This is a genomic window from Marinimicrobium sp. UBA4209, assembly GCF_002381585.1.
Lineage (GTDB): Bacteria > Pseudomonadota > Gammaproteobacteria > Pseudomonadales > Cellvibrionaceae > Marinimicrobium > Marinimicrobium koreense.
Genome location: NZ_DFTP01000042.1, coordinates 1 through 48,906 on the forward strand (window position 1 = coordinate 1; position 48,906 = coordinate 48,906).

The 48,906-nt window shown below is 59.4% G+C and carries 19 protein-coding genes; 5 read left to right on the top strand and 14 right to left on the bottom strand.

Annotation, left to right across the window (positions count from 1 at the left end):
* On the top strand, nucleotides 1-1,172 hold a 1,172-nt coding region (locus tag B3187_RS05635; protein WP_286805030.1), incomplete at its 5' end, for a putative bifunctional diguanylate cyclase/phosphodiesterase.
* 18 nt (nucleotides 1,173-1,190) lie between these two features.
* Here the strand turns inward: B3187_RS05635 and B3187_RS05640 are convergent.
* From B3187_RS05640 to B3187_RS05685, 10 genes are all read right to left on the bottom strand, one after another.
* On the bottom strand, nucleotides 1,191-4,736 hold the full coding sequence (locus B3187_RS05640; RefSeq protein ID WP_286805032.1) for a translocation/assembly module TamB domain-containing protein: 3,546 nt from the start codon (nucleotides 4,734-4,736) through the stop codon (nucleotides 1,191-1,193).
* On the bottom strand, nucleotides 4,733-6,502 hold the full coding sequence (locus B3187_RS05645) for an autotransporter assembly complex protein TamA (protein WP_286805034.1): 1,770 nt from the start codon (nucleotides 6,500-6,502) through the stop codon (nucleotides 4,733-4,735). The genes B3187_RS05640 and B3187_RS05645 overlap by 4 nt, the downstream gene beginning before the upstream one ends.
* A gap of 178 nt (nucleotides 6,503-6,680) precedes the next feature.
* Nucleotides 6,681-9,245 (bottom strand): glycoside hydrolase family 9 protein, encoded by a 2,565-nt coding sequence (locus B3187_RS05650; RefSeq protein WP_286805035.1) that lies wholly within the window; start codon nucleotides 9,243-9,245, stop codon nucleotides 6,681-6,683.
* A 130-nt stretch (nucleotides 9,246-9,375) separates the two neighbouring features.
* Nucleotides 9,376-11,244: a ShlB/FhaC/HecB family hemolysin secretion/activation protein gene (locus B3187_RS05655; RefSeq protein WP_286805037.1), complete on the bottom strand. Its 1,869-nt coding sequence runs from the start codon at nucleotides 11,242-11,244 to the stop codon at nucleotides 9,376-9,378.
* A 47-nt stretch (nucleotides 11,245-11,291) separates the two neighbouring features.
* Nucleotides 11,292-26,882 carry a filamentous hemagglutinin N-terminal domain-containing protein gene (locus B3187_RS05660; RefSeq protein ID WP_286805038.1) on the bottom strand — a complete coding sequence of 5,197 codons (15,591 nt, stop codon included), beginning with the start codon at nucleotides 26,880-26,882 and terminating at the stop codon, nucleotides 11,292-11,294.
* A 73-nt stretch (nucleotides 26,883-26,955) separates the two neighbouring features.
* A complete protein-coding gene (locus tag B3187_RS05665) occupies nucleotides 26,956-29,022 on the bottom strand; it encodes a hypothetical protein (protein ID WP_286805040.1) in 2,067 nt (688 codons plus the stop codon).
* 147 nt (nucleotides 29,023-29,169) lie between these two features.
* Nucleotides 29,170-30,096: a hypothetical protein gene (locus tag B3187_RS05670; RefSeq protein WP_286805041.1), complete on the bottom strand. Its 927-nt coding sequence runs from the start codon at nucleotides 30,094-30,096 to the stop codon at nucleotides 29,170-29,172.
* Between the two features lie 61 nt (nucleotides 30,097-30,157).
* On the bottom strand, nucleotides 30,158-32,341 hold the full coding sequence (locus tag B3187_RS05675) for a hypothetical protein (RefSeq protein ID WP_286805042.1): 2,184 nt from the start codon (nucleotides 32,339-32,341) through the stop codon (nucleotides 30,158-30,160).
* An 80-nt stretch (nucleotides 32,342-32,421) separates the two neighbouring features.
* Complete coding sequence (gene pbpC / locus B3187_RS05680) at nucleotides 32,422-34,770, bottom strand: penicillin-binding protein 1C (RefSeq protein ID WP_286805043.1); 2,349 nt, start codon at nucleotides 34,768-34,770, stop codon at nucleotides 32,422-32,424.
* A 7-nt stretch (nucleotides 34,771-34,777) separates the two neighbouring features.
* On the bottom strand, nucleotides 34,778-40,117 hold the full coding sequence (locus B3187_RS05685) for an MG2 domain-containing protein (RefSeq protein WP_286805044.1): 5,340 nt from the start codon (nucleotides 40,115-40,117) through the stop codon (nucleotides 34,778-34,780).
* 210 nt (nucleotides 40,118-40,327) lie between these two features.
* Here B3187_RS05685 and B3187_RS05690 point away from each other — a divergent pair, with 210 nt between their 5' ends.
* Genes B3187_RS05690 through B3187_RS05705 form a run of 4 tightly spaced genes read left to right on the top strand, consistent with a single transcriptional unit; the run spans nucleotide 40,328 to nucleotide 44,556 of the window.
* The gene (locus tag B3187_RS05690; RefSeq protein ID WP_286805045.1) at nucleotides 40,328-42,301 is read left to right on the top strand and encodes a TonB-dependent receptor domain-containing protein; all 1,974 of its coding nucleotides are present in this window, start codon (nucleotides 40,328-40,330) and stop codon (nucleotides 42,299-42,301) included.
* A 17-nt stretch (nucleotides 42,302-42,318) separates the two neighbouring features.
* A complete protein-coding gene (locus B3187_RS05695) occupies nucleotides 42,319-42,627 on the top strand; it encodes a DUF3649 domain-containing protein (protein ID WP_286805046.1) in 309 nt (102 codons plus the stop codon).
* Nucleotides 42,624-44,264 carry a PepSY-associated TM helix domain-containing protein gene (locus tag B3187_RS05700; RefSeq protein ID WP_286805048.1) on the top strand — a complete coding sequence of 547 codons (1,641 nt, stop codon included), beginning with the start codon at nucleotides 42,624-42,626 and terminating at the stop codon, nucleotides 44,262-44,264. The genes B3187_RS05695 and B3187_RS05700 overlap by 4 nt, the downstream gene beginning before the upstream one ends.
* 1 nt (nucleotide 44,265) lies before the next feature.
* Nucleotides 44,266-44,556 (top strand): DUF3325 family protein, encoded by a 291-nt coding sequence (locus B3187_RS05705; protein ID WP_170162944.1) that lies wholly within the window; start codon nucleotides 44,266-44,268, stop codon nucleotides 44,554-44,556.
* A gap of 12 nt (nucleotides 44,557-44,568) precedes the next feature.
* On the opposite strand, the gene B3187_RS05710 is transcribed toward B3187_RS05705, so the two are convergent.
* From B3187_RS05710 to B3187_RS05725, 4 genes are all read right to left on the bottom strand, one after another.
* Nucleotides 44,569-45,402 (bottom strand): sugar phosphate isomerase/epimerase family protein, encoded by an 834-nt coding sequence (locus B3187_RS05710; protein WP_211331140.1) that lies wholly within the window; start codon nucleotides 45,400-45,402, stop codon nucleotides 44,569-44,571.
* Nucleotides 45,399-46,664, bottom strand: a complete 1,266-nt coding sequence (locus tag B3187_RS05715; protein ID WP_286805049.1) for a DUF6005 family protein — start codon at nucleotides 46,662-46,664, stop codon at nucleotides 45,399-45,401. Before B3187_RS05715 ends, B3187_RS05710 begins: the two co-directional genes overlap by 4 nt.
* A 1-nt stretch (nucleotide 46,665) precedes the next feature.
* Nucleotides 46,666-47,925, bottom strand: a complete 1,260-nt coding sequence (locus B3187_RS05720) for an AMP-binding protein (RefSeq protein WP_286805051.1) — start codon at nucleotides 47,923-47,925, stop codon at nucleotides 46,666-46,668.
* Between the two features lie 3 nt (nucleotides 47,926-47,928).
* Nucleotides 47,929-48,906 (bottom strand): IucA/IucC family protein (locus B3187_RS05725; RefSeq protein WP_286805052.1); only part of this gene is annotated, 978 nt, incomplete at its 5' end.

Here is a 48,906-nt window from a genome sequence, read left to right on the forward strand (position 1 = left end):
ACAACTTCAAGAACATCAACGACTCCCTGGGACACAAGGCCGGCGACCGCCTGCTACAGGCCTTTGCCGATCGTCTGCAGGGAATGGTGCGCGAGGAAGACACCTTCGCCCGCCCCGGCGGCGACGAGTTCATTCTGCTGCTGCCCGCCACCGATGCCAGCGGCGCCGCTCATGCCGCCCAGAAACTGTTATCGCTACTGAACCGCCCCTTCCGTATTGACGGCTACGATCTTTCGGTTACCAGCTCGGTGGGCATCGCCCTGTACCCCGAAGACGGCACCCATCTGAGTGAGCTGTACACCAATGCCGATATCGCCATGTACCGGGCCAAACAGAAGGGCCGCAACACCTACAGTTTTTTCACGCCCGAACTGCAGACCCATTACGTCCGGCTGATGCGAGTGGAAAATGCCTTGCGCCAGGCATTGGAGCACAATCAGTTCGAGCTGTACTACCAGCCTCAACAGGAATTGCACACCAGCACCATCATCGGTTTTGAGGCGCTCCTGCGCTGGAACCACCCCGACCTGGGCCGGGTATCCCCGGCGGAATTCATTCCCATCGCCGAGAGCAGTGGATTGATCGTGCCCATTGGCGAGTGGGTGATGCGCGAGGCCACTCAGCAACTGAGACGCTGGATCGATGCCGGCATCGCTCCGCCGAAAATTGCCATCAACCTCTCGGCGGCCCAATTCCATCAGCCAAACCTGCCAGACATGGTATTGAGCATTCTGGACGATGCCGCCCTGCCACCGGAATACCTGGAGCTGGAATTGACCGAGAGCATCACCATGGATGATCCCGAGCGGGCGGTCACCATGATCAACCGCCTCCATGGGGCCGGCATCAGCCTGTCCATTGATGACTTTGGTACCGGCTACTCTTCACTGAGCTATCTGAAGCGGTTCAAGATCAGCAAGCTGAAAATCGATCAGTCGTTTGTCCGCGACATTACCAGTGACAACGACGACCGGGTGATCATCAGTACCATCATCACCCTGGCCCAGAGCCTGGGCTTGCGTGTCATCGCCGAAGGGGTGGAAACCCAGGCTCAGCGGGAATTTCTGCGCCGTCTCGGCTGTCACGACATACAGGGCTACCTGTTCAGCCGCCCGATCAACGCCGCCGATGCGGAGGCGTTTTTGCGCGAGACGGTGGCGTCCCTGCGCTAACGGTCCATGCAGCCAATTCTAGCGTTCGAATTTGTAGATCATGTCCACGCTCTGGGTGACCCCGGACTCAGCTTCCAACCGCAACTCTTCGGTAATCTCATAGCGCAGTCCCAGACTGTTGGTCTGGTCGAACAGCCCGACAACGTAGCGGACAAACAGTCGCGGCGTCAGGTATTTGCCAATGTGCAGCGAGCTCTCGGTGACGTCATCTTCGGGCTGAATCCGAAACTCGTCGAGGCTGAAGGTCTCGGCGATTTCGGCGGTGATGAAGCCACTGCGCTCAAGCCCCAGTCCGCCGATGGCATTGATCAGCATGGAAGCATCCGCCGAGGAGGAGCTGTTGAGGGACTTGCCGGTCAGCAGTATCGCCATGGCTTCACTGTCCGGCAGTGATGGGGTGGAAAATACGCGGCTGCGGGGCCTCTGCAAGGTGCCGCCAATTTCCAGGCCCGCGGTCACTTCATCCGCTTCGCGGGTAGCGCGAATGTCCAGCCCCGGATTGTCGTAGGGCCCCTGGAAGATCAAGCGGCCCCTTTCGATGTCCAGGTCCTGGCCATAGGCCTTATAGCGCCCCTCGGCCACTCCGACCTCACCCACGGTGAGCAGCCCCCGTTCAGGGTTTTGCAGTACCTGCAGCTCACCGGACAGACGGGCGGTCAGGCCGAACCCCTCAAAACGCACGTCATCGCCCAGGGCCAGATTCAGGTCCACGAACAACTGGGGACCTGTCGGTTCATCGCCATTGCCATTGCGATCCTTCAGGACCACATCGTCCGACACCCGCGTCGCCGATTCCGGCAGGGATTTGAATTTCGCCAGCGCCTTGGGGATCACCGCATCGCCGCTGAGGTCAATGCGCTCGCGGTTCATGGTCAGTTGTAAATCCGGGCTCAGCAGTACCAGCAGCTCCCGGGTGTTGAGCGCCTGAAAGCGATCGCCGGTCAACTGAGCGGTTACCTGTCGATCCGCTCTCCACGGATTCTCGACCCTGCCCTCGAGCCGCAACTGTCCGTCGCCAGAGGTCACCTGCCCCTGCAGCGCCAACTGCTGCTCCATGGCGCGCGCCGAGAGCTGCAATCCCTGCAGGTTCAGCCCCACCGCCGGTACCTTGGCGGCGCCCTCGCGCAGAGTGATCTCACCGGTCAACAACGGCTGACTGACACGTCCTCCCAGCGTCATATCCGCCGACAGACGGCCCGCCACATCCTGCAACTGTGGCACCAGAGCCTCAAGCGGCGTCAGGGAGTCGATACCCGCCTGCAGGGTTCCCTCGAGAGCGCCACTATCCGTGGCCCAGTCGGCCTTCGCCTGGATGCGCCCAATCTCGCCCCAGTCGCTCTCCAGCAATGCCTCGACTTTCTGATTCTGCCAGTCTGCCTCCAGACGGGTGGTCTGCCAGGGGTAGACCTCCTCATCATCTTCGCCGAACTGATAGCGCAAAGCCCCCTCTCGGGTTTCCAGTCTCAGCCGGGCATTGGCAGCCCCCGAGGCCGGCATCAGCAACTCCAGCCGGCCTTCCAGGGTGCCCTCAAGCGATACTTCGGGCTCCAGCCAACGCTGCGCCAGTCGAAGCGGCAATCCCTCAACCAGCGCCAGGGCACTGGCGCCGCCATCCGGTTGCCACTGTCCATCCAGGCAGATCCGCCCTTCCGGCGCCTCGGTGGCGGCAACCCCTTCCCGACGCTGCCAACGCGGCACCGGGCTCAGACAGAGCGACTGAACGACCACCTCGCGGGCCGACAGCACCAGAGGGGCCGGGCGATCGAGCTCCCACAGCAGGGGGTCGGGGGGCTCCAGATCCATGCGGGTCAAAGCCCCTTCCCAGCGCTCCTCACTGTAACCACCGGACAGGGATGCGGCGGCGCTGCCCCAATGTTCGGAAACCAGAGCCAGATCCAACTGGTGCTCTTGCACCCGTCCCCGGCCCTCCAGCGATATCGTTTCAAGCGACTGCCCCGCCAGCGTCAAATCCGAAGCGCTCAACTGTGCGTTGAAGTCACCACCGGTGCGCGCCAGGCTAAGGTCCAACTGGCCCACCTGATAGTCCGTCCAGGCCAGGGACTGACCGTTCAAGGTCACCTCGCCTTGGGGGTCTTTCATCGGTCCGCTCAGCGTCATGTCCGCATTCAGGCTTCCCTGAAGGGCGGGGTCCAGCTGCGAGAGAATGGGCGCCTGCACTTGCGCCTGAAGGTCGAGCTGCTCCCCCAGGGCCCCGTTCAGGACCATCTGATTGGCCCCGAGCGCCAGCCTGAGCTCCCGGGTCAGCAGTCGCCCCTGTTCCACATCGATATCGCCACGCAATAGCAACGCCATGGCGCGCAACTGGCCGGCGACATTGAGGTCGGTTACGGAGGCGCGCAGGTCGCCATCTACCTGCTGCCCCTCGCTATTGAACTGCCCCTCTATCTCTCCGGGCCAACCGGCGAGGGCTGGCACCGGCAGTTCGGCGGGATTTATTTTCTGGAACTCAACGCCCACATCCCATTCCAGTTGCGGCGCCCAGCGCAGTGTGCCGCTGGCATTCAGCCCTCCGTCGTGCAGGTCAATGGCCAGAGTTTCCAGAGCCACGTGTTCGAGACTGCCGAGCCCTTTGGCACGAGCGTTCACCGACGGAAGGCCCGGCCCCTGGCCAGAGAAGGCGACCTCCAGATGGTAATCGTTGAGCCAACCGGACAACTGCAGCCGTCCACCGGTTTCCAGCACCGGCCAGTCGGCGGGGAATAGTGTCGGTGGCAACAGCTGCTCCGGCCAGAGCGTATCCAGCACCAACTGTGGCTGGGTTTGTTCGTCATCCAGGTTGGGCCAGAAGCGAAGATCACTGGTCATGGTGGCCGGTGCGGTAAGACGGTGCTCGGCGGTGACGCTGGTCAGATCGCCCTCGATATCCGCTTCCCCCCGAAAGGTCATGGGCTGTTCGCCCAACTCCGGCAGGGTGTAGCGCCAGGCCAACGTCAGATTCGAGTCATAGGGGTAGCGCAGTGCTGTGCGACCGTTAAGTCTCACCTCGAACTCCGGCCCCACCGCGGCAAGATCCCACACACGCAGGTTGAAAGTTCCCAGACTGAGCGTGCCGCTGATGCCGTAGAGCTCGGTTACCTGTTCCTGCTGGTGGATGCGGATGTTGCGCAAGTCGACTCCACCCAATTCGATCCGCACCGGCAGCGCCAAGGTGGGCCACTCCCGAGGTCCGTCCGGTTCCGGGGCGGCCTCCTCCGCGGGGGGAGGCAAGTGTAATTCCACCGCACTGGCCCGCAGGGACTGCACCGACACGGCACTGTACAGCAACGCCAGGGGTTGCCAGCGGAAGGACAGATCTTCTATCCGATAATGTTGCTCCTCCAGCCGATATTCAACCCAGCCCAGGTCCAGCCCGGTAACCAGGTTGCCGCTCATCCGGTCAAAGGTCAGGGGCAACCGCTGGGCCACCTGATTCAGCGCCCAGCGGCTGCCGGGCTCGGTCGCCACGATCGCGGTGACCAGCGCCAACAGCAGAATCAATACCGCCAGGACGCTATAGAGCGTCCAGCGCAGGTATTTGAATGCCTTCCAGAACCAGGGCTTCATAGATCCGGCCCCATACTCAAATGCAGGCGCCAACCTTCATGGTCATCCAGCGCCCGGGCGAAATCCACCCGCACCGGGCCAATGGGGGAAATCCAGCGAACGCCCAACCCGACGCTGCGTTTGAAATCGAAATCCGAATTGTTGAACGCATTGCCCTGATCCACAAAGGCGGCGATCGCCCAGTTATTCATGATGCGGTAGTCGTATTCCACACTGGTGGTCAACAGGTGATTGCCCCCGACCACGACCGGTTCGTTATCGTCCTCGCTCAGCTCGACGGGGCCGATAGACTTGTAGTCGTAACCGCGCACGCTGGCATCACCACCGGCAAAGAAGCGTTGCGATACGGGCAGGTCATTGAACTCAGCCACTTCGGTGATACCCCCTTCGGCGCGCAGCAGCAACCGCCCCGGGCCAATGCCGTAGATTCCCTTGACCCGGGCGTAGAGCTGCACAAAACTCGTGTCGGAGCCCAGACTGGACGGCGACCCGGATATCCGCCCCAGAAAGCTCCAGCCCGAGAGCGGGTAGTTGTTGCCGTCGCTTCGGGTGCGGGACAGACTGAACGCCGGGATCAACAGGTCCGAGCGCTGCTCCGGCTGCCCCCCGACCTCGTAGTATTCCCGCTCATAGTTGAGCGAGTAGGTCTGCAGCCAGTCACTGTCCTCTTCGGAGCGGGTATAGCTGGCACCCACGGTGTTGATGGCGCTGAGGGTGTTGTCGGTTTTCTCGTTCTGGTAGCCGGTATACAGGCGCACCAGCTCATTGGCGGGCCGACTCATCGGAATGCTGTAGGCCGCCTCCACATTGGTGCCTACCTCAGACACTTTGATATCAGCGTTGAAGGCGTGGCCCCGGTTGTTCACATAGCGGTTTTCGTACCCCAGCAGCAGGCGCGGTCCGGTGTCTGTGGCATAACCGGCCCCAATCGAGTAGCCGTGACGCTTGCGCCCTTCCAGTTCGATCGACACCGGCACCGTCTGCCCGTCGAGCTCCTGAAGGAGAGGGTTGACCCGAACCGAGCGAAAGTAATCACTGGCATTGAGCCGGCTCTTCAGCTCGAGCATGGGCTCTGTGTCATAGGGCTCGCTCGACTGGAAGGTGTAATAACGCTCGATGAAGGAGGCATCGAGGATGTCGTGCTCAAGGCGAAGCTCGCCAAACTGATACCGGGGACCGGTGTGGTAGATCAGTTCCAGATCCGCGGTATTCGCGTCTTTATCGACAACCACTCGAGAGCGCTCAAAGCGTCCCTCGAAATAACCCCGCGCCGAGGCGAGCACGCCGAAGCGGCTCTTGAGCGATTCGTACCGGCCGTGGTCCAGAATATCCCCCACCCGCAGCCCCGGCTGATTGCGAATGGACTGAAACGCCCCGTCGTTTTCGCCCTCGCCCTTGATGACCACCTCCACCTGCGCCAGTCGGACCGGCTCACCGGGCTCCAGGGTCAGCGTCAGTGCCCAGCAGTCCTCGCCCCGGCTGAGTTCATGCTCGCTGCTCAGGTGGTAGTAACCCAGGGCCTGGGCCGCCGACTGCACCTGACGGCTCAACTCCCGCAGCCGAGCGCGCAAACGCCACAAGGGTGTGTCGCATGGCTCATCGGTGATGGTGATAAAGCTGCGCACATTGTCGCGCAGGCGATCACTGCCGCCTTCTATTCGGATGTCGGGCGATGCGGCCCAGAGGAGGGGGGCAAAGCAAAGCAGCAAGGCGCCCACAGTGGCACTGGCCAGAGTGGACATCGGGCGGGAGCAGAAAGTCAGCAAAACGTCAGTCCGGGCACAGGTCATCCATCGAAGGGGTACTTTAACGGTTTGACTGCAGGACTCAAAGCGGGTTGCGAAAAATCCGCGTTATTTTTTGTCAGCCGGGCACCAGGCGACGCCCCATGACGAAGAACGGCGCCTTGAAGGCGCCGCTCTCAATACGTGGCTGACGATTCAATCAGGGTTGAGCAAACATCGATCGCACCGCATTGGACAGAAACAGATAGCTACCGCCCACGGTGATCACGTACTCATTCTGACCCCAGAAGAACGGCCAGTTGTTTTTGTTTTCCGGGAAGTCCGGTGGCAACACCAGAATGCCCGGGATGATACCGCCGGGGATGAAGGAGAAGTCCGCCCGGTTGCTGCCGTACGCGACAGTGGCCGAATCCGGCCCCAGGCCCGACACGAACGAGTAGTTGGAAGCCGGGTGCTGACCGAACACGAAGTTCAGGCTGCGGTGCACCAGGTCCGCTTCGACAATGTCCGGGAAGGCCTGATTCAACCAGTAGTTGGCGATACCGAAGCTGATCACGGTACCGGCACCGGCCCAGCCGCCACGGGTGATAGGCACGCCGAAGGGATTCTCGGCTTCGAACTCGCCAATGCTGTCCCGATAGGCCTGGGTCAGCTCGCGCAGGTCGCGCTCGTAGGCCTCATCCATCAGCGGCAGCGCCGCCGCCAGCATGAAGGCGTTCTGGGCAAAGCGCTCGGAGACCTGCGGCAGCAGCGCGCGCACCGCGTCCGCGTATTTTTCCTCCTGAGTGCTGAGTAACAACTCCACGGCCGCCTTCAGCTGCTCTTCCTCAATCCGTCCGCCGGTGGTGTTGGCGTTGCGGAAAGTGTTGGGTTCACGGCCCTGCTCGTACTCCCAGACGTTTCGGGCGGTCTGCAGGCTCTCTTCGGCCAGCTCGTCGTTGTAGCCGCCCAGGGCCCGACTGGCGGCGGCCAATGCGGCGGCGGAGCCGTAGTTGAGCGCGGTGGTGTTGGTGGTGAAAGCCCAACGGTCATCAAACCGGCCACTGCGCATAGTGTCCGAGGGCATCACGTCCTCGGTGGGCGTCGGATCAATGGTGGATGGCTCGTACATCTCGCCCACACCGCGTTCGTCGGCATGCGGATCCAGCGCCGGGTCATAGACCTTGTTGTCGGTTTTGGTGGAACCGTCACCCAGGTGCGGATACTGGTACAGGTGCGAGGCGACAATGCCCGGAATGGCGTGCCCGATGGCCCGGTGCTGGGCAATCAGCGCCAGGGTGCCGTGCTCGATCTGCTGGAGAATGTCGGACTTGCCGTCGGGACGATGGATTTCCGCGTAGCGCTTGTCCTGCAGCACGGTGGTGTTATCCCGATCGATACCGAACTGCTCCCAGGTGTGCACCAGATGCTGCACGGTGAAGTACTGGGACTGGGTGCGGATATCGTAGTCACCGGCGTCGTACCAACCGCCGTAGTTCAGGCCCGGAATATGCTCGAAGGGCTCGAAGTCGGTATCGGTATTTTCATCGTGGGCAAAGAGGTCAAAGTGCTCGTAGTTGGGCGGTGCCTGCAGGGCATCGTCCAGGTGCGAGGCACCGTGCCAGACCCGGTAGGCTTCGCGCACTTTCATATGGTCCATCTGCACCGGGAAGAAGACATCCAGGGTCAACTGCCAGGTGTTCTCATGCACCTTATCGTCGATCGGGAAAGGCAGCGTGGTCTGGTCGCCATAGGCCAACTGGTAAAGGCCGGGCTCGGTGACATCGGAGAAATCGAAGGTCAGATACTGGTAGCGCAGGTAGTCGCCCCAGGTCTCCGGGGTACCCTGCTTGACCACCTCAGTATCGCCGCTGTCCTTGACCCGCAGCAGACGCGCCGAACCCTCGGGCTGAGCGTTGGCGTCCAGCTCAATGATGGCACGCTTGTTCTGCGCCGGATGATAGCCCAGTTGGGAATAACTGATGACCGGATCCCGGGTCCAGCCGGGGATGCCGTTGATATCCAGTTCCCACTCGGCCACCACACCGGATTCGCCGGCGGGCAGCAGGCTGCGCACCACGTACCAGCCGTTCTGGGCCTTGTTGCGACCGTCGTAGAGCATCAGTTCGCGCTCATCGCGCAGGTTACGGATACTTACGGTGCGTTTGGGGTCTTCCGGCGCCAGTACCAGGTGCTGCCCCTGAGCAAAGGGGGTGGACTCGGTGAGGCCATCTTTGACGATCATCGGGCCGGCGGGGTGGCGCGGGAAAGTGCCGGCCACGCCATCGGCCAGGTAACCCTTACCGAAATAGGCCGCCGGGACAAATTCCATGTTCAGGCCAGCCTTGCCTTCCAGAGCGGCGGGCAGCGGCTCATCCAGCAACACTCGCATCAGGACTTTATCGCCCTGCGCTTCGGTCACCACGGTGTATTCAAAGTCGTGCTCCGGGTAGGCCAACTGGGTTTCCACCCGCTGGCTGTCCCGAATGACCCGGCGCTCGACCAATTGGCCCATACCATCCCACTGTTCGGGGGTGGGCAGCAGGCGCACATCGCCGTTGGTGGCGGTGCGTTCACCGTGGTGGATGATTTCCACACCACTGGTTTTGGCGTCGAAGAACAGGCCGCCGGGTGGGTTGGCGAACGCCAAGACGTTGACGCCGGGGCGTTCGAAGTAATCACGCTCGTTGAGCGTCAGGGTGTCGCTGCCGGGCTGGGTCGCGCAGGCCGTGACCAGCGCGGCGGCGCATAGCCCGACCGCCACGGGTCTGAATAAGGACTTCACTCTCTTTATCATGGTTACCCCTCGTTATCGTGGAATCGCAGAAGGCCCTTATATTCAATATGACCATCTACTTGAGGGTAACCATACCCCAACCGACACCTTTTTTCGAATGTTAAGTGGTCTACGACATCTAAAAACTATACTGGAGATCGAAGTAGGCCCGGACGTCGTCCTCAATATCGCTATCATCCTCCAGCGCCGTATTGCGGGCCGCGAGGGGCTGGGCCAGGGTGAGCGAGCCGCGCACCCCGGCTACGTTGATCCGAAAACCGAGACCAATATTGCTGAACTCCCCCTCGGTGTCCTCATCCCCCTCCAGGATCGCATAGCGCTGCCCGTAGCCATAGTCGGCAAACAGCATGGGCTGCAGCGCGTCTTTCAGTGGCCCGAAACCGGGGAAAATCCAGTCGACACCGGTGTGTACACCGTCGTCCGCAAAATAGGCATTGAGGGCAAAAGCGCGCGCCTTGCGCGGGCCGGACAGAGAGAACTGATTCACCGACGAAAGCGCCTCTCCCGAGTACTGCAATGAGGTGCGGCTGATCACCCGGGTCCCCAGCTCGGTGAAGGGTAACCGCCAGAAGCCGAGCAGGGTATAGTCCAAATTCACCAGAGTCGGCGTCTGAGGCAACTGCTCATCCATCGGGTCCACCTTGCTGAATTCGCTTCGGGTAACGCTCAGGCCCCCTTGGTGCAGCAAGCGTCGCTCTTCATCCAGGCGATCGAAGCGGTACTCCAGCGTCAGATTGCGAACAACGCTGTGCCGCACCAACGCCGAGTTGACAAAGTCCATTTCCGAGCCGATTTCCGCCCAGCGCAAGTGTACCGACCGGTTCTTCAGACGGGTGCGACGCAGTTGATAGTCCAGCGCCGCGTCGAGCACCTCTGAACGACCTTCAATATTCAATGCATCAATATCATCGGAACTCGACTGTCCGACCACAAAGTCATTGCTGGAGGCGCCCACCGAAAACTTCAGGCGCGGAAAGTAGGCGGGCACCCGGTAGCGGAACATGCCATACAGGGAGTTATCCGGCTCGTAGGAGTTGAGCACCCCGACCTGCAGCTGATCGCCAATACCCAGTGGATTGTGCCAATAGACATCGCCGTACAATCGATACTCGCCGGAGGATTCCGAGCCGTGGTTATCGATGCGCAGGTTGGCATCGAGCCGACGCTCGTCGGTGACATTCAGGACCATGCGCGAATCGCCCACCTGTTGACCGGGCTCAAAGAAGCCGCGCGCCCGCACACCTGGCAAATCGTTGACAAAAAACAGGCGCTCTTCAATGACGCCCGCTTTTACCGGTTTATCCAGCACGCCATCGAACACCCGGGCCAGGGTACGGTCCCGATAGTGGTCATTGTTCTCCACCCGTACCTCGCCAAGATTGCCCATCAGCACGGTGAGGTTGACCACGCCGTCGCGCACCCGCTGTTCGGGAATATAGGCTTTGGCTAGAATGAAGCCCCGCTCGCGATAATACCGGGTGATGGTATCGGCGACGGTTTCAATCATGCCCAGAGTAATGCCCCGTTGCCGCCGCTGCTCACGCACATGGAACACCACGCGCTGTACTTCCAGCGGGCCGACGTGGCGATCCTTGGTGTCTTCTTCGATTTCCGCAATCAGATCCGATAGCGATGCCAGCTCATCGAGCGTATAGCCCGATTCCAGCATGGCATCCTCATCCATCATATCGAAGCGCAACGCTTCGACTTTCTCCATCACTTCGGCCCGGGTAATGCCCAGTTCCGGGTATTCCACCAGACCCTGCACGCGAAATTCGCGCACGTTCAGCCGGGGGCCTGCCTGGGGGTCGGGGCTGCGGTCACGCACGGGGGGCACATCCAGATCCAGACGCAGACTCTGCTCTTCCAGATCCGGCACCTCGGTGGTATCCGGCATTTCCAGAAAACTGCCCGCCAGGCATGGCGTGGTGGCGAAGCCCAGGCAGGCCAGACCCACCACTTTCAGAGCTGTTGATACGGCACTCATGAAACGTCCTTTAATCCCTGTTTTTTGGTCGTTATGATTGAACACACTCAGTACGCGGAATACCGTTCCTCGTCTTCCTCCTCATTGCCGTAGCGCTGATCCGGTGGCATAAGAATCGAGACTTCGTCGAAACTGTAGTTGCGTACTGCGGTGAAAATGGCGGGGTCAATGTCTTCCAGGCTTTCCACTTCTACCATCTGTTCACCGGCACTGGTCAGCTCCTGATTGCTGAACTGAATGGCCGAGTTGTTTTCGAATGTTTCCGGTATCTGGCCAAAACCCCAGACAGGCTGCCAGCTCCGAATACCCTGCAGAACCAGCGAGTCCTTGAAGTACATGACCAGCGGCCGGGCCACCGACCCGATATCGCCACTCACGACAAAAAGGCCTCGCCGGCCGACCAGGTCCGGCTTGTTCACATTGATGCCGCCCAGTCCCAGCAGGCTGCCCTCCGCGACCGTAAAACGAACGGTACCGACATAGTAGTTGGCATTCACCACGCCGCCGGCCTCAATGGCACCCTCGGCGGAACGATCAAATACCGGCCCCTCCCGGTTATCCAGGGTCACCGTCCCTTCGTTGAAAAACACAATATCGTCATTGTTGGCCAGGCGATCGATCCGCACGTCCCCGGTATTGCCCAGATCGATCCGGCCCCGGTTATTGGTGGCGTGCAGTTCACGGGTATCAAGCGCGATGGTCTGTCCGGCACCAATGCCCTCGATGGCCGCCAGTTCGATTCGCTGAGCAATCACGCCGGTCGTCTGCGCTTCCAGTGCGGATTCAATGCGCCGGCCACTGCGCAGCGCAATGGTGCCCTCAGGGTTGTCGAGGTAACTGATGGTCAGATTGTCGCCAGCGGCGTACTCAATGTTGCCGGATCGGGTTTCGGTGCGCGCCGAGCGGCTCATGGTCAACTCACCGCCGGCGTCCAACTGAATATCCGCCACCGCAGCCAATCGAGCATTCTGTTCAATAGCGTCCTTGGCGTTAATGCTCAGGGCGCCACCACTGATCACCTCGGCGTCCTGCGCGACCCGCTCACCGGCAAGCTGAATATCGTTTGCGGTAATTGAATGATTGATAGTCAGGCTACCGTTTTGTGCATCGAGATTCAGGCTTTCGGCGCTGAGCCGGTTTTCAACCGACAGGCCCCGACTACCAATCCGCACCTGACCGTCGCTGTCGATGCTATCCAGACGCAATACCTCACGACTGTCCAGCGTCAGATCCCCCACCTGGTCCGCACGCAGGCCCTGAATGCGGTTGTTCTCGTTCATGGCCTGCAGGTTTCCATCAACGGACAGATCCAGAAGGTCGACCGTCCAGGCACCATTACTCTGAGCAACATCACCGCGATTATTGAGCCCGAAAGTCTGTGCCTGCACGTCGCCCAACAACAACTCGCGTTGATGATGCAGCTCAATGTCCTGGGCGGCATCAAGATGAACGGTATTGCTGAAACGGTTGCCGCCATCCAGATAGATACCCGCCTGCTCGGACGCAAAGTGAGTGACACCCGCGACGGAAAGATCCGCGTCGCTGGTAAGATTGCCTCGAGCCGTCACCTGCGCACGCCCCAGGCTGCGCAGTTCTTTCAATACCAGGGCTTCGCTATTACGCAGCGCCAGGCCACCGGTGCCGACATCCGCCATCAGGGTTTCAATCCCGGTCTCGATTGGGCTCTCGACGGAGCCAAACTCGCTGACCGAGACCAGACGCAGCTCGCGTGCGGACAAGGCCTCGTCCGCACTCTGGGTTACCCGGGCGTTGCGAATTTCCAGGCGCCCGGGCACGGACAGGGCACCGACCAGATCCACCACATCGTCGGTATTGGCGGCGAGAGTGAGGTTGGTTTTGTTGGTGTAATTGAGCTGCGCCAGATCACTGACCTGGACGCGATTGTCTTCTATTACGACCCGATCCGGATTCAGGCGGGTGTTGATAGTCAACACATCGGCCAGCACATTGTCCTGCACCTGCGCCAGCTGCGAAAACTCGACACCGAAGACCTTGCCATTGCCGGCAGTGTAGCGAAGCTGTTCCTCACCACCAGTGCGCGTGCTGTAGGTCACCTGATAATTCGCATCACCGCCGGACACCCGCAACTCATCATCGCCTGCGCCGCCGCTCAGACGCTGATTGCCTTCGACACCGGTGGGCAGGTTCATCAGAAACTGGTCATTGCCGGAAGCACCGTCAATCAGGCCGGTCACGCCACCGCCGTCGAGACGGAACGTATCAACGCCCTCGCCTCCAATCAGGTCGGTAACGCCCTCGAAACTCAGGCGGGTGTTGAGCGTACCGGCGTTTTCGCCCCGATCAAGCCGCCAGCTGTTGTCGGCGTGCAGAGAAGTCAAGGTGGTTTTGGTATTGTTCCCGATGAAATGGGTGATGTTGCGCAGGTCTCCGCGGGCTTCCCCCACTGTCACAGCCACGAGCCGGTTGACCTCGGACATGTCCACGGTGTTGTCGCCGTCGCGACCATCGATATAGCCCTGCAACGACCCGCCCGACAGAAACTCGACGACATCGGTGCCATTACCGCCGATCAGATTGGCCACTCCCGTGAAATTGAGGTCACCGAGTGTGCCCCGATTCTCGCCGTCCAGCACCCAGAGGTTTTCGTCCGCGCGCCCGATCAGGGTATGACCGGCGGCCGTAGGTGCCGCCAGGGTATCGATATTGAACACCTGCAGATCAGCCGTCGGTGCGTCCTCTGAGGACGGAGATTCCACCGCCAACTTGAGTTTTCGATCGTCGGCCAGCTCAAACAGATCGAGGGTGTCTTCACCACCCGCGCCGTCAATTGCGCCGCTCACGGCTCCGATACCATGCAGTTCGAAACGATCCGTCTTGCTATTGCCGAGCAGGTCGACAAAGCCGGCGAAACGGATATCACCATTGAGCGAACCGCTGTCCTGACCATCGATCACCCAGGTGTTGGATCGGTCTTCGCCCTGAAGCCGGTGATTGATGTCGCGGTTGCCAACCAGGCTACCAACGCCGCTGACACGAACATCAGCGCCCTGGTTGTTGAGGTCCAGGGAGATCAGCAGCGGCTCGGCGGTGTTCTCGATATTGAGGATATTGTCTGCCAGAGCGCCGCGCCCCTCGATGCGACTGACCAGACCATCGCCCGAAAAAATGAAATTGTCAGTACCGTTTCCACCCACCAGATGATCGATACCCCGAAAGCTCAATTGTCCTTCGAGTTCACCCGCACCGCGCTCCTGTAAACGCCAGGTGTTTCCCTCGCCGGTACCGACCAGTTGATGGTCGCGATCCAGGCTGGCGGTCAACGAGTCGATATTGACCAACCGGGTTTCGTTGTTCTCGCGATCGCCCACCGTAAACCGGTGCGCCAGCTCCGCTTCCTGAGTGGATACCGTATTGAAATCGCCCCGCCCATTGATCTGACCGACCAGCTGGCCTTCGTTCTGCAGAACAAACGCATCCTGCCCGTCACCACCTTCCAGCACATTGAAGTCAATAAAATAGAACGGCTGGTGATTGTCGATGGCCACCTCTCCGTCGTTTACGCCATCGCTGTTAGGCAGATCGGCCAATCGCTGGATGGTCCAGGCCACTGAATCCGTCACTCCGCCTGCAACTTTCAAGGTACTGGTGGTGTCGCTGGCAACGGCGCCACTTTTTCCGACCACGCCCTCAATGCCGAGAATATCCGAATCGATATCGCCCACGGTGACCACGACATCGCCGGCCTGATTGGAATAGTCCACCAGATCGATACCATCGCCATCGCCGCCTTCAATAGTACCGTCCACATTGCCGGTGCCCAGCAATGCAAAGGTATCGCTATGGGTGCCGCCGGTCAGCTCAGTGAAACCCGTGAATGTGACACCCGCGTCACTCGCGCCGGATGCGGTTGGGGAGACCTGCCCGGCATTGAGCGCATTAACCACCCAGGAGTAGGCCGCATCGGAGGCACCGTACAGGCGATTGCCAGCGCCCTGGGCATCAACCTGTTCGATTCCGGCGACCTGAATGTCGACGTCGTTGAGGCCACCGAGTCCGACCGAGACGGGCCCATTGTCAGACAGGGCGGTAAGATCCAACGCATCGACGCCTCCCTCAGATTGAGCTCCGCCGCTTAGCTGTTCAAAGCTGGCCAACTGGCCGACCGTCAGTGCGCCGCCCGCTACGAACAGATCATTGCGAGCGCCGCCCTCCAGGGTTTCCATCCCGACAAACTCGGTACTGGTGCCACTGATGCCCTGTTCGGATACCGTGCCGCGCCTTGCCTCCGTCAATAACCAACGGTTATCCCGGTTGGGCCCTCTCAAGGTGTTGCCCTCACCACCGCCGACCAGCGTCTGGATTGCCTCGAATACAATTGATTCATTGAGCGTTCCACGGCCAGCACCGCTCAGAGCCCAGGCGTTATTGTGTTGATTTGCGCTGAGACGATTATTGCCACTGGCACCGCCTTTCAACACACCGCTGAAGTCGTTGCCGCTGTCGAGAATCGAGAAGTGATCCGCTTGGGTATTGCCCACAAGCGTGGCCATGCCTTCAAAGGCCATATAGTGTTGGCTTACCGTGGATTCCGCCCCCACCGAACCGCCATCCGAATGACTGATCAGCCAACGCGTCGCCACATTGTCGCCGGTCAGAGTATCGTGACCGGAACCAGCCAGTGAGTGAATGTTTTCAAAGCCACTGATCCTGCCATTCGCCGTTTCAATCTCGCCGTCATACTGACCGGTCAGCCGCCACTGGGCCGCCTGCTCGGCAGTTTCGCTATCGGAAAGTTGATACGCCAATCCATTGTCGCCGTTACCACCGTCGATGCCGGAGACCTGTGCCGCCGATGTCAGGGTAAAGCGATCATCGCCTTCACCGCCAAGAAGGTCGGACAGGCCCGTAAAGGACGCAACACGATCCTCAACCGAGCCCTGATCTTTCCCGCTGACCCGCCAGTAAACCGAGTCGTCACCTTCACTCGCTACCTCAAGGGTGTCATCGTTTCCGCCACCGTCGATGGCGCCGGTGATTAGTCCCCCGGTGTTCACCACAAAGGTATCCCTTGCAGAACCGCCCTTCAGATGTTGAACCCCCTCGAAGCGAAGCGAATCGTTACCCAGGTAGCCCGAGTCCGTGCCGGTGACCGTCCAGGTAGCCTCGCTGTCAACACCGTGAAGCACATTATGCCGGTCGTTGCGTGCGCTCAGCGTTTGAATGTTCTGTACCCTCAAAGCGGTGTCCGTCTCGCCTGACCCCGACGGCGTTGACTGCCAGAAGGCAAAACCATAATCAGAGCCAGTGGTATCGATCACATTGCGGCCAGTCCCGCGAGTGGCGCCGCCGTCCACTGAACCGGTGATCTCGCCGGAGCCGACAAACTCGAACCGGTTATTGCCGTCACTGCCCACCAGATGATTGAAGTCGATAAAACGGATTTCATTGTCGCCGCCGACATCAAAGATGCCGTCATTGATGCCATCGCTGGAGGCCAGCTCGTCAAGTTTCTGAACACTCCAGGTGTAATCGCCGTCACCCACCACGCGTAACGTACTGTTGGGTGACCCGTTATCGGTGTGATTGCCGATAATGCCGTTGATCCCCTCCATAGCCATGCTATCGCACCCGGACACACCGTCCAAAAGGGCGATGCAGATATCCCCGTCGCTACTGGAGTAATCCAGGAAGTTGGAGCCACTGCCACCGGTGACTCCGCCGGTCAGGTCTCCGCCTTCGAAGGCAAACACATTGTTCTCGCTGCCTTCCAGAAAAGCAAAGTCATGAAAGGCCAGGATGGTGTCGGTCCGCTCGTTGTTTTCGGGGAACACCTTACCGGTGTTAATGTCGGTAATAACCCACTGATAGGTACCCTCTTGAGGACCTTTCAGAATGTGTCCCTGATTCCCGCTATTGGCATCAGGGTTGGCTGTGAGGGTTTCGATATTGACGATGCTCACATCGACATCCAGGGCATCCCCCATTCCCACGGTGATCCGCTCGTTTGACGAACGTTGGCTCAGGTCGACACTGTCTCGATCATCCACTTGACCGACGGGCTCACCTCCGTTGAGCAGACCGGAGAACAGAGCTCCCGTGGCTGACGCCACAAACTGGTCGCCCTCTTGTCCACCAACCAATGTCGTCATGCCGACAAAGTCAGTGGCGGTTCCATCCACGGCGGGGCTGGCTGCATCTCCGCTCGCAGCAGAAACTACACCCTGATCCGAACCGGTCAGGAGCCAATAGTTATCTCGGTTCGGACCCTGCAGGGAGTTGTTCTCGCCATCACCGACCAATTCATCCATACCACTGAAATTCAGAACCTCATTGAGGCTGCCGGCCCCCGTGTCGGTCAGCACCCAGGTGTTGGCACCGCTGGAGGTCAGGGTATTGTTGCCGCTTCCACCCGAGAGAGTGCTCATGCCGGCAAAATCAAGCCGTTGCTCGTCACCCGACACCGACGTTTCCAGGGTGCCCTCATGCGCGCCGGAAATGATCCACTCGCTGGGGTTACCGGTGCCTTGCAGAGTATCCGCGCCCGAACCCGTCAGCACACTGATGGCGGTAAAGTTGATGCCGTCTTCCGCTTCACCCAAGGTAACCGAACCATTGTTAGGCCCACTAAAAGCCCAGGTCGCAGCGTTCACGTCGTTAGGCTCGACATCGTAGGTGAGCGTGTTGGTACCGGCGCCGGCGGCGATGCTTTGCACCCAGGCCTGAGCGCCGGTCAAGGTAACGCGATCATCCCCCTGACCTCCGGCCAAAACCTCGATACCCGTGAAGGTACCAGCCCGATCGGCACTGCCTGCGGCAAAACCGTCCACCGTCCAGTCGATTGCTTCGCCATCGGCGCTGCCAATGGTCAGAGTATCTGTGCCTACGCCACCATTAACGCCGCCGGTTACGGAGCCGGTCTGCCCGCCATTTCGTACCAAGATGAACTCATCTTGATTCGAGCCACCCCAAAGGGTCTGGATGCCCGTGAAGCTGACCGTCTGACCCTCGGCTACCAGACGACCACCATTGGCCCGATCAATTATCCAGTCACTTTGGAGGTCCGGGCCGATCAACAGATTCTCACGATCAGTGTGGGCCCGAATGGTTTCCATACCCTTGAGCCATAAGGGTGAACCACTGGTGCCGTCTGGAGCCTGCTCCCTGAGCCGAAACGCCACGGCGGCACCAGATTGCCGGGTATCAACGATGTCACTGCCGGCCCGGCCATCAACATAGCCGGTCAGTCTTCCTCCACTTTCAAACAGGAAGGTATCCACACTGGCACCACCCACCAGCTGATTGAAGTCAATGAATTCGACGTCGTCCCCGTCGTATTCGAAGGCCCCGTCATTGATCCCATCAGCACGGCTGTGTCCATTATTGTGAATTCGCCAGACGTAATCCTCATTGCCATTGGCCCGCAACTGACTGTTGAAGCCAGAGCTGCTGTTACCGATCACCCCATCGATGTTATCCAACAGAGGACCATCGCAGGCTTCACTGCCCGCAAGCAGGTTGACGCACAGGTCTCCGATCGCCAGTGAATAATCCAGCCAAGTATCGCCGCTACCACCGGTTATTCCGCCCACGGCATCTCCGCCGTCAAAGCGGAAGTCGCTGTCCTCTCCACCCACCAGATAAGCGAAGCCGGAAAAATCCAGTACGCGATCAGCGCTGTTATTGGGCTGGGACTCGCCCGAAGTGGGCTGAACAGTGCCGGCATTTTCGCCGGTCAGAGTCCACAGGTAATAGCCCGACAGGGGCCCCAGAAGCTGATTGCCGGTACCACCGGCAACGTCATTGCCAGCCTCGGCCGCCGTCAAGGTTTCGATATTGCGGATGGTGATATCGTCGTCAGTCCGGGCCGCCCAACCTGACGCCTGGTTGTCCGGTGTCAGCATCCCCACGGTGACGGCTTGCGTCAGGCCTTCAAGATTCAGCGTGTCATTAGCGCCAGCACCACCATCAATCACTCCCTCAAAGAGGGTATCGCCTGAAGCAGTAAAGGTATCGGCACTGACGCCGCCGACCAGGGCTGCCATACCATCAAACTGAATGGCATCATCGGGATCACCAACGGGGGCCAGAGTGCCCGAACCAGCGCCTTCCAACGTCCACACATTGGTGACGTCAGGTGCGGCAAGTACATCTCCACCACCACCGGACAGCGTACCGAATGATATGAACTGATTGATTCGATCGACCACAGAACCGGTCGCGCCATTATCGCCAAAGTGCGTGACGGTCCAGAGATTATCATCACTGGCCAGACTGAGCGTGTTACTCGCCGTGAGGCCTCCATCCAGAGTGCCGTAAAACGCAGTTCCGGCCATAAGTGTGAAGCTGTCCTCGGCTGACCCGCCCACCAGCGAAGCCATACCCGACAGTGTCAGATTCTTAAGACCCTCCGCTTCGACTTCGTTCAGGTTCCATTGGTTATCCGCCAAGGTCATACCCGCGGTAAGCTCCCAGTCGGTACCCTGGTCGCGTCCGTAAAAAGTGTCCGCTCCCGCTCCTTCCAGTGTTTGAATACCACGAAAGGCTTCGACCCGGGTATCACCCCCTTCCTGTACGGCCGCCCTATCGGCCGCCGAGTGGTCCAGGTACCAGTGATTGGTCCCGCCATTGACCGATAGAGTGTTGCCTGCATCAGACCCGCCGTCGATCTCACCGGCGAAAAAGGCACTCTCGAGCAGCATGAACCGATCCGCACCCGCACCACCGGTAACCTTGCTCATGCCAGTCAGCGTTATCAGGGCGTTATTGGTGGTATCCGGTTCATAGAGGTTCCACTGACTGTCAGCACCATAGACCCAATCGGTGGCCTCATTGCGGCCCTGGACCTGATCCTCGCCCGTACCTTCCAGTCGTTGTATACGACTGAAACTCTCGAGTCGTAAATTGGCTGTCGTATCACGCTCGACCACCGCACTCTCAGTACGACCGTCGAGATACCAAATATTGGGATTGCCATTGATGGTCAGGCTGTTGATGCTGGCCGAACCAGCCGCTTGCCCACCGCCATCGATTGCGCCGGTGTAGACCGCATCCGCCGAGAGGGTGAACCGGTCATTGCCGGTACCACCGATCACTTTGCTCACTCCGTCAAAAGTGACCAACGGATTCGTGCTTGTGTTCGGGTCATAGAGCGTCCATTGAGAATCGGCGCCGTAGATCCAGTCGGTAGCGTTATTACGCCCCTGAAGGTGATCGTCACCCGAGCCCTTCAGCACCTGGATGCCGCTGAAGGCAGTGAGGCGTAGATTTTCTTCGTTCCCGAGTTCAACCACCGCATCGTCAGTGCGGCCATCCAGATACCAGAGGCTGGGGTCACCCTTGATTGTCAGAGTATTGGTGCTTTCCGCCGGCTCGCCACCATCGATCTGGCCGGCGTAGACCGCACCGCTCTGCAAGGTAAATTTATCATCACCACGGCCACCGACAACCTTGCTCATACCGCTAAAGGCAATCAGTGGGTTGGTGTTGGTGTCCGGTTCAAAGAGCGTCCAGTGATCATCGGCACCGTAGCTCCAATCAGTAGCGTCGTTGCGGCCCTGAACTTGGTCATCCCCCGAACCTTGCAACATCTGGATACCGCTGAAGGCGTTGAGGCGTCGACTTTCTTCGTTCCCGAGTTCAACCACGGCATCGTCAGTGCGGCCATCCAGATACCAAAGGCTGGGGTCGCCGTCGATGGTCAGGGTGTTGGTGCTGGCCGAACCGTCCGTCTGTGCACCGCCATCGATATCACCGGCGTAGGCGGTACCGGTCTGCAACGTAAATCGATCGTCGCCACTGCCGCCGATGACTTGACTCATGCCAGTAAAAGCAATCAGCGGGTTGGTGTCTGTGCCCGGCTCAAAGAGCGTCCACCGAGCCTCGGAGTCATACACCCAGTCGGTGGCCGCATTGCGCCCCTGAACCTGGTCGTCACCCGAGCCCTCCAGGGTCTGAATACGGCGGAAGGCATCGAGTCGCGCGTGTTCGTCGTTACCACGCTCGACTACTGCGTCTTCAGTGCGGCCATCCAAATGCCAAAGGCTGGGGTTGCCGTTGATGGCGAGCGTGTTGGTACTGGTCGAGCCATCGGCCTGGGCACCACCGTCAATTTCACCGGTGTAGGTCGCGCCATTCTGCAAGGTAAAGTGGTCATCACCGGTACCGCCAGTGACGTTGTTCATACCGCTCAGAGTCAGATAACCATCAGCCTCGGCCTCTGAGCTGGAAAGCGACCAACGGTTGTCCGTGGACAAAGTCCAATAGGTGGTTTGATCATGCCCGTAAAACTGATCCGAACCTGACCCTGTGAGCGTCTGAAAATCGCTGAACGCACCGACCCGGACGTTCTCATCCTGGGAGACGGCCGCCTGGGTTTCGCCGTCGTGATCCCAACGCCAGACGTTACCCGCGCCAGCGACGGTCAATGTATTTCCGCTCTCCGACCCGCCATCTATGGTGCCCGAGATCGACCCTGTACTGGTCAGCGTAAACTCGTCATCCCCGTAACCACCTTGCAGGTTGCCAAAGTTGGTGAACGTGAGATCACCAGCAAACAACCCGCTTTCGCCCTCGCCTGCAGCATGAGAGATAGTGCCACCGTTCGCCTGATCGATCGTCCAGACGTTGCTTCCATAAGCCAGGCCCAGCGTCGAGTCCCCGCCATTGCCGGTGACTTCGTTAATACCCTTGAGGTTCCAGGTAAAATCGGTGGTTCCGAAACCGATGTTCAGCGCTTCACCTTCCACACCTTCCCACGCCGAGAAGTCGAGGTTGTTGGCACCCGCTCCACCGTCCAGCACACCGGACAAGGATGCGTCTCCCTGAACCAGAAACTGATCGCTGCCGTCGCTACCGGTCAGGTTTTGAATATCAGAGAAGGTCGTTACCAGCGTCGACGCATCTCTGGGCTCGCTCTCACCAAACTCCCGGATGACCGGCCCACCGCTGTTCTCACCATTCAGCGTCCAACTTACTGTGTCGCCAACATTGCTGACCGCCCTGAGCTCATTGTCACCTTCACCACCCTGAATGTCGGCGATGGAGCCGCCCACCTCAACGGTGAAAATGTCCTTCTGGCCTCGACCCACCAAGGTCGCCATACCGGAAAAGTTCACCACATCCTGAGCGGCACCCGATTCAAGGTGCCGCTGAACACGACCGCCGCCGGCACTGACCACCGACCAGGCATTGTCCTGATCCCGGCCGGCCAATGTGTCAGCACCAGAACCTTCCAGAGTCTGAATACCAGAGAAAGTGATATCCGTGGATGCTTCTGAAGCCGACGTCAGGCGATTGCCGGCATCGTCGCTCGACAGACTCCAACTATGGGCGTCTTCGGTGTAGGCCGAAAGAGTATTATTGTCACCACCACCGCCGCTAATGGTGTAAACCGCATCGCTGTGCGATACCGTGAAGTGATCCACCCCACTGCCACCGGTCAGCGAAGCAAAACCGTTGAAAGCAAAATGAGGGTCTTGGTCTTCGTTGAACGTGATAGAACTATCACTTTCAGAGCCATCGCGCAGAACCCACCGATTGTCCGTGTTGGTGAGTACCAGCGACTGTTCATTAAAACCGACCGCGTTGACCTGAATCTGGTCCGCGACCGGGGCCGAGCCTCCACCGAACTGAACATCACCGTAGCTGTTGATGGTCAATTCAGTAAGACTAGCCGTACCCGACGCGCCAATGGCACCGTCGAAGGTGGTCGTGCCGGTATGCAAGGTCAAGAGTGAGCCCGGATTCTCAGCATCCAGCGTCCCGGTGATGGTAAAGTCACCGGCTTGAATATCTGAATCTTCAGCCAGACCGTCAGCGTCGATTGGACCGGCGTCTGTGCGGATCACAAGACTCGGAGCGGCGATCGAAACATTACCATTCAGGTCTATGTTTCCTCCGGCACCATGGGAAACATTTACTTCGTTCTCGTCATGGGCTGATAGAGCACCACCGGACGCTAATAGATCACCCGTCAGTATAATCTCGCTAGCTGGCGTAACCGTAATGTCACCAGCATCACCACCGTTGGCCGGGTTTGACCTAGTAGTGAAGCTTGCTGAGTATGAGTGCCCGTCTCCGCCACTCGCATCGACCTCTGCGAGCGCTATGTTGCCGCCAGTCGACGTAATTTCAACTTCACCACCGACCCCACCGTTCTCCCCGTCACCGAACCGGCTATCATCATAACCGGATCCGCCTTGGGTCATCAGTCTGCCATCAAGCGTGACATCACCTGCAGCGCTAAGCTGAATAAAACCACCATTATACCCGGGACCTCCACTCGTCCGGGATCCGGCAGAAGCATTAATCTCCGACCCACTCTCCAATAGTAGGGATCCGGCGGAATCAATGGTAATATTTGAGCCGTTCTGTCCCTCTTGCTGGGTGCTGATAGTGCCCAGCGTCAGATCGCTAACGCTACCCACATTAATTGACCCACGACTTACCACGGACAGGGTTCCGCCAATATCGGCATCATTCAGCCGAAAATCCGCATCATGAAATAGATCAACATCACCAGGCGTGACGACCTGTACGGAATGATCAGCCCCCAATCCATGGAGTTGATTACCCGACTCTGAAAAGTCAAGATTGACTACGGCACTTTCATTAGTGAACCCAAACAGAAAGTCGCCGGCGACTTCCAGGCGGGAACCGGCATTCTGCTCTATAGAAAAACTACCGGCTTGTGTTTCTTCGAAATCCATCTTTATCGTAAGATTTCCCACACAGGTTCCAACGGCGCAGTCCCCGTCAGTCACAATGGTTCCCAGTGACAGTGCCTGAGAAACCGTCAGGTCTACATTACCTCCGTTTGACCGACGCGCATTCCCGTTCTGAACTCCAGTTCTATCCTCTTCGAGGCTATTAGCTCGATCAGTATTGATCTGAACAGTATCCGAAAATTGGATACTGTTAGCTTTCAGGTCAACATTTCCACCAGAGGTAAAGACCGACTTATTCAGGTAAATGGTGTCGCCGGCGGTCCAATCGATATTTAGCGAATCGCGCGCATCACCCCAAGAATCGCCCATGGCGGTGTCATTCTGCAAAGAACTTCCGTCCGACAAAGGGCTAGCAAGTTCGTTGGCATCAACGTAGATACTCCCCTCTGAATTTACATAAAATTCAGTTTGACCTAAGCTTTCCCCGTTTCCCCCTTCCCAGGTGCTTTCTCCTGTGTGATTAAAATTAAGCTGAGCACCCAGAGTAAAGTCTCCACCGTTATCCACGTGAATGGTCCCGATGTAGCTGGGGCCTCCAGCTGAGTCAGAAACACCCACATTGTATCGGCGATTTACCTCACCAAGTGCAACACCGTCCCTTGCATAAATATAGATATCTCCCGACTTCCGACCAATCGTGTCATCCCCATCGATCGGAGAAAGGGCCTCAGTCCCGGTGTTAATCACACCCTCTGTCTGGCCGTTCTCACCATTCTCGTCGTAAAAGAAGTTGGAAAAGGACAGGGGCCTTGCGTCGGGGCTACCCTCCTCAACAGCATCGCCCACCTGGAACCTTCCACCTTCTGTAACCGCATCTGCTCTGAGCTCGATATTGCCTGTGGCATTGAGCAGGACATCGGATCCACCGGAGTTCAGGTTTCCGGTAATTGTAAGGTCACCGACAGGATCTCCGCTCAGACCTTGAACATCGAGGGAGCTGTCGCCTGCGTGAACCTGGATATTTCCAGCTTCCGATATAAGGTTCGCGCCGACATTAATGTTATTTCGGGATCTTAGAGTGATGGAGGAACCTGAAATTTCGCCACCGCTCATTAAGTTAATGGTGTCCGTCGCGCTTAGAAGGACCTCTTCCGAGGAGTCTATCGATGTTCCAGCGGACAGAGTAATAGTTCTATTGCCCACTTCGCCCTGACATATCGCGTCACCGCAGGTGGGATGCCCAGCGATTGCCTCAAAGCTACCTTGCCCCAAAAATATGGTCTTAGCTAACCCGATATTTCCACCAGAGTGAAACTTGAGCCATGTACCAGATGACGTCCCGTCAGCGTTTAGAGCGCTAGAAACTAAGATACTTTCAGTCGCTTCAAGAGTGACGTTCGAACCGCTTTCCAAGAGCGCCTCTACAACCCTCGGGTCAATCTGAAACTCTTCCCCACCATCCTCAAAACTGATTCCATAACTTCCCGCACCACCCTCCACTAAAGAGTCGTTTCCGCTATCAACTATCTCTATCACTTCCGGATCTAAAAGTAGCGTCCCTGCCCCGCGCGCTCCCGATAAGTCAGCCGTTCCGGAGAACGCCAGCTGCTTCTTACCTGACACCTCTGCAAAGCCACCCAGGCCATCCGATGCGCCGGCAGCTTCAATATAACCACCAAACCGCGTACTCTCATCAGCCCATACGATAATGAGGCCGCCGTCGCCACTAGCAGTGGCGCTCGCCTTTAGCTCGGCTTCCGCTTGCACAATCGTTTTTTCTGCATTGGGCAGCCAGGGGTTTTCGCCCCGATAGTCGCCCCCGAGGTAAATATGCCCACCGCCTTCCGCTCCTGAAGCGTCCACCGACGCAGTGGTCTCAGCGCCTACATATCGGCCCAGCGCCATGACCTCACCGCCATGCCCCCCAGTGGAGGACTTTGCCTGGGTTTCGCTACCGCGTTTCAGTAAGGTCGTGCTCCGGGCGTTGAGCTCAATACGGCCGCCATCGCCATTCTCGGCATTGGCTTCGACCAGGCCACTCTGGGTGACATTCTCGCCCAACAGGACCGCACTACCGGCGTGCTGGGAGTGCCCAACCCGAATCTCACCCGTATTGACCAGGTTCGCCCCTTCGCCCAGCGTAAAGCTGCCATCATCGTGCATAACCACACTGCGTGCGTCCGACAGCGAGCCGGTATTGACGGCCTGGGAGAATACGTCCCGGCTGGCAGAGGCAGTCAGCAGTACTCGGCCACCCTTGGCTTCAATGGAACCCTCATTCACTACTGCGGGATCTACACCCAACTCATCCTGAAGAATGGACTCGGTTACCCGTATACCCATCAGGCCGTCACTGTCGAAGGTCAGCACCGCCTCTTTGCCGGCGGCCAGTGTTACCGACCCCAGCTCAGCGCGAATCAGCCCTTCGTTAGTGACGGTTTTACCCAGCAGCCCTATCGAACCACCTAGTGATGCCTGCAGCGTTCCCTGGTTGATGACCGCGCCTTCGGCCCCGTCCAGCTCGGAAAAGGCAAAGTCACCGTTCATAAAATCATCGACGCCGATATCGAGACCGCTGGCCAGCAGGCCACCCACATTGACCTGAGCCGACTCACCGAACACTATTCCTCGGGGGTTGACCAGCACCACATGGCCGTTGGCATTAATACGCCCACGTATGTCCGAGGCCGATTCACTCAGTATGCGGTTAAGCGCCACCGAATCCGCTCCTGGCTGCAGAAAGCTCACCACCTCGTCGGCATCCAGATCAAAGCTGTCCCAGTCGATCGCAATGCGGTCCGAGTACTGCTCAATCAGCATCTGCTTCTGTGCCGCCGATATCTGGCCTGAGCCTCCGGTAATGCGCCCCCCTTCCGGGCCAGCCGCGGCCGGCTGAGACAGTACCAAAGGAGAACAGGCCAGCATGGCCATATAGAGCTTGCGCTTGGAGAAGGACAGCAGGGTGTTGGCGCGGGACGAGGGAAGCGTCATGGTAACAATCCTTATCAGACGTAAGGCCCGAGAGATCGGCTCGGACCTTTTTCATTTTAATAGCTTACGGAAATTATTCGGAATAGCGGGTTATAACGACAAACTCGTTTGTGTTTAGATCGTACGCAAATACCACTTTATGATAATCCTGAGCGACAAAGAGATAGTTATCTTCTTCCATGTAGTGAGCACCATCAGATAGTCGAGCATCAAATTCATCGCTTTCATCGTAGGGATGAACGACAACCCACTCATCGGCCGAAGTGCCTCTTTTCATAATCCCGCGAGATGTCTCGAAAATGTATAGTTTCTCCTCTTCGTCCATAAGCACAAAATCATTTACAGCCTTGATAACATGGTCTGACGGGTAGTCCAGAGGAACCCCCTCTCGATTACCATTCGTCAGGTCCACCTTATACAGATCAAGTCCACCATAAATGTAAGCCTGGCTCTCATCTTCTGTAATTACGAGTCCTCGAGCTGATCCGAAATCCGGCCCATCGCCGACACCAGCCTCATAATCTGAGATGACTGTACTTTCTCCAGAGACGAGATCGACCCTCAAAAGTCGCTTGTAATCGCCCCCTGAAAGTATATAAATATTCTTGGTATCTAATGGAGACAAAACAATATCGCGAACTTGATCGAAATCTGACGTACTGCTTTCAGAATCTGTCCGTAGGATCTCTTCGGCCAACCCTGTTTCAAGATCAACCTCGTAAATAGTATCACCAACAATGTCACGAGCGACTAATAACCGACTATTCTCAGTATCAAGGGCGCCAATACCAAGGGCCCATAAGTTTAGAGCCTCGTTTTCGCCGTCATTTGAGACAAAAACAGAGCGAGCTCCAGTGCTCAAGTCCACTGCCAATGCAACACGGTACTCAGCTACCCCTTCATCTTGATCACTACCCAACAAAAGAAGACGGTTACGAGCCTCGTCATAAACCATGTCTCCAATGTCAAACTGTCCCTGCTCATCATCCGGAAACGGCGCCGTATATTCCTGCCCAACCACCGTCACTTCCACCGGCTCTTCCAGCTCATTGCCCGCTTCGTCTTTGACTTGTAGTGATACCCGGTTTTCGCCGGGAGCCAGGGTGATGCTCTGCTGCCATTCAGCAAAGCCGGATTCCTCGTCGGTTTCCAGGGTGTAGGGAACGGTGCTGTCCCCGTGGTGAACGGTCAGGGTGACTTCGGCAACATCGCTGAGCTCATCGGAGGCTCGCCCTCGGATGGTCAGGGTTTCGGCGCCGCTGGCGCTCATGGGGGGCGGGAACGCAATTTCACCGACCGGAGGCTCTTCATCCGGGGCGGTGGTCAACGCCCACTCGACGGTTTCGGTTCCGATGGTGATCGCCACCTCCCGAGTTTGGTCAGGACCGCTAAGCGTTACTGCACGCAGTGAGATAGCATCTCCCGGCTGAAGCTCTCCCGCTTCGGTGGTGAACTCTCCACCGTTGACCCGGTACTCACCACCGGTGATATTGACGGCCACGGGGGTGTTAATCCCGCTGATCTCGACCTCTTCACTGGTTACCTCTGTTTCGGGATCCAGACCTTCCTGGGGGGCAAAGCCAAAGGCATTCGGTGTCGTATCTTCGGCTTCGGTGGTAACGGTAAAGGTGCCGCTAATCCCACCAATCGTCAGCATGGCAGACGCTTCGGTGCTGAAATTCCCGGAGGCCGTCACTTGAACCCTGACTTCGTCATCCAGGTCCACCTCGCCGTCGGCGTCGGTATAAGCGCCACCCTCGATACTGTATTGACCGCCGGTAACCGAAATCGTGGTAACGGCATCAATACCGCTGACGGTGACGGTATTGCTGGTCAGTGTGGCACCAGGCTCTACATCAAATTGAGGCTCGAACGAGAAAGGGGCGGGCTCAAGGTCAGCGGGTTGGCTCGAGCTACTGGAGCTTGATACTGAACTGGAAGTTGAGCTGGAACTGGAACTGACAGAGGACTCAGACGAGCTTGAGCTTGTCTGCGGCACGCTGGAAGACGAGGGTGAATTAGACGATTGGCTGCTGGACGAACCGGGCTCCGGGCCGCCCCCACTACTGCCGCCACAGGCGGTCAAACCAAGAGTCATCAGAGAAGCCAGGGTAAGCTGGCGCAGTAAAGCGAGGGGCATGACGTGCACTCCTTGTGTTCCGTGTCAGACTTCAAAGGGCGGCATTATGCCAGTCCTTTATCCATTTTTGTGTGATGCAGTTAAAGTTGGCGCAAAACACCTCAAGATTAACAGAAAGAATACGGAAAATACCGAAAGTGATTGGTTCTATCGGGCTATAATCCAATTACCATTTTCGCGTCGAAACACAAGACCATACCTCACAGATCCGGGATCATCAACGAAGTTGAAGGCAATTGCTGGACCATCATCTGACCGAACTAACGCAACCAGCTTTCCATTTGGTTCGTGGATCAATCCAAATTTCTCATTGTCTGATCTAACAATTTTCAAATCGGGGTTACTTAGCGACTTTTTAAGGCTCGCTCTCAGCTCTTCCGCCGTCGTTCCATCCTGTAAGTAAAAAGCCCTGTCAGTTTCGGAGTTCCTCTCCTCGAACATTGTCATTATAACGTCGATATCCCCCTCAATGAGGGCATCCTCAATCCTCTTATATTCTTCGTAAAGCTCATCCCTGTCCCGGTAATACGTCTCGTCTGAAACTGCAAAGTAATCAGGAAGATCATCACTTAAAAAGAACTTCCACAAAGGCAAGCTGTTAGGGATGTCTACCGTCCTTGTAAGTGTAGGGCCGGCCATTTCCTCTTCTGGCTGCTCTATATCCAAAGGATGTATAACAATATTTCCGTGGGAATTTTCGATGAACTCATTCTCTGGGTCGACCTGACGACTCCCAGGACCGCCGTTTAGGGCCACGAGATCAGTTTCGCTCCCATCAAACACAATATCTGTTATCTTGTGACTGACGCTCAAATCTTCATCCGGCTTAACAACCAAGCTCACTGAGAGCCTCGCAGACTCTGGATACTCAGATCCCGTTTCAGGCGCAAAAAGCCCAAGGGAAAAAGTGTTTTTTTCAGGGTGAATATAATTGTTAACGGGAAGCTCAACTTTCGACTGGCCCATCAAGCTATTCACCTGATGGACCTTCACACCATTTATATTCACGAAAGATTCGACATTATTACTCTCTACTAACAAGTAAAATAGCGGTTTTTTTTCAAGCACACTCATTCCATCACCTTTACCGTCAGAACAGGATGAAGATAAAAAAATACATAACACCAGAACCAGCTTAGAATGGAGCTTCATTAAGGGAATACTCCTTTTTTTCTCTAGGAAATCTGGCCTCTGGCAATATTTCCCTGAGCCTTTTCATTTCTTTCTCTTTCAAATTTTCGTTCTGTGCTTTCTTGTAACGACCTCTCCTTCTCTGGTCATCCTCATTCTCAGCGTTTTTCGAATCCACCGTTCCTTTGGCTACCTCCGCATAGTAGGTGTAGTAGAGCGCCGCACCCGTAAACAGCACACTTCCACCAATCGCGGGCTCACCTTCTTTTACGGTTGACGTAAGCTCGAACACAGCGCCAATACCTTTAGATTCAGATCCCGCGCTCTTGAGGGACATTACCATGCCCGCCCTGACCTCGACATAGAATATTTTTGCTTTCGCCTCGATTCTGGCTTCTACGCCAACCAACAGACTCAGAGCACTTTTATTGGTCGTCGTTACTCCGTCTTTGGCCAACCAGCGTTTTCCTGCGTTCTTTTCCCAGGATAAGCTGCCTGAAAGCTCACCGGAAATAAGCAAGTCCAGTGCGACTACAGCGCCTGCGCTGAGCTGCTCTGTTCCTATCCCTTGTTGCGCGCGCTCTCGAATCTCCTTAAGAATCGTGGAGTGGGGCCCCTGCAGGCTGATTATGGTATCGAGAATATCGACACACACATCAGCTTTAAGCAGAGGCGCCATGGACAACGATATACTTCCCGATACCGCGATATCGTTTCGCTGTTCAACCTCTTTAAGCTCAACACCCCCTTTGAGCTCTACGGTCGGCCAAGTCAGTTCAACCTTGTTTCGATTGGACTCATTCCGGTTTTTCCCTCTGCGGGTGTACTTTTCGATGCTTTCGGTCACGGTGTCCATCATTGACCGGATCTCAGGGAAGCAGTCGTCCACCGTCAACTTTTTGTCCGATCCGAGCTCCCAATGGTGAGTATTCACCTGACCGGACACTTTCCCGGAGAGTGCCCAGTCTCCGGTTGAGCCTTCATTACTATCAAGGCTTTTAGACGTACTACTCTGAGAGTATCCAGCCTTAACGCCGCCCTCCCACTTCACTGTTGGAAACGCATGTACAATTCCCTCTACCTGCTCGATTTCTGAGCAGCCGGAGGAGTGGAAACGGTAGGTGTTGAAGTCGATATCACCCGGTAACAGATAACGGCGCAGGAAGTCGCTGAAGGTTTCCACCGGCTGGTCGTTGCTTGGCGGCAGCACCGCGATTTCTTTGCCACTTTGTTTGATGACACTGTCGCCGTCCGGGCCGCTCAGATTGATTGAGGGGCATGCATTTTTGCCGTGACCGCAGGCGCCGGCGAAATCGACGGTGATTTTGTCGGGGCGGTCATCCTGGGTAATGACCTGCAGCACTTTTTGCGTGCCGTTCATATTGGGCTCGCCGTTGAGCACGTCGAGCATGTAACCGCGCGAGCCGTAGTGGGCGCAGCGCAGCATGAACTTTTGCAGCTCGCAAACGGGGATTTCTTCGACGGGGTCATCGTTTTGTGCGCCATCGCCACGGTCGTCGGCGTGGGGGCCCAGGGTGGCGAGAGCGTTTCCGGCCGTGGCTTCCAGCAGCTCTTCTACCAGATTGGTGTCGCCTCCGGGTTTACCGGCGCCGGTCTGTATTGGCTCCTCCACTACCACCAGCTCACCTTCGTGCAGCGCCTGGGCAATGGACTGAAGCGGGGCCTGTGCTTGCCATTGGCCAGCCGGGAGCAATTTTCCGGTGGCTTTGAGTTGTTGGGCGCTGGGATTGAGGCTCTGCACAAAGGCTTTAGCGTCGCTCAGGCTGACAAAAGACCGGGCGGGATGGTCGCTCTTGGTAGCGTTTGCGGCCGGCATCAGTGCCCAGGCGCTGTCCTGGTTATTGCGGAAGCGGGTCAGGCCACTCAGGCTGTTGAGCATGGCCGGGTTGGCGCTGGGGTAGATCTGAACCCGTCCCTCGGCAATCCAGTCCGCCACGCGCCGGCGGGCATCGCAGGGGTCGGCGGGCGGAGTGGGGTCACCGAGGCTGACCAACAATTGCAGCCAGAAATCTGAGGCGCAATCCAGGCCGATCAGAAATTGATGCGCATAGAAGTTGTCGCCAAACCACATCGGTCGCGAGGTCGGGCGAGGCCCCTGGCTGGGGTGATAAAAGCGGTAATATCGACCAAGCAGGTCGTTCAGGTAAGGCACACTTGCAGGTAGCATGACTCAGCCACTCCTTGTAATCCCTGTCATTTGCAGCGCGAATTATGCCACAACGTCTATCGCGAATGTGTGACTCAGTTCTAGCCCTCGCCGCCCAGAACCCGAAACCAACGCTCCAGTTGGTAGCCATCCCCATCCACCAGACGTAATTTGTGCCAACCCGGGTCAAGTGAGACCGCCTGCTCGTGAAACAGTCGGGTTTTCCCCAGATAACGATCATCCAGATGCCAGAACAGTTCTCCCTCGGGATGGCGATGGACGGCCTGGAGAACAGTGCGCCCGCGCCGCCCGCTCAGTTCGAGTGGGATATACACCTGGCTGCCCTCACGGGGATAGAGCAGGTCCATAGGTTGGTCATCGGCGTAGTGGTGAACGGCGGCCAGACAGTCCGACCGCCAGGGGGGAACCGACCGGTAATCATTGTGATGCAGGCGCCAGAAGTGCGCCTGGAGCGGTGGCAGGGTGAACCAGTCGGCCGAGACCATGGCGCTGACCCGCTCACAACCGGCGTGCACCCGATACTGACCGGTGGCATCGAGTTGGACCCGCTGGTAGTGCGGGGTGACCTGCTGAAAGTGGCTGTGCCGGGGAATATCAATTTCGCGCGACTCGCACTGGCCACCGGCGAGATAGCCATCGGTGATGCACACGGACACGGTTTTCAGAGCCCGGGTCGGCCGGTCAAACCAGCGATGATTGCCCAGTTGGGCAAACACTTCGAACAGTACCGGCGCGGCACTTTTCTGGCCGCTCAGCGCTGGCGCTGGTTCACCGCCGGCATTGCCGGCCCAGACGCCCACGGTGTAGCGGCCGTTGCTGCCGATGGCCCAAGCATCGCGCAGGCCATAACTGGTGCCGGTTTTCCAGGCGATGGCCTGACTGCCGCTGAAGTCCCGCCAGAGCGCATCGGTGCCGGGCCGGACAACATTGAGCAGTGCCTGCAAAGTCAGCCAGGCGGCACCCTGCCCCAGGCCGGGATCGCCCTTTGCCTCTCCGTGTTCGCCATGGATCCGCTGTGCTTCGGCGGGCCAGGTGCCCGCACGGGCCATGGAAGTCATTCGGGCATAGAGGTTGGTCAGCTCCCACAGAGTGCCTTCGGCACCACCCAGAATCAGACTCAATCCATAGTCTTCCGCCGGGCGATGCAGAGTGCTCACCCCCAACTCCTGAAGACGATGATGCAGACGTTCGATGCCGTAGTCTTTAAGCATATGCACCGCCGGCACATTGAGCGAGCGGGCCAGCGCCCGATGGGCCGGCACCGCGCCGCGGTATTGGCGATCGTAATTTTCCGGGCGGTAGCCGCCGAAATAGGCGGGAATGTCCGGCACCAGAGTGGTGGGCAACAGCTCGCCCTCTTCCAGCATCAGGCCGTAGAGCAAAGGTTTGAGAATGCTGCCGGTGGAGCGCGGTCGCTGGATAATATCCACCGCCGGTGCGTGGCTGTCTCCGGCGGCCTGGTTGCCCACATAGGCCAGGGTGCGCATCCGTTCATGATCCAGCACCAGAATCGACAGGTTGTGGACGCCGTCCCGAGCCAGGCGACGCCCCTGCTGCTCGGCAATCTGCTGGGTACGTCGCTGCAGGTCGGCATTCAGGGTCGTGTGGAACACTGCCTGAGAAGGGGCCTCGGAGGCCAAGGTAGTCAGCAAGTGAGGCGCCAGATGAGGCAAAGGTCGGGGTCGTTCGGGGAGCGGCTCGCGTAGCGCCAACGTCAGATCCAGTTTACTCAGGGCGCCAGCCTCGGTCAGACGGTGCAGCAAATGATCCCGCTTTTGACGCAGACGCTCGCGATCGCGTCCGGGGTGGATCAAAGCCGGGCTGTTGGGCAGCACGGCCAGGGTGGCCGCTTCCGCCCAGGACAGCTGCTCCGGTTCACGTCCGAAGTAACGCCAGGCGGCGGCCCGCAGGCCGACGATGTTGCCACCAAAAGGGGCGTGACTGGCATAGAAATTCAGCAGCTCATCCTTGCTGAAATGCCACTCCAGGTGCAGAGCGCTCAGAGCCTCCAGCGCTTTATTGGGCAGAGTGCGGGGCGGGTCGTCGCGCAGCATTCGCGCCAGTTGCATGGTGAGGGTACTGCCGCCGCTGGTGACCCGACCGGCTTTGATATTGCCCCAACCGGCCCGGGCGATGGCCAGGGGGTCGATGCCCGGGTGGAGGCGAAAACGCCGGTCTTCGAACAGCAACAGTGCCTGCTCGTATTTGTCCGGCAGGTGGGTAACCGGGGCAAAGCGCCATTGCTGGTCGCCGGCAATCCGGGCTCCGAGCAGTTCGCCATTGTCGGCGAGTATCAGACGGGCGTAGTCGCGATTTTGTAAGCTCGACGGCAGCGGCCAGTACTGCAGGAGCAGCGAGGCAACCAGCATCCCCCCGGCCACCCCCAGCAGCCAGGGCCGACGTATCCACTTGCCGAAGGTCTTACTCACCGCCGCCTCAGTCCGACTTGATCACGCGGACCCACTGCCCGGCGGTACCCGCCCGAATCCGTTCGTTATACATGGCTTCGGTGCGCCACCCCGGCAGGTAGAAGTCCCCCGCGTAGGAGGCGTTGAGCAGGATCTTCAGGGTGACCCGCTCCTGGCGATCGTCCTGATAGCGCCAGCGCCACCGGTAGTCCCGCCAGAGGCTGAAGTAGCCCAACACCCGGTCGTCACGAATATCCAGATAGTCAAACCCCTCGGGCGCATCGCCGCCTTCCAGCCGCTCATTGCGGATCTGCCAGCCGCTGGGCATTACCAGGCTCAGGGCAATATCCTCCAACCGCGCGCGGCCCAGTTCACCGAAGTCGGCTGAGACACTCACTTCCGCCATAAAGTCGGTGCCCTGAGGCAGTTCAGTGACCTCCAGGGTTTCGCCTTCCAGCATGGCGAAGCGCACGTCCAGATTCAGTCCCTCCGCTTCCGGCTGCTCATCCGTGGCGGCGGGGGTGCCTCGATTGCTGAGCAGCACCCGCAGGTTCTGATCACTGTCGTTGCGCACCCCGGCCTGGGTATTCATCAATGACTGCCGATACCAGTGGCTCTGACTTTCCAAAGACTGCCAGTCGCCCTCGGTATCCAGCGCGAAGCGCAGGGGTTCCTCGGCGTCCACGTCGCCGGCGAAGTTTGCCAGGGCGGTGAGGGCCCAGGCCACCGATTGAGTGCTGTACCAATCGGACTCAGAGAGCCGCTCGGCGATCTGTTCCGCCTGTTGCCAGGCCGCTTCCTGCTCACCGGCCTGGACCAGCAACTTCAGGCCGATGGCCCGGTCGCGCAGGCTGGAGCCATAGGTATAGCCGGGCTCGTCATAGTCCGGCACGCGCTCGACCTCGGGCATCAGTTCCCGCCCGGCATCCTTGAGCCCGAGCTGATAGTAAGCACTCGCCAGCAGACGCCGTGCGGTCACCTGCTGATCGCTGTTCAGTTGGGTCAATCGCTCTCGCAACCGGTTCATGGCCGGGGTTTCCGCCGAGCCCGCCAGGGCCAGCACGTAAAGGCGATAGGCCTGCACCTGGGTCCGGTAGTCTTCGCCCTGATTGAAGCGACGGGCCTGCTGGCGCTCGTGGTCCAGCCAGCGCTGCAAGCCGTCAGCCTCGACGCCATAGCCGCGCCGCTGGGCTTCCACCAGGAAGTGCCCCGCGTAGAGCGAAGCCCAGTCATTGGCGTAGGTCGCACCGGGCCAGTAACTGAAAGCACCGTTGGCCAGCTGGAAGCGGGCCAGCCGCTCGATGGCGGCCTGCAAGTTGCTCTCCCGCTCGCGTTCCTGGTCATCGGACAGGGATACCAATCGATCCAGGTAGAGCTGTGGGAAAGCCGCCGAGGTCACCTGCTCCAGACAGCCGTGGGGGTAGTTGAGCAGGTAACCCAGGCGCTGCTCGAGATTGATCGGCGGCAACCGGCTGATCTCGATGCTGGCCTCATTGGTGCCCGCCATGCCGTGGGCTTCCAGAGAGGAACGCCACTGCTCGCCCGGCGCCAGGACAACCTGCTCCCGACGTACCGACGGCGGGTTGGCCGCACGGGATTCAATATGAATGGTCTGGCTGGCTGCCTCTTCACCGCTGCGAGCGGTCACCGTCACCTGCCCTTGCCCGACCTGATCGTTGACCTTGAGGGTCAGCTCGGTGATGGCGTCCTGTTGCCCGTCCAGGCTGAGCTCCGCCGTGCTCTGCGCGATAGTGAACAGGTCACTGGCGCTGGCCTCGATGGTCACCTGATCAATGGCTTCGTCGTTCGTAAACACTTGCACCGGCAGGGAGATGGTCTCCCCCGGCCCGACCACCCGGGGCAGTGTCGCCAACAGACTGAGCGGCTGGGTGACGGTGACGCTCTGTTCGGCCTTGCCATAGGCGCCCTGCTGGCCCGCCACTACCATGGCGCGTACTTCGCCCAGATAGGGTGGCAGCGTGATCTCGTGGGTTTGAGTCTCGCCCGCGGCCAGAGTAAAGGGGCCAAGGAACTGCACCACTGGCGGAAAACGGCGCTCCCGGGGGTTGGCATCGACCTCATCGTCGGCATCGCTACCACCGATGGCCAGCACTCTCTGCAGGGAAGCACCGTAGGCACCCACCACCTGGTCGAACAGGTCCCAGGTATAGACACCCAGGGCTTCGCGACGATAGAAATGATCGTGAGGATCGGGCGCCTTGAAGCCGGTGATGCCCAGTAGGCCCTCATCCACGAGGGCCAGGGTGTAGGTCATGGCCCGGTCGTTGGTCTCGCTGACCTCAACCGCAAAGGTGGACTCCGGGCGCACCTGTTCCGGGGCTTCAATCTCGGGTTCCAACCGGGTGTCGGGATCTTCCACCGCCAGGGGCACCAGACCATACAGACGCATGGGGGCATCACTGGCCCGCTCCTGGTGGGGCAGCAACAGGCTCAAGTGTACATAGACATTGGGCGCCATTTCGGCGGTGACCGGAATCTCGATATCGGTCTGCCCCGGCTCCAGGTCCAGCCAGCGCCGTTCCAGTACCCGCCGACCGTTTTCCAGGCTGAGCAGCACACGGCCACGCTCAACCTCCGGCAAACGGACCCGTGCAATCTCGCCCACCTGGTATTCATCCTGATCGGTGGAGAGCATCAGTTGGGTGGCGCTGGCGGGGTTCACTGCGTTGCTGCGGCTCCAACCCAGATACAACGGCTCCCCGGCGCAGTGACCGCTGTTTTCGTCGCACACCCGCAGCAGGTAGCGGCCCCAATCGTAGTGGTCCTTCTTCAGGGTCCAACGGGCCAGGCCGTTGGCGTCGGTGGTGAGCGAGTCTTCACTTAAGGGCGCGCGATTCTCACTGGCCACAAAGCTGGCCAGGTCGTCACTGCCGCGATCCCACCACCAGCGCCAATCCACTTTATAGAGGGTGAGTTTCAGGTCGCGGTCAGCCAGTGGTTTGCCTTCGCTGGAGAGACTCTGAAAACTGACTTCATGATCCTGATTGCGGGCGATGGCTCCGTTGTAACCGCTGCCGTCGGGTACGTGAATGCCCACCCACTGTTCGAATGGCAGATAATCGAACCGGCGCAGCGCCGTGCTGAACGCCCCGCCCGGTTCGAACACGCGGTTGATGAATACGGCGGATAACTGACCCGGCGGTGGCGAGGCCACCGGAAGGTTCACGGGGAAGCGCGCTTCACCACTTTCATCCAGCTCTCCTTCAAACACCCTCTGAGTGGCCCCGGAAAACTCCCGGGCCGGGTCGTCAAAGGTGAACTGGCTGTAGCCGTCGAAGCGGGTGGTTTTGGGAATCAACCGGACTTCGGTATCCGCTTTCAGCCCGGCGGCGCTGGCACCGTGCAGCCACTGGGCGGACAGCTCGGCCTCGGCCGGCATGGCATCCAGACGCAACGGGGTCTCGGCAAAGCTCAAATCCATTTTCAGCCGATTGGGCATGATGGTTTCGATCTTGAGCACTTTGTCGAAATAGCGGTTGCCCAGATGCACCACCGCCCGCCAATTACCCGTGGGCGCGGACTCCTCGGTACTCAGCGTAAAGCGGTAGAAGCCGTCCACCGGGTTGCGGGCGATTTCGCTGGTGACTTTCTTTCCTTGAGGATCAAACAGATCCAGGGTCACCGGATGATCCTCGGGCCAGCGGTCGTCGCGATCTTCGAGAATAAAGGTCAGATGGATGTCATCCCCCGGCCGCCAGACGTCCCGCTCGCCATAAATAAAGCCTTTCAAGCCATCGCGCACCGGCTCGCCATCCACATCAAACTGATTGGTGGGCAGTGCTTCGTTGCGCGCCAAGCGCAGATAGCCGGTTTTTCCCTCGCGCTCGGCCACCAGATAGAACGGCTGCCCGTCAGTGCGGATCGAGGCCATACCATATTCATCGGTGCGACCTTCCCCAATGGGTTGCTGCTGGAAGTTGTAAACGCGAACCTGCGCATCCGGCAAAGGCTCGGCATCGAGCAGGCCGGTGGCAATCACTTCCAACTGATCATCACCACCCAGCTTGGCCATCAGGCCCATGCTGGATACCTGAAAGGCACGTTGGGCCTGCACCTGATCGCTATAGCGGTAGTAACTTTTGTGACAGGGATTGTTGCGTTCGCTGTACACCCAGTAACCGCGAGATTCGTAGTACTGCCGATACCAGGCTGGCTTGGAATCATTCTGGTAGGACCAGTCGCCCTCGTGACTTTCCGGTTCCGGATCTTCTGCCTGCTCGGGACGAGGCACATCACAGGGGTAGAGGGAGTTGCTGCGGTCCACACTCAAGGACAGTTGAATCATGCCCTCCGGATGCTCTGCCATCAGCTCAGTCAGATCCAGGTTGTAGCGTTGCCAACCGTCGCTGGCGGGCTCGGGCAGGCGATAGGTTTTGCGCCACAAGTAGCGACCGGTGGCACCGTCCGGCCCTGCATCGGAGAGTCCATGATTCTGCAGATACTGCCCCATGTTGCCTTCGAACACTTTGAAGGCGGTGACCTGCACCGAGTCGATATTCGCCGCTTCAAACGGAACAGACAATTGGCGCGCGGGCGGCAGAATACTGCTGCTGCCCAGGAAGCGTACGCCGGGGGTGACCAGGTTCAGGCGCAACGACTGCTCGAAGCCTTCGGACAAACGCTGGCCTCGCGCACTGCGCACCAGGTCAGTGACGGTCAGCATAACGCTTTCGTCGGTCTGCTTACTCGGGTAGAGCCGCAGGCGGCTGCCGTCCACTCGAGCGCGGACCTCCTTGCCACCAAGCTGCACCAACCCGCTCAGGTTCTGCTCACGATCCAGCGGCTGGGAAAAGCTCACCTCCACATAGGTTTGCCCACCGTGCACCACTTGCGCGCCGGTAACCACGAAGGTGTCACGGGCGGGAATCGTCAGGGTTCGCTGGCCTTTCTGTGACGACCCGATACTCGAGCCGTCCCAGGCGAGCACCAGCGTCTGTTCCCGATCGGTCTGAGGCAAGGCGTCCAAATGGAAACCGAAGCGCACCGGCTTGGCGGTCTCCTGCCACTGTACCGGCACCGATTCTCCTTCAAGCTCCGCCGTCAGAACCGATTCCACAGCGTTCCGATCCGCACCGTCCGGCACATAGAGCTCACCGGACAGGGATAGCTCGTCGGCCCTTTCCGATGGCGCCAAACCGCCCACCGTCAGCTCAAAACTACCCTGTTCGCCAGAATCCGGGGCCGCCGAGGAAGCGCTTTCAGACGAGGAGGAGGAAGATGACGCGGGCGGATCTTCGCCCGGGCTGCAGCCCAGCAGCACCGACAGCGCGGCACTGATCAAGATCCAGCGTATCCGTGTGACCGAATTGAAGAGTGTCACGCCAGCGGGCAAGAAAGGCTTGTCCATAAGAGTCCCTGATGATTTGTAGGTTGGAGAGGCTGCAGTCAGTTTACCCGACAGTCGCGTCATAATCCCAGACGCCCGTTTTCATCAAGAGTTCTACGTCCGGACAACAAACAGATCAAGAAAACGTAACAACTGTAACAATCGTTTACAGCGCCACACACGTTAATGATAATGCTTCTTTTTTAGATTTATTGAAAAGGAAGCTCCCTCATGATCGCACCCAATGCCTCCCGTCTGAGTCCACTCGCCCTGGCCATTGCCCTGGCGCCGCTGGGTGCCGTCGCACAAAACGTCACGCCCGACGCCGACCCACAGCAGCACAACCGCACCCTGATCAGCGAAGAACTGGTGGTCGTTGGCCAGCCGCTGGACAGCCTGATGAACAGTGACGATATCGAGCGCAAACAGGCCAATGACCTGGACGATATTTTCTCCGGCGTGTCCTCTGTGCTGGTGGGTGGCTCCGTGGGCGCCGCCCAGAAGATTTATGTGCGCAACCTCGGCGAAGACACCCTGAACATCATGGTGGACGGCGCCACCCAGTCCGGGGTGACCTATCACCACACCGGCCGGATTTCCGTCGAGCCCGAACTGCTCAAGCAGGTGCGGGTACAGGTGGGCGCCGGCGATGCCACCAATGGCCCCGGCGCCCTGGGGGGCGCCATCCGGTTTGAGACCAAGGACCCCGAGGATCTGCTCGGTTCCGACAATTTCGGCGCCCTGCTGAAAACCGGCTACTTCTCCAATACCGAAGGCACCAAAAACAGCGCCACGGTCTATGGCCGCTTTAACGATACCCTCAGCGCCATGGCCAGTTATGTGGACGCCGACCAGGACAATATGGAAGACGCCAAGGGCAATGAGTTGCCCGGCACCAACTCCGATCAGGGCCTCGGCTTCGTCAAACTGGTGGGCGATCTGGGTGCGGGCCACAGGCTGAGCCTGAGTCACGAACGCCTGACCGAGGAGGGTGAAAAGCTGACCCGCCCCGAGTGGGGCCAAGGCCCCAACAACCCGCTGCGCGAACTGGAGTTTGAGCGCGAAACCAGCACCCTGAAATACCAGTGGGATGCACCGGGCAATGAGGCGCTGTTGGTGGATGCCAATGTCTACGCCACCGAGTTCAACATCTACCGCCCCTGGGACAACTACACCAGCACCGTGGACACTCAGGGCTTTACCCTGGGCAACACCAGCAAGCTGGCCGGTCACAGCGTGGAGTACGGCGTGGATTATCGGGACGATGAGGTGACCGCTGGAGAGGCGGACGATGCCAACCCCTTTACCGAAACCAGTGAGGTACTGGGCCTGTTTGTGCAGGATCGCTACCAGGCCACCGACAGATTGCTGCTGAGTTTCGGTACCCGCTATGATGAGTTTGAAGCGGTGGATAAGGAAGGCAACGAATTTATCGAAGAAGGTTTCAGCCCCAACCTGGGTTTCTCCTTTGAGGCGACCCGTCGACTCACCGTCAGCGGCGGCTACGCCGAAGCCCTGCGCGGCGTGGAGACCAATGACGGTTTCAAACTGTTTGGCACCACCAATGACCCGGACCTGAAAGCCGAGCGCGCCAAAAACCTGGAGTTCGGTGCGGACTACGAACTCGGACGCTTTATGTTCTCCGCCGGGGTTCACGATGTCACCATTGAAGATGCCATCGGTAACGCGGTGCCCTGGTCCCGTCACTATGAAAACCTGGGCGATCTGGAATCCGAGGGTTATACCCTGGGCCTGACCTACAGTGGCCAGCGGCTGTTCTCCAAGTGGACCTTCCTGGACACCACCGCCGAAATTGATGGCGAGCAGGTCACCCGCTACTCCTACGGCTACCTGGGCACCTCCACCGGTGACACCCTGTCGATCGATACCTCCTACCAGATCACCGACGGACTGGACGCTGGCTGGATAGCCACATTGGTCGAGGGCATGGATGACATTTATGTCGTCGCGGCGGATGCGACGGTCGATAAACCCGGCTACGGCGTGCACGATTTTTATCTGCACTGGGAGCCGCGTGTCTCCGAAAACCTGAGCATGACACTCACGGTGAAAAACGCCTTCAACAAACAGTACCTGGACCACGGCAGTATCGAGGACTTCACTCACGTTCCCGATTACGACGGCATCGTCGGTTACCCGGCGCCGGGTCGGGACATTCGCCTGAGTCTGGCTTTGCGGTTCTGATCAGGGAGTAAAGCGATATGGCCCGATCCACCGCTCACACGCCCTTATTGCTGGACGTGCTCTCCCGCAGCCTGGCGGCCCTGCTCGGCGGTTACGGTCTGAGCGTGGCGCTGCCCGTGCTGGTGGGTTTGCTCCTTCCGGTGGAGCGGGGCCCGGCGACGGTGACGGCCCTGCTCCTGAGTTTTCTGGTGTACACCGGGGCCTTTCTCTGGGCGTTCGGGGTGCGCAGCCACCGGCGCGCCTGGAGCGGTCTGCTGTTCCCGGCGCTGCTCTGCGGCGGGCTCGCTACCCTCTGGTTGACCCTGCTGGGTGACCCGGCCTTATGAAATCCGCGTTTCGCGCCTCAATGGCCTGGTTACATCGATGGGCAGGCATTATTTTCAGTGCCCTGATGTATTTTATTTTCGTCACCGGCACCACCGGATTTTTCCATTTCGAAATGGACCGCTGGATGGAGCCGGAACGCCCGCTGGCGATGCACTGGACCGACGACGGTTTTCCTTCAGCCGACACCCATCATTACACGGCCTATACCAACCAGGGCGAATTAACCCTGTCCACCCGGACGTTGATTGAACTCGGCACCGAACGCCTGCAACAACAGGCGCATCCCGAATCGGTCTGGTGGGGTATCATTCTGCCCACCGCGCGCAACGGCAATTTCTGGGTGGAGTGGCAGCCGCCTCGCGGCCCCAACGGAGAGCGGACGGAACGGGAAGCGGAGTATCTGGATTTTCACAACGGTGAGCCGCTTTGGATACAACCCCGAGACACCGGGGGCGGTATGGCCCTCTATCGATTGCACTGGCGCCTGCATTATCTGCCGGACACCGCGGCCTATTGGATCGTCGGACTGTGCACCCTGTTGATGCTGGTCGGTCTGGTTTCTGGAGTAATCATTCATCGACGCATTTTCCGGGAGTTTTTCACCCTGCGGTTGTTTCGCCGCGCCCGCTCCTGGCTGGACCTGCACAACCTGAGCAGCGTTCTGGCCCTGCCGTTTCAGATCATGATCGTCTACAGTGGCCTGGTATTTTTTGCCGTCACTTTTATGGAGCCCATCGTCACCTCCCGCTACGGTGATGAAGGCACCCGGACCTTTTACAAGGAAGCCTACCCGGAGGCCGAGACGGACGCGAAAACCGGAGAGAAAGCGGACAGCGTGGCCATTGCGCCCTTGCTGGAGCAGGCTCAGGCGGAGACCGGCCAACGAATCGAACAGATTTACCTGCTCCACCCGGGTGATAAAAATGCCCGGCTATCGTTTTATCTGCCAGAACCCTCACCGGGACACTATGAAGGCAAACCCCACAAACTGTTGTATCGGGCCAGCACCGGTGAACGACTCGACGGGGGCGAACAACAGTACGGTGGTGCCGCCTCGGTGGAAAAAACGCTGATCGCGTTGCACGAGGGGCTGTTTGCCGACTGGCCACTGCGCTGGCTGTACATTCTGTGCAGTCTATTGGGCATTATCATGATCGCCACCGGTGCCCTGTACTTTGTGAAAAAACGCACCGCCAGCCGCCCCAATGAGTACGCCAGGGTGGAGCGTTTTTACGCGGCGGTTATTCTCGGTTTGCCACTGGCAATATCCGTTTATTTTTGGAGTAATCGACTGATATCCACCGACGTTGCAACGCGGGCCGACTGGGAAATGCACAGCCTGTTTCTGGCGTGGCTGGTCAGCGGTGTCTTCGCCTGGCTTCGACCCAGAACCGCAATCTGGCGGGAACTATTGGTTCTGAATGCCCTGGGCTGGGGTCTGTTGCCTGTGGTCAACGCATTGACCACCGACCGCCACCTGGGTATCAGCCTGGCCGTGGGCGACTGGGTGCTCGCCGGTTTTGACCTGACCGCCCTCGCTCTGGCGGCGAGCTTTGCCCTGATGGCGGGGTGCGGCTATCGCCAGATTTCGGCCAGCATACGCGTCGGTCATGCGACCGCCATTCGGGAGGCCTGAAATGACTGGCGTGGTGATCACACTGTTTGTCTCGCAACTGTTGCTGGCCCTGTCCCTGCCCTCTCACTTGCGCACCCTGAACCCCGTCCTGGCCCGAAACCCGGCCCGGTTCCGGCGCCTGGCATTGGCGTTGCGCGGCGTCGGTTACCCGCTCCTGGCCGGCTCGACCGCGCCCGCCGTAGTTCACTGGGGAGCCGCGCTGGGGCTCACCTACTGGTTCGGCCTGTTTGCGCTCACGGGGCTGAGTGCGGCACTTGGGCTGGAGTTTCTCAATCGCCGCCACGCCCGCTGATTGGTTCGACACTCAGGCATGGCATAACCGCTCCGTCTGCAGGCGCAGAATCTGCTGGCTATCCCGGGCAATCACCTCGAAGGGGGCGGGCCCGAACCACTCCAGGGAGGCCGAGTGCACCCGCCCGTCGGGCAGGCTGTTCAGAAAATGGGCGAAGTCACAGGCGCCCTCGAACAGCGGCACCATTCCGGCTCGGCTGCCCGCCGCAGAATAGACATTGTCAGGGGCGAATTCCGGCAGGTACTGACGGTGACGGATGTTCTTCAGGTGCAAGTGCTGCACCTGAGGGGCGAGCGTCCGCCAGGCGCGCACCGGGTCTTCCCCGGCCTCCCAGATATGCAGTACGTCCAGATTCACTTTCAGGGCCGGATGATCCACCGCCGCCAGCAGCTCCCCGGTCGCCTCGGTGGTATCGGCCCCGGTATTCGGGTGGGTTTCCAGTAGCAGGGTCATGCCCGCCTCTTCCGCCCGCAGGCAATAATCGCGCAGGCGGCAGACCAGGGCGTGCCAATCGGCGGCCGTGCATTCGGCACTGGCTTTTTTCCCGGCGAATACCCGGATTTTGCGGGTGTTCCAGTGACGGGCCAGGGTGCACAGCTCGCGCAGCTTTTCCCGTCCCTGGGGATAGGGCCCGGCAAAGGGCAGGTAGTCACTGAGCATACTCACCCCCAAGCCCATGGCCTCGAGCCAATCGCCGTTCAGCGCCGGCTGGTGCTTCAGACCCCGGGCGTGGGCCGCCCAGAGTTCGATGCCGTCCAGCCCGGCCCCGGCGGCAAAGGTGGCCAGCTCCGGCAGGGAGACCAACTGGTGGCGAAAACTGATGGTACACAGGGACAGGTGCATCATAGGGCCGCTACCTCCCGGGACACCGATCCGCGGATCGACGACTGTTTGCGCCAGTCGTTAAAGGCGTGAAACAGGGCGCGCTTGATCCGGTATTCCCGCTGATGCTGTTCGGCGATCCGGCGCGAAAGCCGGGCGAAATCGTCCCTCGTCCGGGTGTGCGCGACTTTGTTGGCCCGATACAGAACGGCGTCGTAGCCTTTGACCAATGCCTCGATCTCATCGCACCAGTGCTCGAACTCGTCCGCCGGGCGCTCCAGCGCCCGCCAGAAATAGGCCAGGCCGTGTTCGTAGGCGTACTTGCGAATGGCCAGCACCGGCAGCTCCGCCAGGGCCGAACCCAAACGATCCAATGGCTGCTCGCCCGCCTCGGGCAGATGACGGCGCACCACCTGTTCCACCGCCTGGGTCAGGGTGTTGACGGTGGGCTGGAAGCAGACCTCGAAATACGCCGCCACCGCTTCCGGCTCCGGCGCGTGCAAATGGCAGGTATCCAGGCAGACACCACCGGCCACGGCGGGTGACTCCACCGCGTGCAACACCCTCCGACGATCCAGGCTGCCCTCCCAGCGAAAGTCCGGGTCCCACATCCAGAGCCGGTCCGGATCGGCGTCGTTTTCCAGCAGAACATAGTGCGGAAAAGGGTTGAGCTGGAAGCGGTTTTCCCGCTCGGGGAGCCGGTACAGGTCCAGCATCACCATCAGATGCTCCCGAGGTTTGCGCTGCGCCAGGCGGGTTTCCAGGGTGGCAATATTGTGGGCCTTGCTCAGTGCCGGGTCATACCAGGGGGAGACCTCCGCCCCGTACAGACGCTCGAACCAGGTCAGGAAAAACCCGTGGTCCACCGCCTCGTCGTGGTAGCGCAGTCGCGCCTGATCGTCGACAAACACCTCCGCGTCCCAGACGCCAAAATACAGCGGGCGGTGGTCAAGCCCCCTCGCCTTGATCGGGTGGCACAGGCAACTGACCACACAGTGCACTTTGACATCCAGTTCCGGCTCGCCGACCGTGTCGTTGGCCGCCGTCGGTCGCACCAGCACTTCCAGATCGCTCACCCGTTCCAGATCGCCGGCGCTCAGTGCTTCCTCCGGCAGTGCATAGCCGCACTCGTTTTCCAGCAGCACCAGCAGTTGCATCAGCTCCACCGAATCGAGCCCGAGCTGGTACGTCAGGTGACTGTCCGGCGAGAGATCCTCGCAGGGTATTCGAGGCAGGTATCGGGTCATCAGGTCGCGCAGTTGACGAACAAAGGTTTCACTGGCCATCTCAAGCCACCCCCTGTGCGGCGTCGGCGGCAAACTGCCCGGCCAGTTGCCGACGGCTGACTTTGCCGTTGGGCAGACGAGGTATCCGCTCGCGGTGGTAAAACCGGCTGGGCCATTGATGGCTCGCCAGGTGCTGGCGACAGAAGGCTCGCAGGTCGGCATCACCCAAGGGCGAGGCCCCGGTGTAGACCGCCGCCACCCGCTCCCCCGCCAGAGGGTCGGGCTGTTTGAAGACCACCACCTCGCGGATACCGGCGTGGCGCATCAGCGCGTTTTCCACCTCATGGGGATAGACGTTGAAACCGGCGGTGATGATGGTGTCATCCATACGGCCGCAGAAGCGCAGGCGCCCCTGATCATCCAGATAGCCGGCGTCGCCGGTGGCGATGCGTCGCCCCTGCTGAACGACCAGTACCTCTTCGGGTTCGTCCGGGCCAGGTCCCGCCTGCAATGCGCAGTGCCCCAGAGGCATGCCCATGATGTCCGCCCGCTCCGGCTGCCGGGCCACCGCCACGCAGCCGGCTTCGGAGCAACCATACTGCTGCCAGAGGTTTTCGGTTTTGCCGCGCACCTCATCGAACCAGGCTTCGGGCATGACGCTGCCCGAGGTCATCACCCCGTGTAGGGGCTCGCCCGGTGGCCAGAGCATCATCAGAGTGCGGATAAAGGTGGGCGAGCTGTACAGCAGCGGCCGGGATTCCGCGCGCAACATCTTCAGCAGGTACTTGGGATTCCAGCCGGTGACGATGCGCGGCACCACACCCCGGTCCAGGGCCGCGAGCACGCCGCAGATCAGCCCATAGGAATGACTGATGGAGCAGGCCACCACAGGCACTACCTCCGGGGGCAGGTCGAGCGCCTGATGGTAATGGGTGATTTCGGTATCGATGTCTGACCAGGTGCGCTCAATGGGTTTGGCTTCACCGGTGGTGCCTGAGCTGAACTGAATCAGGGTGCCATCCTGAACCGACGTCTGACACTCAAGCGGGACAAGCTGCTCCGCACTCTGCCAGATCAGGCCGTCGCAGTGCAGCGCCCGGGCCTTCTCCAGCGCGGTAGCCCGGGGCGTGTCCGCGGGTAGCGGCGCGATGGACAGGTTGTGTTGCCGGGCATAGAGCACCAGGGCCAGCCACTCGACCGAATCGTGGGTACAAACGGCCAGGCGCCGACCGGATACCGTCGCGAGCGCCCGGGTCAACAGGCGCCAGCGCGCCTCGATAGTGGCCCGGTCATAGGGCCGATCATTGAGATAAAACAGCATGGCTCACGCCTCCTTCCGAGCGATTTCCGATAGTGGGTTGAACACGCGATGGTGGTATTCGGGCTGCACGCCGCAGAGTTTTTTGCGCAACAGGGATTCCACCTGAACCATGGGTGCCCGATAGCCCAGAGCCCGAAGGCGTGCCGGATCGCAGTGGCCACCGCCGGCGTAACGCGCCAGGCAGGCATGCACCAATTTCCAGAAACGGGGTTCGGGTAATCGGTAATGGGTCTCGCACAGGGCGGCGAGCTCCGAGAGCTGGAAAACGAACAGGGTATCCATCACCAGTTCGCGCAGGGCCTCCACCGAGTCCATCCAGTAGTACTCATTGGGCCGGGCATCGGCGTACCGTGCCTGGCGGCGGAACGCTGGTGCCGCGTCCGGGGTGGCGAGAAAGTTTTCCACGTACTCCACGCTCTCGTGAAAATCCCGGGCCGCCAGCCACTGGGGCCAGCCGTCACGATGGACCAGCAACAGGTTCTGGCCGTGGGCTTCCAGCGCGATGCCGTGACGGGCCAGCAAGTGCCAGACCGGCAGGATCAGGGTGTCGAACAGGCGGGTCAGCCAGGGCTCCAGGCCATAGGCGTTTACCCAGGGGTCGATAAAGGGTTTGCCATCGGACTCCATCAGCGCCAGGGCCTGGGCCGGCACGGCCCGCTCGCCGGGGGCCAACCGGGACGGCAGGCTTTCGCGCCAGAGCGCACCCAACTGACAGATACCCGGCTCAGACGGGCTCAACAAACCGGTCTCCTCCACCCGCAAACCCGCGTATTCCCGCAGGATCACCAGAGGTTGCTGTTGAAAGAAGACATCACCCGCCACCGTTTCGGCCAGCCAGTCAGACAGAACCGGGCCGGAGTCGATACCATGGCTCAGCAGGTGACGCCGCGAGGAGGTGAGCACGATATCCAGGGGCAGCTTGAGATCACCCCGTTCCGGCCGGGAATCATTCATCAGGGTGCGCATGGATTGGCTGACTCG

What these genes read in the sequence shown, in the direction of transcription:
- B3187_RS05640 (WP_286805032.1), bottom strand. Translation starts at nt 4,736, where the DNA reads ATGAAGCCCTGGTTCTGGAAGGCATTCAAATACCTGCGCTGGACGCTC.
- B3187_RS05655 (WP_286805037.1), bottom strand. Translation starts at nt 11,244, where the DNA reads ATGAGTGCCGTATCAACAGCTCTGAAAGTGGTGGGTCTGGCCTGCCTG.
- B3187_RS05660 (WP_286805038.1), bottom strand. Translation starts at nt 26,882, where the DNA reads ATGACGCTTCCCTCGTCCCGCGCCAACACCCTGCTGTCCTTCTCCAAG.
- B3187_RS05665 (WP_286805040.1), bottom strand. Translation starts at nt 29,022, where the DNA reads ATGCCCCTCGCTTTACTGCGCCAGCTTACCCTGGCTTCTCTGATGACT.
- B3187_RS05670 (WP_286805041.1), bottom strand. Translation starts at nt 30,096, where the DNA reads ATGAGTGTGCTTGAAAAAAAACCGCTATTTTACTTGTTAGTAGAGAGT.
- B3187_RS05675 (WP_286805042.1), bottom strand. Translation starts at nt 32,341, where the DNA reads ATGCTACCTGCAAGTGTGCCTTACCTGAACGACCTGCTTGGTCGATAT.
- B3187_RS05685 (WP_286805044.1), bottom strand. Translation starts at nt 40,117, where the DNA reads ATGGACAAGCCTTTCTTGCCCGCTGGCGTGACACTCTTCAATTCGGTC.
- B3187_RS05690 (WP_286805045.1), top strand. Translation starts at nt 40,328, where the DNA reads ATGATCGCACCCAATGCCTCCCGTCTGAGTCCACTCGCCCTGGCCATT.
- B3187_RS05695 (WP_286805046.1), top strand. Translation starts at nt 42,319, where the DNA reads ATGGCCCGATCCACCGCTCACACGCCCTTATTGCTGGACGTGCTCTCC.
- B3187_RS05700 (WP_286805048.1), top strand. Translation starts at nt 42,624, where the DNA reads ATGAAATCCGCGTTTCGCGCCTCAATGGCCTGGTTACATCGATGGGCA.
- B3187_RS05705 (WP_170162944.1), top strand. Translation starts at nt 44,266, where the DNA reads ATGACTGGCGTGGTGATCACACTGTTTGTCTCGCAACTGTTGCTGGCC.
- B3187_RS05710 (WP_211331140.1), bottom strand. Translation starts at nt 45,402, where the DNA reads ATGATGCACCTGTCCCTGTGTACCATCAGTTTTCGCCACCAGTTGGTC.
- B3187_RS05715 (WP_286805049.1), bottom strand. Translation starts at nt 46,664, where the DNA reads ATGGCCAGTGAAACCTTTGTTCGTCAACTGCGCGACCTGATGACCCGA.
- B3187_RS05720 (WP_286805051.1), bottom strand. Translation starts at nt 47,925, where the DNA reads ATGCTGTTTTATCTCAATGATCGGCCCTATGACCGGGCCACTATCGAG.